This is a genomic window from Streptomyces sp. MUM 2J, from assembly GCF_022414535.1.
Lineage (GTDB): Bacteria > Actinomycetota > Actinomycetes > Streptomycetales > Streptomycetaceae > Streptomyces.
In genome coordinates, this window is sequence record NZ_JADWYM010000010.1 from 1 (window position 1) to 56132 (window position 56132).

Annotated in this window: 50 protein-coding genes and 4 pseudogenes; 26 read left to right on the forward strand and 28 right to left on the reverse strand. The window is 71.8% G+C overall.

Annotated elements, in window-relative coordinates:
• Positions 1 to 461 (forward strand): biotin/lipoyl-containing protein (locus tag I3F54_RS11705; RefSeq protein WP_240118629.1); only part of this gene is annotated, 461 nt, incomplete at its 5' end.
• A gap of 455 nt (positions 462 to 916) precedes the next feature.
• Here the strand turns inward: I3F54_RS11705 and I3F54_RS11710 are convergent.
• Both I3F54_RS11710 and I3F54_RS11715 read right to left on the reverse strand, forming a co-directional pair.
• Complete coding sequence (locus tag I3F54_RS11710) at positions 917 to 1843, reverse strand: DeoR/GlpR family DNA-binding transcription regulator (protein WP_275676038.1); 927 nt, start codon at positions 1841 to 1843, stop codon at positions 917 to 919.
• A gap of 192 nt (positions 1844 to 2035) precedes the next feature.
• Positions 2036 to 3484, reverse strand: coding sequence for an NAD(P)H-quinone dehydrogenase (locus I3F54_RS11715; protein ID WP_240118631.1), 1449 nt, complete (start codon positions 3482 to 3484; stop codon positions 2036 to 2038).
• Between the two features lie 85 nt (positions 3485 to 3569).
• Here I3F54_RS11715 and I3F54_RS11720 point away from each other — a divergent pair, with 85 nt between their 5' ends.
• The 3 genes from I3F54_RS11720 (at position 3570) to I3F54_RS11730 (ending at position 6695) form a co-directional block, all read left to right on the forward strand.
• Positions 3570 to 4007 (forward strand): gamma-glutamylcyclotransferase, encoded by a 438-nt coding sequence (locus I3F54_RS11720; protein WP_240118632.1) that lies wholly within the window; start codon positions 3570 to 3572, stop codon positions 4005 to 4007.
• Between the two features lie 183 nt (positions 4008 to 4190).
• Positions 4191 to 5015, forward strand: coding sequence for a purine-nucleoside phosphorylase (locus I3F54_RS11725; RefSeq protein ID WP_240118633.1), 825 nt, complete (start codon positions 4191 to 4193; stop codon positions 5013 to 5015).
• A gap of 63 nt (positions 5016 to 5078) precedes the next feature.
• Positions 5079 to 6695, forward strand: coding sequence for a phospho-sugar mutase (locus I3F54_RS11730; protein ID WP_275676030.1), 1617 nt, complete (start codon positions 5079 to 5081; stop codon positions 6693 to 6695).
• Between the two features lie 228 nt (positions 6696 to 6923).
• Here I3F54_RS11730 and I3F54_RS11735 read toward each other — a convergent pair whose 3' ends face one another.
• Positions 6924 to 7619, reverse strand: a complete 696-nt coding sequence (locus I3F54_RS11735; protein ID WP_240118635.1) for a PH domain-containing protein — start codon at positions 7617 to 7619, stop codon at positions 6924 to 6926.
• A gap of 229 nt (positions 7620 to 7848) precedes the next feature.
• Here I3F54_RS11735 and deoC point away from each other — a divergent pair, with 229 nt between their 5' ends.
• The 3 genes from deoC to I3F54_RS11750 are packed head-to-tail and all read left to right on the forward strand — an operon-like array spanning position 7849 to position 11199.
• Positions 7849 to 8811 carry a deoxyribose-phosphate aldolase gene (gene deoC / locus I3F54_RS11740; protein WP_240118750.1) on the forward strand — a complete coding sequence of 321 codons (963 nt, stop codon included), beginning with the start codon at positions 7849 to 7851 and terminating at the stop codon, positions 8809 to 8811.
• A 23-nt stretch (positions 8812 to 8834) separates the two neighbouring features.
• Positions 8835 to 10280 (forward strand): aldehyde dehydrogenase family protein, encoded by a 1446-nt coding sequence (locus I3F54_RS11745; RefSeq protein WP_240118751.1) that lies wholly within the window; start codon positions 8835 to 8837, stop codon positions 10278 to 10280.
• The gene (locus I3F54_RS11750; RefSeq protein ID WP_240118636.1) at positions 10273 to 11199 is read left to right on the forward strand and encodes an aldehyde dehydrogenase; all 927 of its coding nucleotides are present in this window, start codon (positions 10273 to 10275) and stop codon (positions 11197 to 11199) included. Before I3F54_RS11745 ends, I3F54_RS11750 begins: the two co-directional genes overlap by 8 nt.
• A gap of 488 nt (positions 11200 to 11687) precedes the next feature.
• Here the strand turns inward: I3F54_RS11750 and I3F54_RS11755 are convergent, their stop codons facing one another.
• A complete protein-coding gene (locus I3F54_RS11755; protein ID WP_240118637.1) occupies positions 11688 to 12299 on the reverse strand; it encodes a TetR/AcrR family transcriptional regulator in 612 nt (203 codons plus the stop codon).
• Between the two features lie 196 nt (positions 12300 to 12495).
• Here I3F54_RS11755 and I3F54_RS11760 point away from each other — a divergent pair, with 196 nt between their 5' ends.
• Positions 12496 to 13707, forward strand: a complete 1212-nt coding sequence (locus I3F54_RS11760) for an NAD(P)/FAD-dependent oxidoreductase (RefSeq protein WP_240118638.1) — start codon at positions 12496 to 12498, stop codon at positions 13705 to 13707.
• Positions 13708 to 13843: 136 nt separating this feature from the next.
• Here the strand turns inward: I3F54_RS11760 and I3F54_RS11765 are convergent, their stop codons facing one another.
• Positions 13844 to 14842 (reverse strand): helix-turn-helix domain-containing protein, encoded by a 999-nt coding sequence (locus tag I3F54_RS11765; RefSeq protein WP_240118639.1) that lies wholly within the window; start codon positions 14840 to 14842, stop codon positions 13844 to 13846.
• Positions 14843 to 15017: 175 nt separating this feature from the next.
• Here I3F54_RS11765 and I3F54_RS11770 point away from each other — a divergent pair, with 175 nt between their 5' ends.
• The 3 genes from I3F54_RS11770 (at position 15018) to I3F54_RS11780 (ending at position 17433) form a co-directional block, all read left to right on the forward strand.
• Positions 15018 to 15668 (forward strand): hypothetical protein, encoded by a 651-nt coding sequence (locus I3F54_RS11770; protein ID WP_240118640.1) that lies wholly within the window; start codon positions 15018 to 15020, stop codon positions 15666 to 15668.
• Between the two features lie 242 nt (positions 15669 to 15910).
• Positions 15911 to 16567 carry a hypothetical protein gene (locus I3F54_RS11775; protein ID WP_240118641.1) on the forward strand — a complete coding sequence of 219 codons (657 nt, stop codon included), beginning with the start codon at positions 15911 to 15913 and terminating at the stop codon, positions 16565 to 16567.
• Positions 16564 to 17433: an SgcJ/EcaC family oxidoreductase gene (locus I3F54_RS11780; RefSeq protein ID WP_240118642.1), complete on the forward strand. Its 870-nt coding sequence runs from the start codon at positions 16564 to 16566 to the stop codon at positions 17431 to 17433. The genes I3F54_RS11775 and I3F54_RS11780 overlap by 4 nt, the downstream gene beginning before the upstream one ends.
• A 191-nt stretch (positions 17434 to 17624) precedes the next feature.
• Here the strand turns inward: I3F54_RS11780 and I3F54_RS11785 are convergent, their stop codons facing one another.
• Positions 17625 to 18041 carry a hypothetical protein gene (locus I3F54_RS11785; RefSeq protein ID WP_240118752.1) on the reverse strand — a complete coding sequence of 139 codons (417 nt, stop codon included), beginning with the start codon at positions 18039 to 18041 and terminating at the stop codon, positions 17625 to 17627.
• Between the two features lie 70 nt (positions 18042 to 18111).
• Here I3F54_RS11785 and I3F54_RS11790 point away from each other — a divergent pair, with 70 nt between their 5' ends.
• Positions 18112 to 18810 (forward strand): uridine kinase, encoded by a 699-nt coding sequence (locus I3F54_RS11790; protein WP_240118643.1) that lies wholly within the window; start codon positions 18112 to 18114, stop codon positions 18808 to 18810.
• Between the two features lie 190 nt (positions 18811 to 19000).
• Here the strand turns inward: I3F54_RS11790 and I3F54_RS11795 are convergent, their stop codons facing one another.
• Positions 19001 to 19759: a SigE family RNA polymerase sigma factor gene (locus I3F54_RS11795; RefSeq protein ID WP_240118644.1), complete on the reverse strand. Its 759-nt coding sequence runs from the start codon at positions 19757 to 19759 to the stop codon at positions 19001 to 19003.
• A gap of 227 nt (positions 19760 to 19986) precedes the next feature.
• On the opposite strand from I3F54_RS11795, the gene afsQ1 reads away from it, so the two are divergent.
• The 5 genes from afsQ1 to I3F54_RS11820 all read left to right on the forward strand — a co-directional run bounded on the left by afsQ1 (position 19987) and on the right by I3F54_RS11820 (position 23918).
• Positions 19987 to 20664: a two-component system response regulator AfsQ1 gene (gene afsQ1 / locus I3F54_RS11800; protein ID WP_205382629.1), complete on the forward strand. Its 678-nt coding sequence runs from the start codon at positions 19987 to 19989 to the stop codon at positions 20662 to 20664.
• Positions 20661 to 22226: an ATP-binding protein gene (locus tag I3F54_RS11805; RefSeq protein ID WP_374205907.1), complete on the forward strand. Its 1566-nt coding sequence runs from the start codon at positions 20661 to 20663 to the stop codon at positions 22224 to 22226. The genes afsQ1 and I3F54_RS11805 overlap by 4 nt, the downstream gene beginning before the upstream one ends.
• Positions 22223 to 22825 carry a hypothetical protein gene (locus I3F54_RS11810; RefSeq protein WP_240118645.1) on the forward strand — a complete coding sequence of 201 codons (603 nt, stop codon included), beginning with the start codon at positions 22223 to 22225 and terminating at the stop codon, positions 22823 to 22825. The genes I3F54_RS11805 and I3F54_RS11810 overlap by 4 nt, the downstream gene beginning before the upstream one ends.
• Before the next feature lie 126 nt (positions 22826 to 22951).
• Positions 22952 to 23494, forward strand: coding sequence for a VanZ family protein (locus I3F54_RS11815; RefSeq protein ID WP_240118646.1), 543 nt, complete (start codon positions 22952 to 22954; stop codon positions 23492 to 23494).
• A 223-nt stretch (positions 23495 to 23717) separates the two neighbouring features.
• Complete coding sequence (locus I3F54_RS11820) at positions 23718 to 23918, forward strand: PspC domain-containing protein (RefSeq protein WP_240118647.1); 201 nt, start codon at positions 23718 to 23720, stop codon at positions 23916 to 23918.
• 76 nt (positions 23919 to 23994) lie between these two features.
• Here the strand turns inward: I3F54_RS11820 and I3F54_RS11825 are convergent, their stop codons facing one another.
• Positions 23995 to 24354 (reverse strand): ATP-binding protein, encoded by a 360-nt coding sequence (locus I3F54_RS11825; RefSeq protein WP_240118648.1) that lies wholly within the window; start codon positions 24352 to 24354, stop codon positions 23995 to 23997.
• A gap of 139 nt (positions 24355 to 24493) precedes the next feature.
• Complete coding sequence (locus I3F54_RS11830; protein WP_240118649.1) at positions 24494 to 25657, reverse strand: adenosine deaminase; 1164 nt, start codon at positions 25655 to 25657, stop codon at positions 24494 to 24496.
• A gap of 113 nt (positions 25658 to 25770) precedes the next feature.
• Here I3F54_RS11830 and I3F54_RS11835 point away from each other — a divergent pair, with 113 nt between their 5' ends.
• Entirely contained in the window at positions 25771 to 26532 is a 762-nt protein-coding gene (locus I3F54_RS11835; RefSeq protein ID WP_240118650.1) for a S9 family peptidase, read from the forward strand.
• Between the two features lie 16 nt (positions 26533 to 26548).
• Here the strand turns inward: I3F54_RS11835 and I3F54_RS11840 are convergent, their stop codons facing one another.
• On the reverse strand, positions 26549 to 27511 hold the full coding sequence (locus tag I3F54_RS11840; protein WP_240118651.1) for a LysR family transcriptional regulator: 963 nt from the start codon (positions 27509 to 27511) through the stop codon (positions 26549 to 26551).
• Between the two features lie 64 nt (positions 27512 to 27575).
• Here I3F54_RS11840 and I3F54_RS11845 point away from each other — a divergent pair, with 64 nt between their 5' ends.
• Together I3F54_RS11845 and I3F54_RS11850 are read left to right on the forward strand one after the other, a co-directional pair.
• Positions 27576 to 28853 carry an MFS transporter gene (locus I3F54_RS11845; RefSeq protein ID WP_240118652.1) on the forward strand — a complete coding sequence of 426 codons (1278 nt, stop codon included), beginning with the start codon at positions 27576 to 27578 and terminating at the stop codon, positions 28851 to 28853.
• Between the two features lie 161 nt (positions 28854 to 29014).
• The gene (locus I3F54_RS11850; protein ID WP_240118653.1) at positions 29015 to 30028 is read left to right on the forward strand and encodes a sigma-70 family RNA polymerase sigma factor; all 1014 of its coding nucleotides are present in this window, start codon (positions 29015 to 29017) and stop codon (positions 30026 to 30028) included.
• Here I3F54_RS11850 and I3F54_RS11855 read toward each other — a convergent pair.
• The 8 genes from I3F54_RS11855 to I3F54_RS11890 form a co-directional block, all read right to left on the reverse strand.
• Entirely contained in the window at positions 29912 to 30298 is a 387-nt protein-coding gene (locus I3F54_RS11855) for an STAS domain-containing protein (RefSeq protein ID WP_240118654.1), read from the reverse strand. The two genes, I3F54_RS11850 and I3F54_RS11855, sit on opposite strands and share 117 nt — an antisense overlap.
• Before the next feature lie 312 nt (positions 30299 to 30610).
• Positions 30611 to 31894 carry a thymidine phosphorylase gene (locus tag I3F54_RS11860; RefSeq protein ID WP_240118655.1) on the reverse strand — a complete coding sequence of 428 codons (1284 nt, stop codon included), beginning with the start codon at positions 31892 to 31894 and terminating at the stop codon, positions 30611 to 30613.
• 67 nt (positions 31895 to 31961) lie between these two features.
• On the reverse strand, positions 31962 to 32366 hold the full coding sequence (locus I3F54_RS11865; RefSeq protein WP_240118656.1) for a cytidine deaminase: 405 nt from the start codon (positions 32364 to 32366) through the stop codon (positions 31962 to 31964).
• On the reverse strand, positions 32363 to 33646 hold the full coding sequence (locus tag I3F54_RS11870) for an ABC transporter permease (RefSeq protein ID WP_240118657.1): 1284 nt from the start codon (positions 33644 to 33646) through the stop codon (positions 32363 to 32365). The genes I3F54_RS11865 and I3F54_RS11870 overlap by 4 nt, the downstream gene beginning before the upstream one ends.
• Entirely contained in the window at positions 33646 to 34773 is a 1128-nt protein-coding gene (locus tag I3F54_RS11875) for an ABC transporter permease (RefSeq protein WP_240118658.1), read from the reverse strand. Before I3F54_RS11875 ends, I3F54_RS11870 begins: the two co-directional genes overlap by 1 nt.
• On the reverse strand, positions 34770 to 36305 hold the full coding sequence (locus I3F54_RS11880; RefSeq protein ID WP_240118754.1) for an ABC transporter ATP-binding protein: 1536 nt from the start codon (positions 36303 to 36305) through the stop codon (positions 34770 to 34772). Before I3F54_RS11880 ends, I3F54_RS11875 begins: the two co-directional genes overlap by 4 nt.
• Before the next feature lie 198 nt (positions 36306 to 36503).
• Entirely contained in the window at positions 36504 to 37562 is a 1059-nt protein-coding gene (locus I3F54_RS11885) for a BMP family protein (RefSeq protein ID WP_240118659.1), read from the reverse strand.
• Between the two features lie 314 nt (positions 37563 to 37876).
• Positions 37877 to 39103 carry a M20 family metallopeptidase gene (locus I3F54_RS11890; RefSeq protein ID WP_240118755.1) on the reverse strand — a complete coding sequence of 409 codons (1227 nt, stop codon included), beginning with the start codon at positions 39101 to 39103 and terminating at the stop codon, positions 37877 to 37879.
• A 308-nt stretch (positions 39104 to 39411) separates the two neighbouring features.
• Between I3F54_RS11890 and I3F54_RS11895 the strand changes: the two genes are divergently transcribed.
• Positions 39412 to 40059 (forward strand): class I SAM-dependent methyltransferase, encoded by a 648-nt coding sequence (locus I3F54_RS11895; RefSeq protein ID WP_240118660.1) that lies wholly within the window; start codon positions 39412 to 39414, stop codon positions 40057 to 40059.
• A 41-nt stretch (positions 40060 to 40100) separates the two neighbouring features.
• On the opposite strand, the gene I3F54_RS11900 is transcribed toward I3F54_RS11895, so the two are convergent.
• The 4 genes from I3F54_RS11900 to I3F54_RS11915 are packed head-to-tail and all read right to left on the reverse strand — an operon-like array spanning position 40101 to position 44904.
• Entirely contained in the window at positions 40101 to 41192 is a 1092-nt protein-coding gene (locus tag I3F54_RS11900) for a hypothetical protein (RefSeq protein ID WP_240118661.1), read from the reverse strand.
• 45 nt (positions 41193 to 41237) lie between these two features.
• Positions 41238 to 42176, reverse strand: coding sequence for an N-acetylneuraminate synthase family protein (locus tag I3F54_RS11905; RefSeq protein WP_240118662.1), 939 nt, complete (start codon positions 42174 to 42176; stop codon positions 41238 to 41240).
• Positions 42177 to 42190: 14 nt separating this feature from the next.
• Positions 42191 to 43543, reverse strand: coding sequence for an acylneuraminate cytidylyltransferase (locus tag I3F54_RS11910; protein WP_240118663.1), 1353 nt, complete (start codon positions 43541 to 43543; stop codon positions 42191 to 42193).
• A gap of 32 nt (positions 43544 to 43575) precedes the next feature.
• Positions 43576 to 44904: a DUF6716 putative glycosyltransferase gene (locus tag I3F54_RS11915; protein ID WP_240118664.1), complete on the reverse strand. Its 1329-nt coding sequence runs from the start codon at positions 44902 to 44904 to the stop codon at positions 43576 to 43578.
• A gap of 199 nt (positions 44905 to 45103) precedes the next feature.
• Here I3F54_RS11915 and I3F54_RS11920 point away from each other — a divergent pair, with 199 nt between their 5' ends.
• From I3F54_RS11920 to I3F54_RS11930, 3 genes are all read left to right on the forward strand, one after another.
• Complete coding sequence (locus I3F54_RS11920) at positions 45104 to 46081, forward strand: glycosyltransferase family 2 protein (protein WP_240118665.1); 978 nt, start codon at positions 45104 to 45106, stop codon at positions 46079 to 46081.
• Entirely contained in the window at positions 46078 to 47424 is a 1347-nt protein-coding gene (locus I3F54_RS11925; RefSeq protein ID WP_240118666.1) for an alpha-2,8-polysialyltransferase family protein, read from the forward strand. Before I3F54_RS11920 ends, I3F54_RS11925 begins: the two co-directional genes overlap by 4 nt.
• Positions 47425 to 47558: 134 nt before the next feature.
• Positions 47559 to 48713, forward strand: a complete 1155-nt coding sequence (locus I3F54_RS11930) for an acyltransferase family protein (protein ID WP_374205910.1) — start codon at positions 47559 to 47561, stop codon at positions 48711 to 48713.
• Between the two features lie 26 nt (positions 48714 to 48739).
• On the opposite strand, the pseudogene I3F54_RS32060 reads toward I3F54_RS11930, so the two are convergent.
• From I3F54_RS32060 to I3F54_RS11945, 3 genes and pseudogenes are all read right to left on the reverse strand, one after another.
• Positions 48740 to 49660 (reverse strand): annotated as a pseudogene (locus I3F54_RS32060) (transposase); the annotation flags it as partial.
• Between the two features lie 28 nt (positions 49661 to 49688).
• Positions 49689 to 49901: a hypothetical protein gene (locus tag I3F54_RS11940; RefSeq protein ID WP_240118667.1), complete on the reverse strand. Its 213-nt coding sequence runs from the start codon at positions 49899 to 49901 to the stop codon at positions 49689 to 49691.
• A gap of 29 nt (positions 49902 to 49930) precedes the next feature.
• Positions 49931 to 50413, reverse strand: a pseudogene (locus I3F54_RS11945) (transposase); the annotation flags it as partial.
• Between the two features lie 47 nt (positions 50414 to 50460).
• Between I3F54_RS11945 and I3F54_RS11950 the strand changes: the two are divergent.
• The gene (locus I3F54_RS11950; RefSeq protein ID WP_240118668.1) at positions 50461 to 52557 is read left to right on the forward strand and encodes an ISAzo13 family transposase; all 2097 of its coding nucleotides are present in this window, start codon (positions 50461 to 50463) and stop codon (positions 52555 to 52557) included.
• 6 nt (positions 52558 to 52563) lie between these two features.
• Here the strand turns inward: I3F54_RS11950 and I3F54_RS11955 are convergent.
• Positions 52564 to 53340, reverse strand: a pseudogene (locus tag I3F54_RS11955) (IS256 family transposase); the annotation flags it as partial.
• A gap of 287 nt (positions 53341 to 53627) precedes the next feature.
• Here I3F54_RS11955 and I3F54_RS11960 point away from each other — a divergent pair.
• The gene (locus tag I3F54_RS11960) at positions 53628 to 53816 is read left to right on the forward strand and encodes a hypothetical protein (RefSeq protein ID WP_240118669.1); all 189 of its coding nucleotides are present in this window, start codon (positions 53628 to 53630) and stop codon (positions 53814 to 53816) included.
• Between the two features lie 145 nt (positions 53817 to 53961).
• Here I3F54_RS11960 and I3F54_RS11965 read toward each other — a convergent pair.
• Positions 53962 to 54102: pseudogene (locus tag I3F54_RS11965) on the reverse strand (leucine efflux protein LeuE); the annotation flags it as partial.
• Between the two features lie 97 nt (positions 54103 to 54199).
• A complete protein-coding gene (locus I3F54_RS11970; protein WP_240118670.1) occupies positions 54200 to 55780 on the reverse strand; it encodes a methylmalonyl-CoA mutase in 1581 nt (526 codons plus the stop codon).
• Between the last annotated feature and the right edge of the window lie 352 nt (positions 55781 to 56132).

The window sequence follows — 56132 nt, forward strand, 5'->3', positions numbered from 1 at the left end:
TCACGGTCCACACCCGCTGGATCGAGACCGAGTTCGCCAACCACCTCACCCCCTTCACCACCCCCGCGGACACCGCGGAGGCGGAGGAGGACACCGGCCGTGAGACGGTCGTGGTCGAGGTCGGGGGCAAGCGTCTGGAGGTCTCCCTGCCGGCGAGCCTGGGCATGAGCCTGGCCCGCACCGGGCTGGCCGCGGGTGCCAAGCCCAAGCGGCGCGCGGCGAAGAAGTCCGGCCCCGTCGCGTCCGGCGACACGCTGGCCTCCCCCATGCAGGGCACCATCGTCAAGGTCGCCGTCGAGGAGGGCCAGGAGGTCAAGGAGGGCGACCTGGTCGTCGTCCTGGAGGCCATGAAGATGGAGCAGCCGCTCAACGCCCACAAGTCCGGCACCGTCAAGGGCCTGACCGCCGAGATCGGCGCGTCCCTCACCTCCGGCGCCGCGATCTGCGAGATCAAGGACTGACGCCGCACCGCCCGTGAGAGGCGCCCGGCGGGACCGCACACGCGATCCCGCCGGGCGCCTCTTCGTCGTCCACCCCGGCTCCACCTCCGGGGTCCTCCCGCCGCGCAGCCTTCCCCGTGCCGCCTTCCCCGCCGCGGTCCGGTGGCCGGGACGTTCCCCGCCGCGGCCGGTGTCGCCGTGCGGCAAGGCGTTCCGCCCGAAGGGGAGACGGGCGGGGTCCGGCTTCCGGGTGGCGGGAGGCGGACCGTCACCTGCGTGAGGGTCCCTGGTCCGCCTGACGGGCCGTGCCGCACCCTCCGGGCCTGCCGTCCGGGCGAGCGGACGGCGCTCGGGGCGCCGGGGAGCGGCGTTCGGGTCCGACGGGGTGTGCCGGCCGGGGAAGGACGCACGGCGGTGCGGCGGGACGGACCGGGTCGGTCCGCGGGCGCGGACCGACAGGACCGGGGCGGTGCGGGTCAGCGCCGCCTGAGGTCCGCCACGCGGGTCCGCTCGGGAACCGGCGCCTGTTCGCCGAGGACGGCCGCGGCCCGCAGGCCCGGACCCTGACCCCGGCGCGGGGCGGGAAGCGGCATGTCCCGGCGCTGCTGCCGACGCGCCGGGACGTCGTCACCCCCCTGGTTCCCGCTCGCCCCGGCCACGGCGATCTGCACCCCCTGGTCTGCGAGGGCCTGGAGTTCCGTGGCGGCGCGGTCGTCGTGGGCGGGTGGCTCGTCGGTGACGAGGCGGGTGATGACGTCCGTCGGCACCGTCTGGAACATGGTGTCCGAGCCGAGCTTGGTGTGGTCGGCGAGGACGACGACCTCGGCGGCGGCCTGTACCAGGGCACGGTCGACGGAGGCCGAGAGCATGTTGGAGGTGGACAGGCCGCGTTCGGCGGTCAGCCCACTGCCGGACAGGAAGGCACGGGAGACCCGCAGCCCCTGGAGGGACTGCTCCGCACCACTGCCGACCAGCGCGTAGTTGGAGCCCCGCAGGGTACCGCCGGTCATCACCACTTCCACACGGTTGGCGTGGGCCAGTGCCTGCGCCACGAGCAGGGAGTTGGTGACGACGGTCAGACCGGGCACCCGGGCGAGCCGGCGGGCGAGTTCCTGGGTGGTGGTACCCGCACCGACCACGATGGCCTCGCCCTCTTCGACGAAGCCCGCGGCGAGATCGGCGATGGCCGTCTTCTCGGCGGTCGCGAGATGGGATTTCTGCGGGAAGCCGGACTCTCGCGTGAACCCACCCGGCAGTACCGCACCGCCGTGCCGGCGGTCGAGGAGTCCTTCTGCCTCCAGTGCACGCACGTCCCGTCGTACGGTCACTTCGGAGGTCTGGACGACGCGGGCGAGCTCACGGAGCGACACGGCACCGTTCGCTCGCACCATTTCGAGGATCAATTGGCGACGTTCTGCAGCGAACACGAAACTGACAGTAACGCGGGCGACCGTCTGCTTTCAGCAGTATGCGCCGAATAATAGAAGTTGTTCGCACCGGGCGACGGGAAGTGGTATAGGCACCCGTTCCCGCCACCCGTGCCGTCCCCCATGGCCCACAACCCCCCTTGACCAGCGGGGAGTTGGCGTTCCATGTCAGCCCTCGCCGGTCGCCTTGCGCGTGTGCAGCTGCCGGGCCACCTCGGCGATCGACCCCGAAAGGGAGGGGTAGACGGTGAACGCGTTCGCGATCTGTTCGACCGTCAGATTGTTGTCGACCGCGATCGAGATGGGGTGGATCAGTTCCGAGGCACGCGGCGCGACCACCACACCGCCGACGACGATCCCGGTGCCCGGACGGCAGAAGATCTTGACGAAGCCGTCGCGGATGCCCTGCATCTTGGCGCGCGGGTTGCGCAGCAGCGGCAGCTTCACCGCACGGGCGTCGATCTTGCCCGCGTCCACGTCGGCCTGCGTGTAGCCGACGGTGGCGATCTCGGGGTCGGTGAAGACGTTGGAGGAGACCGTCTTGAGGTTGAGGGGGGCCACCGCGTCGCCGAGGAAGTGGTACACGGCGATGCGCCCCTGCATGGCGGCGACGGAGGCGAGCGCGAAGACACCGGTCACGTCGCCGGCGGCGTACACACCGGGCGCGGTCGTGCGCGAGACCTTGTCGGTCCAGATGTGACCCGACTCGCGCAGCTTGACGCCGGCGTCCTCCAGACCGAGCCCCGCGCTGTTCGGGATGGCGCCGACCGCCATGAGGCAGTGGCTGCCGGAGATGACGCGGCCGTCGGCCAGGGTGACCTCGACCCGGTCGCCGACCCGCTTGGCGGCGGCGGCGCGGGAGCGGGCCATCACGTTCATGCCGCGGCGGCGGAAGACGTCCTCCAGGACGGCGGCGGCGTCCGGGTCCTCGCCCGGCAGCACGCGGTCGCGCGAGGAGACGAGGGTGACCCGCGACCCGAGCGCCTGGTAGGCGCCGGCGAACTCGGCACCGGTGACACCGGACCCGACGACGATGAGTTCCCCGGGCAGCTCGGTCAGGTCGTAGACCTGGGTCCAGTTGAGGATGCGCTCGCCGTCCGGCTGGGCGTCGGGCAGCTCACGCGGGTGACCGCCGGTGGCGATCAGCACCGCGTCGGCGACCAGGGTCTCCTCGCCGCCGTCCGCGGCGGTCACCACGACCTTGCGGGAGCCGTCGAGGGACTGCATGCCCTCCAGCCGTCCCCGGCCGCGCATGACGCGGGCACCCGCGCGTGTGACGGAGGCGGTGATGTCGTGCGACTGGGCGAGCGCGAGCCGCTTCACGCGCCGGTTGACCTTGCCGAGGTCGACGCCGACCACCCGGGCCTCCTGCTCCAGGGGCGGGGTGTCGTCGGCGACGATGATGCCCAGCTCTTCGTACGACGAGTCGAAGGTGGTCATCACCTCGGCCGTAGCGATAAGGGTCTTCGACGGCACGCAGTCGGTCAGTACCGACGCTCCGCCCAGACCGTCGGAGTCGACGACGGTCACCTCCGCGCCGAGCTGCGCGGCGACCAGCGCCGCTTCATATCCGCCGGGTCCGCCACCGATGATCACGATCCGAGTCACGTACTCCATTGTCCCGCACCCCGCAACGTGCTACAGCCTCGGGGGCCGCCTGTTGCCCGAGTGACGCGCGGTCCGCTGCCGTACCCTTCCGTCCATGTCGCTCTACGCCGCGTACGCCGGCAACCTCGACGCGCGGCTGATGTCCCGCCGCGCCCCCCATTCGCCGCTGCGCGCCACCGGCTGGCTGAACGGCTGGCGGCTCACCTTCGGCGGCGAGCACCTGGGCTGGGAGGGCGCGCTGGCCACCCTCGTGGAGGACCCCACCTCGCAGGTCTTCGTGGCGCTGTACGACATCGCCCCGATGGACGAGGAGGCGCTCGACCGCTGGGAGGGTGTCGGCCTGCACATCTACCGCCGGATGCGGCTGCGGGTGCACACCCTGGACGGCGAGGAGGGTGCCTGGGTCTACGTCCTCGACGCGTACGAGGGCGGGCTGCCCTCGGCCCGGTACCTCGGGGAGATCGCCGATGCGGCGGAGTCGGCGGGTGCACCCCACGACTACGTGATGGAGCTGCGTAAACGTCCCTGCTGAGCGGGCCGGGAGAAGGCCGGGCCAGGGTCCCCGCCGGGCCACCGGCAGCGGGATCCGGCCGCCGGGCGGCACGCCCGCCCCGCCCCTTTCCGCGGATTTCGTCGGAAACGACAAGACAACGATCCCATTCCCGTGAGCTCTGTCATCTACGCGCGTAGGCCGGGAGCGGCTACCCTCGTCGACGTGAACGCATCTCTTCTTCCGGACGACATCCAGGGCGACCCCTACGCCGCCGCCGACGCCGCCGCCGCGCGCCTGCGCGCGCTGACGGGCGCCGAGACCCACGACGTCGCCCTCGTGATGGGCTCCGGCTGGGCGCCGGCCGTCGACGCCCTGGGCACCACCGAGGCCGAGTTCCCGGTCACGGAGCTGCCCGGTTTCCCGCCGCCCGCCGTGGAGGGCCACGGCGGCAAGGTCCGCTCCTACCGCATCGGCGACCGGCGCGCGCTGGTCTTCCTGGGCCGTACCCACTACTACGAGGGCCGCGGCGTCGCCTCCGTCGCACACGGTGTGCGCACCGCGGTGGCCGCGGGCTGCAAGACCATCGTGCTCACCAACGGCTGCGGCGGCCTGCGCGAGGGCATGCGCCCGGGCCAGCCGGTCCTGATCAGCGACCACATCAACCTCACGGCGACCTCGCCGATCGTCGGCGCGAACTTCGTCGACCTCACCGACCTGTACTCGCCGCGCCTGCGCGCCCTGTGCAAGGAGGTCGACCCCTCGCTGGAGGAGGGCGTCTACGCCCAGTTCCCCGGCCCGCACTACGAGACCCCGGCCGAGATCCGCATGGCCCGCGTCATCGGCGCCGACCTCGTCGGCATGTCGACGGTGCTGGAGGCCATCGCCGCCCGCGAGGCCGGCGCCGAGGTGCTCGGCATCTCCCTGGTCACCAACCTCGCCGCGGGCATGACGGGCGAGCCCCTGAACCACGAGGAGGTCCTCCAGGCCGGCCGCGACAGCGCCGCCCGCATGGGCTCGCTGCTGGCCCAGGTCCTGGAGCGGCTGTAGAACCGGCGGTCCGTCCGCCCACCGACGACACGAGAGGTTGACCCCACCGTGCACGACGATGTCATGGCTCAGGCCAAGGCGTGGCTGGCCGAGGACCCCGACCCGGAAACCCGCGACGAACTCGCCCGGCTGATCGACGCCGGGGACGCTGCGGAGCTGGCCGCCCGCTTCTCCGGCACGCTCCAGTTCGGCACCGCAGGCCTGCGCGGTGAGCTGGGCGCCGGGCCGATGCGCATGAACCGTGCGGTCGTCATCCGGGCGGCGGCGGGTCTCGCGTCGTACCTGCGGAAGAACGGCCAGGAGGGCGGGCTGGTCGTCATCGGCTACGACGCCCGCCACAAGTCGGCCGACTTCGCCCGGGACACGGCCGCGGTGATGGTCGGCGCCGGGTTGCGCGCCGCCGTCCTGCCGCGCCCCCTGCCCACCCCGGTCCTGGCCTTCGCCATACGGCACCTGGGTGCGGTGGCCGGCGTGGAGGTCACCGCCAGCCACAACCCGCCCCGCGACAACGGCTACAAGGTCTACCTGGGCGACGGCTCCCAGATCGTGCCCCCGGCGGACGCCGGGATCGCGGCCGAGATCGCCGCCGTGCCGTCCCTCGCGTCCGTGCCCCGCCCCGCGGAGGGCTGGGAGACCCTGGACGACGGGGTCCTGGACGCCTACCTGGCCCGCACGGACGCCGTGCTCGCCGACGGGTCCCCCCGCGGCGCCCGCACGGTGTACACGGCCATGCACGGCGTCGGCAAGGACGTCCTGCTGGCTGCGTTCGCGCGCGCCGGCTTCCCGGAGCCGGTGCTCGTCGCCGAGCAGGCCGAGCCCGACCCGGAGTTCCCGACGGTCGCCTTCCCCAACCCGGAGGAGCCGGGTGCGATGGACCTGGCGTTCGCGCAGGCCCGCGCGAACGACCCGGATCTGGTGATCGCCAACGACCCGGACGCCGACCGCTGCGCCGCGGCCGTCCGCGACGGCGGCGCCTGGCGCATGCTGCGCGGCGACGAGGTCGGCGCGCTGCTCGCCGCGCACCTGGTCCGCCGGGGCGCGACCGGCACGTTCGCCGAGTCGATCGTCTCCTCCTCCCTCCTGGGCCGGATCGCCGGGAAGGCGGGCCTGCCGTACGAGGAGACCCTCACGGGCTTCAAGTGGATCGCCCGTGTCGACGGGCTGCGCTACGGCTACGAGGAGGCCCTCGGCTACTGCGTCGACCCCGAGGGCGTGCGCGACAAGGACGGCATCACGGCGGCGCTGCTGATCACCGAGCTGGCGTCGCAGCTCAAGGAGGAGGGCCGCACCCTCCTGGACCTGCTGGACGACCTCGCCGTCGAGCACGGCCTGCACGCCACCGACCAGCTCTCGGTGCGGGTGGAGGACCTGTCGGTCATCGCCGACGCCATGCGCCGCCTGCGCGAGCAGCCACCGGCGCAGTTGGCCGGCCTGCCGGTCCGGCGTGCGGAGGACCTCAGCCGGGGCACGGAGAAGCTGCCGCCGACCGACGGGCTGCGGTACACCCTCGACGGCGCCCGGGTCATCGTCCGCCCGAGCGGCACCGAGCCGAAGCTCAAGTGCTACCTGGAGGTCGTCGTCCCGGTCGCGGACCACGCCGGCCTGCCCGAGGCCCGGTCCCGAGCGGCGCGGACCCTGGCCCTGATCAAGAGCGACCTGTCGACCGCGGCCGGCCTCTGATCCCCGACACCGCGGCCGGCGGGGTGCCCCAGCCCGGGGCACCCCGCCGGCCGTTTCGCGTCGGCGTCCCGCACCCCGGCGCCCGCGCCGGCCGGTGGGCGCCGGGTGCGGCGTACGCCCCATGCCGGGACGGCTGCCGCCCGGGACACAGGGGCCGCCTCTGCGCGGGCCTCGCCCCTCGCGCCCGATCGCACGGCGGCGCCGCTCCCCTTTGGGCGGGGGCACGGGTCACCCCACGGCCAGCACGATCACCAGCAGCAACACGCCCACGGCGACCGGGGCGATGACCTCGTACGCCCAGCGGACGGTCACCTCGCCCTGGGACGTCGCCGCTTTCGCCCGCGCCTCGTGCAGTTCCTTCAGCTCGTCCATGATCCGGTCACCCTCGGCGCGCACGGGCCCCTCCGCCTCCGGCTCGGGGCCGCCGGGCACGGAGACCTGGGTGGGGCCGAACAGGCCACCGCCGCGGCGCTTGCCCCCGCGGTGCCGGTCGGCCTCGACCCGTGCCTGCCGGCGCGCCGCCTGCTTGCGGGCCCGGAGGGACACGGGCACGGCCCACAGCTGGTACGTGGTCCCGGAGGCGCTGACGACCTCGTTGGTGAAGCCGGAGCGGAGCATCTCCACCTGCCCCCAGGGCAGCGCGACGACGCGCAGCGGATTGCGGACGCGCAGCCGGTGGTCGTTGGCGAACACGGCGGGCCGCAGGGTGAAGGCGGCGGTCGCCGGCACGGCGAGGATCAGCACGGCGAGCGCCAGCCACGGGGTGTTGCCGTGCCCGACGACGATCGCGTCGATACCGAGCCAGCAGACGATGCCGAGCAGCAGGAGGCCGCCCACGATGCCCAGGGGCGACCGGTAGATCCGGTCCGGGGACGCGGGTGTCGACGGCTGCGGCGCTGGTGACGGGTGCTCCGGGGTGGTCATGGCCCCGATTGTGCACGACGGCGTTCCCGGCGCACGCGGGCGGGCGACCCCGAGAACGCGCGCGGGCGGCCGGGACCCCGTACGGGCGACCCCGCCGGCCACACCCGGCCGCCCCCGGGCGGCCCCCGCCCGAGCCCCGTTCCGCGGGCCCCCGCCCGAGCCGTCCGCGGAAGACGAGCACCCGGGGGTGTACAGCCGCTACGCGCGTAGATATGCTCGTCTGGTGACCATGCCCACCAACGCACCCACCGCAGCCCACGCTCTCTCGGACGTCGCCGCGTCCGACAGCACGCTGCGCCGCTTCCTCCACGGGCTGCCCGGCGTCGACGCGGTCGGCCTGGAGGCACGCGCCGCCTCGCTCGGCACCCGCTCCATCAAGACGACCGCGAAGGCGTACGCCATCGACCTCGCCATCTCGATGGTCGACCTGACGACGCTGGAAGGCGCGGACACCCCGGGCAAGGTCCGGGCACTCGGCGCCAAGGCGGTCCACCCCGACCCCACCGACCGCACCACGCCCAGCACGGCCGCCGTCTGCGTCTATCCGGACATGGTGGCCGTCGCCAAGGAGGCCGTCGCCGGTTCCGCCGTGAAGGTCGCCTCGGTCGCCACCGCCTTCCCCGCGGGCCGCGCCGCGCTCGACGTGAAGCTCGCGGACGTGCGGGACGCGGTCGCCGCCGGCGCCGACGAGATCGACATGGTCATCGACCGGGGCGCCTTCCTCGCGGGCCGTTACCTGAAGGTGTACGACGAGATCGTCGCCGTGCGGGAGGCCTGCGGGACCTCGGCCCGCCTGAAGGTCATCTTCGAGACGGGTGAGCTGTCGACGTACGACAACATCCGCCGCGCCTCCTGGCTGGGCATGATCGCCGGTGCGGACTTCATCAAGACGTCCACCGGCAAGGTCGCCGTGAACGCCACGCCCGCCAACACCCTGCTGATGCTGGAGGCGGTGCGGGACTTCCGCGCGCAGACCGGCGTCCAGGTCGGCGTGAAGCCCGCCGGCGGCATCCGCACCACCAAGGACGCGATCAAGTTCCTCGTCCTGGTCAACGAGACCGTCGGCGAGGACTGGCTGGACAACCACTGGTTCCGCTTCGGCGCCTCCTCGCTCCTGAACGACCTGCTGATGCAGCGTCAGAAGCTGGCCACCGGCCGCTACTCCGGCCCCGACTACGTGACGGTGGACTGATCACCATGACCACGGACAAGACCATGGACACGCGGTCTTCCGCATTCGAGTACGCCCCGGCGCCCGAGTCCCGCTCGGTCGTCGACATCGCCCCCTCCTACGGCCTCTTCATCGACGGCGAGTTCACGGACGCGGCCGACGGCAAGGTCTTCAAGACGGTCAGCCCGTCGACCGAGGAGGTCCTCTCCGAGGTCGCGCAGGCCGGCGCCGAGGACGTGGACCGGGCTGTCAGGGCCGCCCGCAAGGCGTTCGAGAAGTGGTCGGCGCTGCCGGGCTCCGAGCGCGCCAAGTACCTGTTCCGCATCGCCCGGATCATCCAGGAGCGCTCCCGCGAACTCGCCGTCCTGGAGACCCTCGACAACGGCAAGCCCATCAAGGAGACCCGCGACGCGGACCTCCCGCTGGTCGCCGCGCACTTCTTCTACTACGCGGGCTGGGCCGACAAGCTCGGTCACGCGGGATTCGGCGCCGACCCGAGGCCGCTGGGCGTCGCCGGCCAGGTCATCCCCTGGAACTTCCCGCTGCTGATGCTGGCGTGGAAGATCGCCCCGGCGCTGGCGACGGGCAACACGGTCGTCCTCAAGCCGGCCGAGACGACCCCGCTGTCCGCACTGTTCTTCGCGGACATCTGCCGCCAGGCGGGCCTGCCGAAGGGCGTCGTCAACATCCTCCCGGGCTACGGCGACGCGGGCGCCGCGGTCGTGGCGCACCCGGACGTGAACAAGGTCGCCTTCACCGGGTCCACCGGCGTCGGCAAGGAGATCGCCCGCACCGTCGCGGGCACCCGCAAGAAGCTCACCCTCGAACTGGGCGGCAAGGGCGCCAACATCGTCTTCGACGACGCCCCGATCGACCAGGCGGTGGAGGGGATCGTCAACGGCATCTTCTTCAACCAGGGCCAGGTGTGCTGCGCGGGCAGCCGCCTGCTGGTCCAGGAGTCGATCCAGGACGAGCTGCTGGTCTCCCTCAAGCGCCGGCTGTCCACGCTGCGCATGGGCGACCCGCTCGACAAGAACACCGACATCGGCGCGATCAACTCGGCCGAGCAGCTCGCGCGGATCACCGCGCTCGCCGACCAGGGCGAGGCGGAGGGCGGCGAGCGCTGGTCCCCCGCCTGCGAGCTCCCGGAGAACGGCTACTGGTTCGCCCCGACGCTGTTCACGGGTGTCACGCAGGCGCACCGGATCGCCCGCGACGAGGTCTTCGGCCCGGTCCTGTCGGTGCTCACCTTCCGGACCCCGGACGAGGCGGTCGCGAAGGCGAACAACACTCCGTACGGCCTGTCGGCGGGCATCTGGACCGAGAAGGGCTCGCGGATCCTCGCCGTCGCGAGCAAGCTGCGCGCCGGCATCGTCTGGTCCAACACGTTCAACAAGTTCGACCCGACCTCGCCGTTCGGCGGCTACAAGGAGTCGGGCTTCGGCCGCGAGGGCGGCCGACACGGCCTGGAGGCGTACCTCGATGTCTAACGACGTGTCCAACAGCGGCTCCGCCGCGCGGCGTCTTTCCGTCTTCAAGACCTACAAGCTGTACGTCGGGGGCAAGTTCCCCCGATCCGAAAGCGGCCGGGTGTACGAAGTGACCGACTCCAAGGGCAACTGGCTCGCGAACGCCCCGCTCTCCTCCCGCAAGGACGCCCGCGACGCGGTCGTGGCCGCCCGCAAGGCCTTCCCTGCCTGGTCGGGTGCGACGGCGTACAACAGGGGCCAGATCCTGTACCGGATCGCCGAGATGCTGGAGGGCCGCCGGGACCAGTTCGTACGGGAGGTCGCGGAGGCGGAGGGCCTGTCGAAGCCGAAGGCAGCGGCCGTGGTGGACGCCACCGTCGACCGCTGGGTCTGGTACGCGGGCTGGACCGACAAGATCGCCCAGGTGGTCGGCGGCGGGAACCCGGTCGCGGGTCCCTTCCTCAACCTCTCCTCCCCCGAACCGACGGGCGTGGTCGCGGTCCTGGCCCCGCAGGAGTCGTCGTTCCTGGGTCTGGTGTCGGTGGTCGCCCCGGTGATCGCGACGGGCAACACCGCGGTGGTGGTGGCGTCCGAGCGGACCCCGCTGCCCGCCCTGTCCCTGGGCGAGGTCCTGGCCACCTCCGACCTGCCCGGCGGCGTGGTGAACGTCCTCTCGGGGCGCACGGCGGAGATCGCCGCGCCCCTCGCCGCCCACCAGGACGTCAACGCGATCGACCTCGCGGGCGCCGACGAGGCGCTGGCGAAGGAACTGGAGGTCGCCGCGGCGGACAACCTCAAGCGCGTCCTGCGTCCACAGCCTGTGGACGGCTCGGCCGACTGGACGGCCGCGCCGGGCATCGACCGCATGACGGCGTTCCTGGAGACCAAGACGGTGTGGCACCCGACGGGCTCCCTGGGCGCCTCGGGCTCGTCGTACTGACACCCGGCACGAGCCGGGGACCGCGCCGCCCTCCGTCGGGGGCGGCGCGGCCGGTTCGGCCCGCGCGGTCCAGTTCGCGGGTGACCGCTCGTTCGTCCCGGCCGAGCAGCGCCTTCTCCAGGCTGCGGTCGTCCGAGCGGGAGAAGCGCTCGCCGGCACGGTCGCCTCGCCTCCTGACCCGACCGAGCACGGTGAGCGCGACGTCCCGGGCATCGGCCCTGTCCAGCCCCCGGCAGGCCGGTGTACTCGGCGTGTTCCCTCGGGCAGTCCGGTCACGGTGGTGGCCTGTGGCATCCATGCCACCTTCTCCAGGGGCGTCCGTGCGACGCTTCCCTCCCTCCACCACGTGACGCTGACGAAGACGTTCGGTCGGCCTTCGTGGTGTCCGCGTGCGCCTTCTTCGGATCGGCCCCGGTGCAGATCGGGTCCCGGCCCTCGACGTTCCGACGGGTCTGGCGGACGGGCCGAGGCGCCGAGGCGTGCGCCGGTCAGGGCGCAAGCAGGCGGCGGAGGACGTCCACCTGCGCTCGCGTGAGGTCGGTTCGCGTCGCCGCCGAGGACTCGTGCAGGTGTTGCAGGGACCAGCGGTCGAGGCATTGCAGGACATCGCCCAACAGGGCGACCTGCAAGGAACGCGGCAGGTCGTCGCGGATGGCGCCGCACTCACGGCCGACGGTCAGCGTCTGGTCCAGCCACGAACCGATCGAGCACAGCACCTCACGGATCGCCGGGCTGTGCCCGACGGGCGCGTCCGGCAGGTAGAAGAGCTTCCCGACTTCGGCGTGCCAGTCCCCTCGACCGGCGACGGTGAGCACCTCGACGAGGAGCCCGGACACCCGGTCCCAGAACTGCGGGCCGGCCAGCTCCTGCGGTGTGGGGATGTCGAGCGAGCGGGCCAACTCGTCCGTCGCCTCGCGCACCACCGCGTCGAAGAGCGCCGCCTTCGAACCCACGTAGTGGTAGAAGGAGCTCTTGCTCATTTCGCAGACCTGGATGATCGCGTTGAGCGAGGCGCGCTCGTACCCCTTGGCGGCAAACTCTCGCGCGGCGGTTTCGAGCAGACGTCGACGTCGCTCCACGGCGAGTTCACCTGCTGGCATGGGCTCAGCCTAGTCGCGCTGTACCAGCTGGTCCAATTCCGCTCCGGTTCCACTCCGATTCCGCCTCCGATTGCACTCCGGCCACGGTGGACCAGTCGGTCCAACTCCGGCACGGCCATAGTGGACCGACTGGTCCAACCCTGCTACGGTCACCCGGGTCACTGTGGACCGGCTGGTACAAGAGGCGAGGCGGCAGATGCGAACAACGACGGACGTGGCGACGCAGCTCAGGCTCGCCCGTGAGGACCCGATGCGGCTGCTGATCATCGGCGCCGGTGTCGCGGGGGTGACCGTCGCCCGGTTGCTGCGTGCCCGCGGGCTGCACCCGCTCCTGGTCGAGCGAGCGGACCCGGGTGGGGAGGACGGCTACATGCTGGGGCTGATGCCGTTCGTCGACCCCGTACTACGCGAACTCGGCGTTCACGACCGCTACCTCGAGTCCAGCGTCGGGATGCACCGCTACAGCTTGCACGGCGCGTCCGGGACCACACTGAAGGACTACTCGCTGGACGAGGCGATCGGCCGATTCGGCCACTACCGCGGCATCGAACGTGGGCGGCTGCTCGACGTGCTCGGCATCGGGACGACTCCGGTGGCCTACCGGACCGCGATCACCGCGCTCCACCAGGAGACCGACCGGGTCCACGTCACCCTGACCGAACAGGGCAGGCCGATCGACCTCGAATTCGATGCCGTGATCGCGGCCGATGGCCTCCGTTCGGCCACCCGCTCGCTCCTGCTCGATCCCGGCCGGGTGCACGCCTACGACACCGGCTGGGGCGGCTGGGTGGCTTGGACCGAAGCCGACGACGACGCCGACGCCGGCCGCTACGAGGAGGTGTGGGGCGCGGGCTCGTTCATCGGGCTCTATCCCGTGCTCGACCGCGTCGGCGTATTCGTCGGCGGACCCCACGAAGCCACCGCCGAGGGGCCGGCGGCGTTCGCCGAGCGGGTCCGGCGAACCCTCCGGACGCTCGACGGTCGCTGTGTGCGCGCCCTTCGGGCTGTTGCCGGCACACCCGACGCCTACTACTGGAACATGTCCGACGTGCGCGCCTCGTCATGGACCACCGGACGCGTGGCCCTGCTCGGCGATGCCGCGGCGGGGTTCCTGCCCACCGCAGGCGTCGGCGCAGCGATGGCGATGGAATCAGCAGCCGTCCTCGCCGGGAAACTGGGCACCAGCGGCACCGCCTCGATCCCGAGCGCGCTGAGCGCGTACGAGCGCGTGCAGCGCCCCCGCGTGGAGACCGCCCAGAACAACTCGCGCCAGCTCGCCCGCCTGATGTTCCGGCGCGGCCGGCTGATCACCACGGCGCGCGACACGGTCACGCGGTTCGTCGGTGTGAACACCGCACTCGGCCCCATCCGAACGCTGCTGGCGCAACGCAGTCCGTCCACGTCCTGACCGGCCCGACGGCCGTGCGAGCGCTCCCTTGTCGCTCGACTCCCGGCTTCGTCGGTCGCGCCGCGGATCGCTCCGGCGGGCGACGCGGAGTCGCCCTGCGGAAGGCGTCCGGGTCCCGGAGCCGGCGCAGGGGCCGTCACACGGGTTCCGTCTCCGGTCCGAAGCGCTGCCGGTAGGCCGAGGGGGTGAGTCCGGTCTCGCGGCGGAGCAGAGTGCGGAAGTTGGCCGCGGTGCCGAGTCCGCTGCGGCGGGCGACGGCGTCGATGCGGGTGTCCCCACGTTCGAGGAGCCTGCGGGCGAGCGTGATGCGTTCCGCGGTCAGCCACGCGAGGGGCGTGGTGCCCAGTTGGGTGCGGAACCGGCGGTGGAGCGTGGTGGTGCTGACGGCCGCTTCGGCGGCGAGGGCCGCGACGGTGAGAGGCGTGTCGAGGCGTTCCTGGGCCCAGGCCAGGAGGGGGGCCAGGGATTCGTCGGGGAGGTCGGGCATGGGGCGTTCGATGAACTGTTTCTGTCCGCCGTCGCGGTGGGCGGGGAAGACGAGGCGGCGGCTGATCGTGTTGGCGGTCTCCGCACCGTGGTCGCGGCGGACGATGTGCAGGCCGAGGTCGAGTGCGGCGGCGCTGCCCGCGGAGGTGAGGATGTCGCCGTCGTCGACGAAGAGGACGTCGGGTTCGACGCGGACACCGGGGTAGCCGGAGCGGAGGAGTTCCGCGCACTGCCAGTGCGTGGTCGCCCTGCGCCCGTCGAGCACACCGGCCTGGGCCAGGGCGAAGACGCCGGTGCAGAAGGAGGCCAGCCGGGCGCCTCGGGCGTGGGCGCGGCGTATGGCGTCGAGTACGGCGGGGTGACGGGGCCGGCTGACGTCGGGCCTGCTCGGGATGATCAGGGTGTCGGCGGTCTCGGCGGCTTCGAGGCCCGCCGCCTCGGTGAGGGTGAAGAAGCGGTCGCGCATGACGGTGCGGTCATGTGGTGTGCACAGCGTGAACGCATAGAGATCGCGCCCGAGTTCGGGCCGGGGAAGACCGAACAGCTCGGTGGCGCAGCCGAGTTCGAAAGGGTTGGTGTCCTCTTCCACGATGACCGCTACCCGGTGCGGGCGGAGCGCCGAGGTGACGTGAAAGGATTCTTGCGGCATGTGCATGTTCTAGCACTCACGTCCCGTGGCGGTCGTGCCCGAGGATGAGCGGTGAGCGACGCACCGTCGCCCGCTGCGGCGCCCGTGACGGACCGCTCTTCCCGGTAGCCATCTTGCCCGAGAGGGAAACACACGCATGCCATTATTTCGACGTACATCAATACTGTCGGGGATCGTGGCCGGAGTGCTGGCGCTCACCGCCTCACCCGCCTCCGCCGCCAAGCACCGCACCCTGACGCTGGACGCCGGCGATCCGCTGGCGGCGACCCTGCTGGAGGAGTGCGATCTTCTGGCCGACCCGGTGCGCCCGCAGACCCCCAGTCTGCCGGCCACGTGCCTCATGACGTACACCCCGGCGCAGTACCGGACCTCCGCCGGGCCCGAGCATCCGGTCGGTGACAGCGTCTTCAACTACGGCTCCACAACGGTCACCCACACGCTGGGCTGGTCGGACACGGTGACGAGTTCGGACAGCTTCGCGGTCAGCTCCTCGGCCAAGTCCAGCATCTGGAAGGCGGCGGAGATCGGAGTGACCGCCACGTACACGAAGACCTGGACGCGATCGAGCACCGTCTCGCAGACGGACAGTCTGCCGGTCCCGGCCTGCACCGTGGGCCGGTTCGGCAGGGCCGCGGAGATGGGTACCGCCACCGGGAGCCTGAAGCTCGACTTCACGATGCCGTTCAGGCCCACGAGGAAGAGCAAGAAGAAGTACCGCTACTTCGTCATCGAGAACAGCACCTTCACCGCACCCACCGGCCACGGCGCCCTCATCGCGCGCTCCCGCGCGATGACACCCCAGGAACGGACGTCCTGCGCTTCCTGACACCGCGGTCCGCCGGACGGGAGGCACGAGCAGCGGCGGGGGCGCCGGCATGACGAGAAGGAAGCGCGGGCCGGGCCAGCCCCGCCCCGCGTCCGTGCGCCCCGGGCGCCCCCGCCCGGCCCCGGGGGCGCCCGCACCGTACGCCGGCCGCTCGCCCGCCCGGGTCCGCGTCCGAGACCGAGACCGATGCCGCCGCCCTGGACGGCCCGGACCGTCCCAGCAACTCCACGGAGACCACCGACATGACCTCCACGACGAAGCCGCCCGGGCTCATCGGCCCACCCACCCCGTGCGGCACCCGCATCCCCTCCACCGTCCTGATCGACGAGCAGGCTCTCGGGGACTTCCTGAACGCCGCGGTCGGTGAATACCGGCTCATCACACCCGAGACCCCCCTGCCCTGCTTCGCACTCCTCCTGGGCCTCGCCGAGGCGACGACGTTCCACGTGCGGCGCGTCGCCTTCGGCCGCAACGCCCGCGCCAGCGACCCGGCAGCCCGGCAGGAGTTCGCCGACACGATCGTGCCGCGGTTCGGGCCGGCCTACGAGAACGAGCACCGCGGCTGGTGGATGGACTCCGCCGACCTGCTCACCGCGGCCCGTGAGGCGGAGGACGCGGGGCTGGACCTGCTCGGGTCCATCCACATGCACCCGGACTGGCATCGCATGGGACCTCCCTCGGCGCGTGGCCAGGTGCTGAGCGAACGCCCGACCCCGATGGACCGCCACCTCTTCGGCCGGGCGGGCTGGCCCCTCAACGTCATCTGCTACCTGGAACGCCGGGGCGACGACTTCTACCACGCGCTGGCGGCCTGGGCGCCCACCCCGCAGGACGCCTCCGGCGGCGGGTGCGCCGAACTCGACCTGCGTGTCCGCACGAGCAACCTGCTGGGGGCGTGACCGGCGTGCACAAGCCCGACGCGACGACGAACACCGACGTCGAGGAGGACATCCGGGCGATCCGCGCCCTGTGGGACGGCATGCGCCGCGGCTGGGCCGAGGGGGACGCCGGGCGATTCGCCGCGAGCTTCACGGAGGACTGCGACTTCACGACGGTAGGAGGCGACAAGCCGTCCGGCCGGGCCGGCATCGAAGCCGGACACACGGCCCTCTTCCGGGGGCGTTACGCGGGCACCACGCTCGACACCCGCGTGACGGCCGTCCGCTTCCTCCGCCCCGGCCTCGCCACGGTCGACGTGGAGTCGGCCATCAGCGCGCCCGGCGGCACGGCACCGACCCGCACCCATGCTCTGGCGGTCGTGCAGCGGACGGCGGAGCGCACATGGCTGATCAGCGCGTTCCACAACATGATCCCGGCACCTCACACCGCGCCACCGGCACCCGAGTCCCAGGAGTCCACGTTGACCGAACCCACCGCACGTCCGAAGCTGCGCCACCTCGCCATCGTGGCTCGCGCCCCCGAGGAACTCGCCGATTTCTACTCCTCGGTCTTCGGGATGGAACTCTTCCACCGCGATCCGGACGGCAGTTGCTTCCTCTCCGACGGGTATCTGACCCTGGCCCTGATCAAGCACCGGCTCGACGGCGAGACCCCGGTCGGGATGAACCACTTCGGCTTCCACGTCGAGAACACGGCGGACGTGTCCGACGCCCTGGTCGCGGCGGGCACCCCCGAGCCCGCGGAGCGCTTCACCGACCGCCCCTACGCCGAGTACCGGGCGATGGACCCGGAGGGCAACTGGTTCGACCTCTCCGCACACGGCTTCGGCGGCCCACGCCGACCCGGCGGTCCCACCGCGGACTGACCGCCGGCCGGTGATCCGGCCGGCCGACGTCCCGGGCCCGGCGGTTCACACGCCGGCCAACGGCCACGGCCCCGACGGCCCGACGACTGCCGGGGCCGCGTTCACCGGGCTTCGCCGACAGCGACGGCGCCGCCCCCGCGCAGAGCCCCGACGACGCGCGACCGCGCGGCCCGGTACGCCGGGCCGCGCGCTCAGCCGCCCAGCAGGCCCGTCGCCTGGCCCAGCAGCGGCAGGCCGCCGATCGACTGCGCCTGCGCCAATGGCCCCGTCACCGCCTGGGTCGTCACCGGCTGGAAGTCCGCGACCTGGGTGCCGACGCCGTTGTCCAGCGGGTCCACGCCCGTCCCCGCGAGCGGGTTGGGCTTGAGGCCGGCGACCGGGCCGGTGACGTACTGCACCGAACCCGTCAGCGCGGCCACGCCCGCCTGCGGGTCGATCGAGCCGAGCGAGGTGGGCCGGGTGCGCATCACGTCGACGACGGGCTCGGCGCCTGCGGCGGACGCGCTCGCCGCGCCCGCGCCGAGAGCGACCCCCGCGGTCGCGAGGGCGACCAGGGCACGCCGGCCGGTCGGGGTCGGGGAAGACTGGGAAGAGCCGTGTCGGGCCATCGCCACCGCCACCTCTGCTTTGGGTTCTGCCACGAGAAGTAATCAGGTCGACGCGAAGCGTAGTTGAGGTGTGACGCGCGCTTCAAAGCCGACCCGCGGGGTCGTTCGGCGGGCGGGCGATGCCTCACACTGGTGTCCCGTGAGTTCCCATCCGCCCGCACCCGCGCGAGTCGTGCTGCTCTGCGGCCCCTCCGGCTCCGGCAAGTCCCTCCTCGCGGCCCGCTCCGGCCTTCCGGTGCTGCGTCTCGACGACTTCTACAAGGAGGGCGACGACCCCACGCTGCCCCTGGTGGCCGGGAGCTCCGACATCGACTGGGACGACCCCGGCTCGTGGGACGCGGACGCGGCCGTCGCCGCGATCGCCGAACTGTGCCGCACCGGCCGCACCGAGGTTCCGGTGTACGACATCTCGCTCAGCGCGCGCACCGGGGTGGAGAGCGTCGGCACCGGCGGCGCCCCGCTGTTCATCGCGGAGGGCATCTTCGCCGCCGAGATCGTCGGACGCTGCCGCGAACTGGGAGTCCTCGCCGACGCGCTGTGCCTGAGCCGCGGGGCCGTCACCACCTTCCGGCGCCGCTTCCTGCGCGATCTGAAGGAAGGCCGCAAGTCGGCGCCCATGTTGCTGCGCCGCGGCTGGCGGCTGATGCGCGCCGAGCGTTCGATCGTGGCCCGGCAGACGGCCCTGGGCGCGTACGCCTGCGACCGGGACGAGGCGCTGGCCCGGCTGGCGGCGGCCGAGCGGCCCGCCGCCTCCCCCGCCGCGGCGTGACCACCGCGCGGCCGGTGGAGCGGCACGAGGGGCGGACCGGCCCGCACACGGGCGAAAGCGGGACTGGACGGACCCCCCGGCCCTCCAGCCCCGCTCCTTTTCCCCGTTCCCCCGTGGGTCCCCCGTTGCCCCCCCCCAGAGCCCCGCACTCCCCCGTCGGGACCCCGTTCCTCCTCCGTGCCCCTCGTCCTCAGGCGACGAGTTCGCCGAAGGCGTCCGACTCGTCACGGCCGAAGCTGAGGACGTCGTCCTCGCGCAGCCGGCGCAGCGACCGCCAGATGCTGGACTTCACCGTGCCGACACTGATGTCGAGGATCTCGGCGATCTCCGGGTCGGTGCGGCCCTCGTAGTAGCGCAGGACCAGCATCGTCCGCTGGAGTTCCGGCAGCCGGGCCAGCGCCTGCCACAGGACCGTGCGCAGCTCGGTGCCGCGCATCGCGTCCGTGTCACCGGCCGTCTCCGGCAGTTCCTCGGTCGGGTACTCGTTCAGCTTGCGGCGGCGCCACGCGCTGATGTGCAGGTTCGTCATGGTGCGGCGCAGGTAGCCCCCGACCGCGGCCTTGTCGGTGATCCGGTCCCAGGCCCGGTACGTCGAGAACAGCGCACTCTGGAGCAGGTCCTCGGCCTCGAAGCGGTCGCCGGTCAGGTGGTAGGCGGTGGCGTACAGGGAGGCGCGGCGCTCCTTGACGTAGGCGGTGAACTCCGCCTCCGACAGCGAGCGGCGCTCCCCCTGGTCCTCCCCGTACGCCGATCCCCCGTGCGTCTCCCCCGTGTGCGTGTCGACCACCGTCATGTAGGGCTGGGGCCCCTGCTGCGCATGCGCGGTGTGCTGACGCCCGGCGCCGCGAGCGCACCCGCGCCCACCGGACTTCTCCGGACCCCGGTGTCCGTTCACGTCGTGCAGACGCGTGACCACTGCGCTGGTGCTCGTGCTGTGCAGCGTGTTCATCTTGCGCCCCCCGTCGTGGAGTTCCGGTGTCCGGCCGTGCTGTGCTTCTTGCTTGCCGAGAAGCCTGCCGCGGCGACTTCATGGCCGTGTCCGCCGACTGTCACAGACCTGTCACAGGGGTCCGGAACCGCTCCATCCAAGATCGTGGACCCCCTTCGGACCCGGAGGACGCCGCTTCCGGGACCCGTGGGTCGAACAGCAGCCCCTCCATGGGCCAGAATGAGGCCGTGCCTTCCCTGTTGCTGATCGAGGACGACGACGCCATCCGCACGGCCCTGGAGCTCTCACTGACGCGCCAGGGACACCGGGTGGCGACCGCTGCCAGCGGTGAGGACGGTCTGAAGCTGCTGCGCGAGCAGCGGCCGGATCTGATCGTGCTGGACGTGATGCTGCCCGGCATCGACGGTTTCGAGGTGTGCCGGCGCATCCGGCGCACGGACCAGTTGCCGATCATCCTGCTGACCGCGCGCAGCGACGACATCGACGTCGTCGTCGGGCTGGAGTCCGGGGCCGACGACTACGTCGTCAAACCGGTGCAGGGGCGTGTGCTCGACGCCCGGATCCGGGCCGTGCTGCGGCGCGGCGAGCGGGAGTCGAACGACGCGGCGGCCTTCGGCAGCCTGGTCATCGACCGTGCCGCGATGACCGTGACCAAGAACGGACAGGACCTTCAGCTCACGCCGACCGAGCTGAGGCTGCTGCTGGAGCTGAGCCGGCGGCCGGGACAGGCGCTGTCGCGCCAGCAGCTGCTGCGGCTGGTGTGGGAGCACGACTACCTGGGCGACTCCCGGCTGGTGGACGCCTGCGTCCAGCGGCTGCGCGCCAAGGTGGAGGACGTGCCCTCGGCCCCGACGCTGATCCGTACCGTGCGTGGTGTCGGCTACCGCCTGGATCCGCCTCAGTGACGACACGGCAAGGGGGTGTCCGCGGCTGGGCCGCGGACCGTGGAAAGGGTCTGTCGCGGCTGCGCTTCACCAGCCTGCGGCTGCGGCTGGTCGTCGTGTTCGGCCTGGTGGCGCTGACGGCCGCGGTGTCGGCCTCCGGGATCGCCTACTGGCTCAACCGGGAGGCGGTGCTCACACGCACCCAGGACGCGGTGCTGCGCGACTTCCAGCAGGAGATGCAGAACCGTGCCGGCGCGCTGCCCGCGCACCCGTCCCAGGACGAGTTGCAGCACACCGCCGGCCAGATGGCCAACAGCAGCCAGCGGTTCAGCGTGCTGCTCGTCGCGCAGGACGCGGGCGGCAGGACGGTGTACGGCAATTCCGGCGGCCTGAACGGCTTCTCCCTCCAGGACGTGCCGGAGTCGCTGCGCACCGCGGTGAACAAGCAGCAGAAGGTCACCTCCGCCAACAAGTACCCGTACCACCTGTACTGGCAGCGGGTCGTCGACGACGGCACGCCGTACCTCGTCGCCGGGACGAAGGTGATCGGCGGCGGGCCGACCGGTTACATGCGCAAGTCGCTGGAGCCGGAGGCGAAGGACCTCAACTCGCTGGCCTGGTCCCTGGGGATCGCCACGGGGCTGGCGCTGATCGGTGCGGCGCTGCTGGCGCAGGCCGCCGCCACGACCGTGCTGAAGCCGGTGCACCGGCTCGGCATCGCCGCGCGCCGGCTCGGCGAGGGCAGGCTGGACACGCGGCTGCGGGTGTCGGGGACGGACGAACTGGCGGATCTGTCCCGGACGTTCAACAACGCCGCGGAGGCACTGGAGAAACGGGTGGCGGACATGGCCGCGCGGGACGAGTCGTCCCGGCGGTTCGTGGCGGACATGAGCCACGAGCTGCGTACGCCACTCACCGCGATCACGGCCGTGACCGAGGTGCTGGAGGAGGAGCTGGACTCGGAGAGCGGCGGCATCGACCCGATGATCGAGCCCGCGGTGCGGCTGGTGGTGAGCGAGACGCGGCGGCTGAACGACCTGGTGGAGAACCTCATGGAGGTCACCCGCTTCGACGCCGGTACCGCCCGGCTGGTGCTGGACGACGTCGATGTCGCCGACCAGATCACCGCCTGCATCGACGCGCGTGCCTGGCTGGACGCCGTCGAGCTGGACGCCGAGCGCGGCATCCACGCCCGGCTCGACCCGCGCCGGCTGGACGTCGTCCTCGCCAACCTCATCGGCAACGCGCTCAAGCACGGCGGTTCGCCGGTGCGGGTGTCGGTGCACGCGTCGCAGGACGAGGTCGTGATCGCGGTCCGCGACCACGGGCCGGGCATCCCCGAGGACGTCCTCCCGCACGTCTTCGACCGGTTCTACAAGGCCAGCGCCTCCCGCCCACGCTCCGAGGGCAGCGGCCTCGGCCTGTCGATCGCCCTGGAGAACGCGCACATCCACGGCGGCGAGATCACCGCCGCCAACTCCCCCGAGGGCGGCGCGGTGTTCACGCTGCGGCTGCCGCGGGACGCGTCGGAACTGACGCGGCGGGCCGACGAGGGGGAGACATCCGAGGGGGAAGCCAAGTGACCGTCAAACGCCTGCTCGCGCTCCCCCTGCTGGGCGTGCTGCTGGCCGGGTGCGGGATCCGCGCCACCGAGGTCCCGACCGACTTCGGGGCGGCGCCCTCACGGGTGCACTGCTCGCTCACCGGGCCGGGCGTCTCCTCCGAGGCCTCGCTCGGAGTGCCGGTGCAGGTGTTCCTGCTGTGCGGGTCCTCGCTGGTGGCCGTGGACCGGACGGTGCGCGTGCCGGACGGCGCGGCGGACTCGCGGCGGCGGGTACTGGTCGCGCAGGGCCTGCTGGACCAGCTGGCCCAGACACCGTCGGCGTCCGAGGAGGAGGCCGGGTACACCACCGACGTGCGCGGCGGGATGGCGGTGTCGGGCCCGGGCCCGAAGGACCCCGAGGACGCGCTGCGCCTGAGCACCCCTCCCGGCGAACTCACCTCCTACGCCCTCGCACAGATCGTGTGCACCTTCTCCGACTCCGCCGCGGCCGAGGGCGACGGCTCGGTCGTCCTGGGCGGTCCGGGCGGCGAACCGCCGCGCCGCTACGAGTGCACCGACGAGGTCCGCTCCCGCCCGGGCACGAAGGAACCGCCGTCCACGGAGGTCGCGGGAGACTGACCCGCCGTCCACGGAGGTCGCGGGAGACCGGCACGCCGGGGCGGCCGTACCGTGTGGCGGACACCTCATGGGCGGATCGGCCGAGAGGCCGGAACCGATCCTGCCGGGGGTCGCGTCTAGGGGGGCGTGCAGCGTCAAGGCTCCATCGGCGGCAGCGCCGCTCTCCGCATCCGGGTGACAGGAGGCGTTCTCCTCGTCGCGCACCTCTCGATCGTGGCATGGCTCACGCTGCGACCGCTGGACGTGCCCTGGGTGATGCCCCCCAACCTGCGCCCCTTCGCCGGGATCCGCGCCGATGTGGCCCTCGGCTGGGCCCAGGCGGTGCGGCGGATCGGTGCCGGGCTGGCGCTGCTCGCTCCGCTGGGGGTGCTGCTGCCGATGACGCACGGCCGGCTCGACGGCTCGCCGCTGGGCTCCCTGGCCCGTACGGTCACCGCCGGGGCCCTGCTGTCGCTGGGGATCGAGCTGCTGCAGACCGGCGTGCCCGGTCAGGTCGTCGATGTGGACTCGCTGCTGCTGAACACGGTGGGCGTCGCCCTGGCCCACCTCGCGATCGTCCCGGCGTGCCGCAGCCTGCTCCGCCGCAGGTCGGCGCGCGCCGAGCCGCGCCGGGAGGAACCGGCTCAGGGTCGGACCCCGACGATTCCCAGGGTCGGCATCGCCCCGTAGAGCGACGCTGCCCGCCTTCCGTGTGCGTACGGTGGAGACAGGTGGACGGCGGGCCCATCGGCACCGGCCACCGGCAGGCCGACCCGCCCGAGCCGTCCGGGCGGCCGCGGGAGCTGCCCGACACCGCGCGGTCCCGGCCGGCGCCCCACCGACCCGCACACGACCACACGACACCAGACACCGAAAACCGGACATCGAAGACCGGACACCGACAGGAGCCGTCATGACCACCCTCGCCCGCCCCACCCACGGCCGCATGATCGGCGGCGTGTGCGCCGCGCTGGCCCGGCGCTTCGGCACCTCCGCGACGACGATGCGGGTGATCTTCCTGTTGTCCTGTCTGCTGCCGGGTCCTCAGTTCCTGCTCTACATAGCGCTGTGGATCCTGCTGCCCTCCGAGGACAAGGCGCGCACGAGCTGGTGACCGGTCGGCGCGCACGCCGGCGGGGCGCACCCCCTCAGGACAGGGGGTGCGCCCCGCCGGCTCGTTCCGGGTTCGCTCAGCCGCCCAGCGGAAGGCCGTTCACGCCCATGCCCTGCATCGGCAGCGCGTTCCCCACCGGAAGCCCACCGAGCAGTCCGGCGACCGGAGCGGTCGGGCCGTCGGAGAGCACCTTCTGCGCGGCCGGCTGCGCGGCGGCCAGGCCCGCGTCGACCGCGGACTTGCCCTGGGTCAGCGCCTCGGTCGCACCCGGCAGCGCCTGGGCGACGTTCTCCGCCGGCAGGGTGCGGGTGACGCCGTCCAGCGCCTGTCCGGCGTCCGGGACGGCGGGAGCGGCGTTGGCGGCACCGGCGCCCGCGGCGGCGAAGGCGGCACCGAGGGCGGCGACACCGAGGGTCTTGGCAGCAGACTGCTTCATGAAATGAGTCCTCGTAATGGAATGACGGGGATACGAGCGGTCCACGACCGTAAACACGTCCAGGCTCCCACTGCAAACATCGAAATGCGGACGGATGGTGAATGTCCGTCCGCATTCAACGCCCGGACCATACCCGCCCTCAGTCGCCGGACTCCGGGAAACCACTGGTGGAGGGCGTCTGCTGGAACAGCCATTCGGATTTCAGTTCTGCGTATCCGGGCTTGACGACGTCATTGATCATCGCGAGTCGTTCATCGAAAGGAATGAACGCTGATTTCATCGCATTGACGGAGAACCACTGCATGTCGTCGAGCGTGTAACCGAAGGCCTCGACAAGATGCTCGAATTCCCGGCTCATACTGGTGTGGGACATCAGCCGGTTGTCGGTGTTCACCGTCGCGCGGAAGTGCAGCCGGCGCAGCAGCCCGATGGGGTGCTCGGCGTAGGAGGAGGCGGCGCCGGTCTGGAGGTTGGAGCTCGGGCACAACTCCAGCGGGATCCGCTTGTCGCGGACGTAGGACGCCAGCCGCCCGAGAGTGACGCCGCCGTCGTCGTGGACCTCGATGTCGTCGATGATGCGTACGCCGTGCCCGAGCCGGTCGGCGCCGCACCACTGGAGGGCCTGCCAGATGGACGGCAGGCCGAAGGCCTCGCCCGCGTGGATGGTGAAGTGGTTGTTCTCCCGCTTGAGGTACTCGAAGGCGTCCAGGTGCCGGGTGGGCGGATAGCCGGCCTCCGCGCCCGCGATGTCGAAGCCGACCACGCCGCCGTCGCGGTGACGGTTGGCGAGCTCGGCGATCTCCAGGGACCGGGCGGCGTGCCGCATCGCGGTCAGCAGGGCCCCGATGCGGATGCGGTGGCCGTTGTCCCGGGCGATCTCCTCGCCCTGCCGGAAGCCCTCGTCGACGGCCTCGACGACCTCCTCCAGGGTGAGCCCGGCGTCGAGGTGCTGCTCGGGGGCGTACCGCACCTCGGCGTAGACGACGCCGTCCTCGGCCAGGTCCTCCGCACACTCACGGGCGACGCGCCGGAGGGCCTCGCGGGTCTGCATCACGGCGACGGTGTGGGAGAAGGTCTCCAGGTACCGTTCGAGCGAGCCGGAGTCGGCGGCCTCGCGGAACCAGAGGGCGAGCTTGTCGGGGTCGGTGTCGGGGAGGTGGGCGTAGCCGCTGTCGCGGGCGAGTTCGACGATCGTGCCCGGGCGGAGCCCGCCGTCGAGATGGTCGTGCAGCAGAACCTTGGGCGCCCGGCGGATCTGGTCCGGCGTCGGAGTCGTGCCCGTCCGAATGGTCTGGCTCGTCATTTTCGCACTCTAACGCCTACGCGCGTAGACCGCGTCTTGTACACATCCGTCGATACGTAACAGTGACCCGCCGGACGGGTGGCGTACACCCGTACTTCTGACACTGTTCTGTCATGGCACAGCAAGCGACGCCGGTTCGCACGGCGCGGCTGGGGCGGGTGTTCGGTCCGGAACCGACGGCGGTGAGCGGGGTCGTGCTGCTGCTCCCCGGCGGCGAGGTGGTCTCCGGCCGCAGACCCTCCCCCCTGCTCGCGACCGCCTCCGTGAGGGCGTTGGGCCGCCGGCTGGCCCGAGCGGGGCGCACCGAGCAACTGGCGGTGCACGTCGTCCACTACCGGTACCGCGGCTGGAACGGCGGCGACGCCGGCCTGGCCGGCGACGCGAGCTGGGCGGCAGACGAGATCGTACGCCGCTACGGCGACGTCCCCGTCTGCCTCGCGGGGCTGGACATGGGCGCGCGGGCGGCGCTGCGGGCAGGCGGGCACGAGACCGTCAACTGCGTGCTGGCGATCGCCCCTTGGCTGCCGGAGGACGACGTGGCCTCGCCACCCGAACCGGTGAAGCAGCTGGTGGGCCGCCGGGTGATGCTGGTGCACGGCACGAACGACGAGCGCACCGATCCCGAGCTGTCGTTCCGGCTGGCGGTGCGGGCCAAGAAGGCCAACCGGGACGTGTGCCGGTTCGAAGTCCACTCCGACCGGCACGGCCTCCAGCAGCACCGCGACGAAGTCCTCGCTCTGGCCGAGGACTTCGTCATGGGGAGCCTGTTCGGGCAGGCGTTCTCGCGCCCCGTCGAGGACGCGTTCGCCGCACCGCCGCCGATCGGGCTGCGGATGCCGCTGGCCTCGGGGTTCGGCAGATCCCTGCGGCGGTGAACCTCCTGAGGGCGCGTCAGCCGGAGAGCAGATGCCCCCGGCGCGACAGCAGGAACCGCTTGAAGGCCGCCACCGGCGGGGTGTCGGGGTGGCCCGCCACCCAGGCGACGCCGATCTCGCGCACCGCGCGCGGGGCGGTGACCGTCAGTTCCACCACACCCGGGCGGGGCACGGCGGGCGGAGGCAGGAGGGCCACGCCCAGACCCGCGGCCACCAGCCCGCGCAGGGTCTCCGCCTCCTCGCCCTCGAAGGCCACCCGCGGCCGGAACCCCGCCTCCGCGCAGAGGTCGTCGGTGATGCGGCGGAGGCCGTAGCCCGGCTCCAGGGTCACGAACGTCTCCTCGGCGGCTTCGGCGAGGCGGATGCGACGGCGGCCGGCGAGACGGTGGTCGGCGGGGACGACGAGCCGGAGCTTCTGCTCGTCGAGGCGGCGGGCGACGAGGTCGGGGGCGTCGGGTACCGGCGAGGTCAGGCAGAGGTCGAGCTCTCCCGCCCGCAGGCCCTCCAGCATGGCCTCGCCGTAGTTCTGGACGAGACTGAATCGGACGCGGGGATGGTCGGCGCGGAAGGCCTGGAGAAGGCCGGGGACGGTCTCGGCGCCCATGGTGTGCAGAAAACCGAACGCGACCTTTCCGGCGGCCGGGTCGGCGTCGGCGCGGACCTTCTCGGCGGCGCGCTCGATCTCGGCGAGGGCGCGTTCGACGGAGGCGAGGAAGGTGCGGCCGGCGGGGGTGAGGGCGACGGTCCGGCCGCGGCGGGCGAACAGGTCGACGCCCAGGTCCTGCTCCAGGCGGACCATGGCACGGGACAGGGTCGACTGCGGGACGTGCATCTCCTGGGCGGCCCGGGTGACGTGCTCGGTCCGGGCCACGCCGGCGAAGTACGCCAGCCGCGGCGCGAGCAGCCTCGACATGTCCGTCGTGTCTTCTGTGTCACTGAACCGTGACAGGCGAGGCTGCGACCTCTGCTGATGCACCATGGGAACGATTATGGCCAGTCCGTGCATTGGACGCATGAACGAGGGTGTCCGTAGCGTCGCAGGCATGAATCCCGCCAGTACCGGGGCGTCCACCCGCGTGGGCGCCGCACCGTCGCTTGCCGCTCCCGACTCCCGTATGACCCCCGGCGGTCCCGGCTACCGCCGGATGAGCCTCGCGCTGTTCCTCGCCGGTGTCGCCACCTTCGCTCTGCTGTACTCCACCCAGGCCCTGCTGCCGCTCGTCTCCGGCGATCTCGGGGTCACGGCGGGCGAGGCGAGCTGGACGGTGGCGGCGGCGACCGGCGGCCTGGCGGTGTTCGTCCTGCCGATGAGTGCCCTGTCGGAGCGGTTCGGGCGGCGTACGGTCATGACGGCGTCGCTGGCGGTCGCGGTGGCCCTGGGGCTGCTGGTGCCCCTCGCACCGTCGCTGGGCGCGCTGGTCGTGCTGCGGGCGCTGCAGGGCGCGGCGCTGGCGGGGCTGCCGGCCTCGGCGACCGCGTACCTCGCGGAGGAGGTCCGCCCCACCGCCCTGGTCACGGCGATCGGGCTGTTCGTCGCGGGCAACAGCGTCGGCGGCATGAGCGGCCGGATCATCACCGGCTGGGTCGCCCAGGAATGGGGCTGGCGGGTCGCCGTCGGCGTGATGGGAGCGATCGCGGCGGCCTGCGCGGTGGCCTTCCGGGTGCTGCTGCCGGCGCCGCGGCACTTCCGGGCGGGCTCCCTGCGCCCGCGTGTGCTGGTCCGCACGGTCCGCGGGCATCTGGCGAACCCGCTGCTGCGCCGGCTGTACGCGATCGGCGCACTGTTCATGACGGTGTTCGGCGGCGTGTACACGGTGATCGGCTACCGGCTCTCCGCAGCGCCGTTCGGACTGCCGCAGGGCGTGGTCGGCTCCGTCTTCCTGGTGTACCTGGTCGGCACGGTGTCGGCCTCGGCCGCGGGCCCCCTGGTCGGCCGGCTGGGCCGCCGGGGCGCTCTGTACCTGGCCGGCGGGACGACCGCGGCGGGGCTGCTGCTGTCGCTGGCCGGGTCGCTGGGCGCGGTCCTGCCGGGACTGGTGCTGATCACGGCCGGCTTCTTCGCGGGCCACGCGGTGGCCTCGTCCGCGGTGAGCCGGACCGCGGCGACCGGGCGGGCACAGGCCTCGGCGCTGTACCAGTCGGCGTACTACGTCGGTTCCAGCGCGGGCAGCACGGTCGGCGCCGTCGCCTTCCACGCCGGCGGCTGGACCGGGACGGTGGGCGTCGGGCTGCTGGCGGTGCTGGGCGTGGTGGCCATCACGCTGTGCGGGACGCGGGCGGCGCGGCATGCGGCCGTACGGGAGCCGGTCCCCGCGCACTGACAGGCTCCGGCGGCCGGACGGGACAACGGGCGGACAGCCCAGCAGGGCGTCCGTCAGCGCCCGGGCCACGACCACCGGAACCTGGGCATCAGCGTCAATGTCGGTGCCCTGCGGTAGCTTCCGGGAGTACGGAGAAGTACGGCCACAGGGGTGGGTGGGCGATGAGCGACGGCACGGCGACGACGGACCTGGATGCCAGCCTGGAGAGGTACCGCGTCGAGCTGACGGGGTACTGCTACCGGATGCTCGGCTCGTCCTTCGAGGCCGAGGACGCGGTGCAGGACACGATGGTCCGCGCCTGGCGCGGCCACGACCGCTTCGAGGGCCGTTCCAGTCTCCGCTCGTGGCTGTACCGCATCGCGACGAACGTGTGCCTGGACATGCTGTCCGCGGGCAACCGGCGGGCCCGCCCGATGGACCTCACGGACTCGGCGCCGCTGGCGCGGGCGGCGCTCTCCCCGCGCCCGGACCACGTCTGGCTGGAGCCGATGCCGGACGCCCGGGTGCTGCCCGCGGTGCAGGACCCGGCGGAGGCGGCGATCGCCAAGGAGTCCGTGCGCCTCGCCTTCATGGCCGCCCTGCAGCGGCTCCCGGCCAAGCAGCGGGCGGTGCTGATCCTGCGCGAGGTGCTGGCGTGGAGGGCGAGCGAGGTCGCCGAACTGCTCGACACCTCGGTCGCGTCGGTCAACAGTGCCCTGCAGCGGGCGCGCGCGACGCTGGCCGAGCGGAAGGAGCACGGCGCGGACGCGGCGGTCTCCGATCCGCTGGACGAGGAGCAGCAGAAGCTGCTGGAGCGCTACGTGGCGGCCTTCGAGGGCTACGACATGGCGGCGCTGACGGCGCTGCTCCACGAGGACGCGATCATGACGATGCCGCCGTTCGACCTGTGGCTGACCGGCCACGCGGACATCACCGGCTTCATGACCACGCTGGGCGCCGCCTGCGCCGACTCGCGTCTGCGTCCCGTCCGGGTCAACGGCCTGCCGGGCTTCGCCCACTACAAGCCGGACGAGGAGACGGGCGGCTTCGTCGCCTGGGCGGTCCAGGTCCTGGAGATCTCAGACGGCCGGATCACCGGGTTCCACTGCTTCCTGGACACCCGGCGCTGGTTCCCGCTCGTCGGTCTCCCCCTCCACCTCGAAGCGGAGGCCGACGAGGTCCAGCAGGGCGGTTAGGTCCGGACCGGGGCCGCGCAGACGTATCCGTCCGCCGGCCCGGCGGGCGGCGAGCTGGAGCCGGGCGAGCAGATCGACGACGCCCAGCCCCGGCTGGCCCAGTGCACCGATGTCGCAGACGACGACGCCGGTGCCGGTGCCCTCCACCAGGGCGCGGACGGCATGGCACAGCCCCCGCGCCTCGTCAGGGGTGGCGGGGAGGGCGAGCGTGAGTACGGCGGGTGTCGTGGCGTCCACGTGCCGTAGACCCTCCGCACGTGCGGAAGTCATCGCCGAGGCGCGCCCTGCCCGCGCCGGGACGGTGGGCGGGGCGAAAGGGCGCCGCTGTGGTGGCGCCTGCCCCCGACGGTGCGGGCGGCCCGGCGGCGGTCTCACCGGTGCCGGCCTCGGGAGGCTGCGTCCCCTGCCGGGTGCCGGGCGTGGCGTCGCCGACCGCTTCCGGGGCCCGCGGGGCGGCCCCGCCGGCTGTGCCACCCCGGCCCGTGGCACCGCCCCCTCCCCGCTCGGCGGCGCGGGGGCCCGGTACGCCGAACGGGACCGGCGCCGGTGCGCCGGTCCCGCCGGTCCGCGTCGGGCGCGCGGTCAGGCGATGCGCTCCAGCACGACGGGCGACGGTGTGAACGCGGTTCCGGGGGCGGCGATGTCGTACGAGCCCTCGACGGCTTCCAGGGCGTAGTCGAAGCGCTCCGGGGTGTCCGTGTGCAGGGTCAGCAGCGGCTGGCCCTCGGTCACCGTGTCGCCGGGCTTGGCGTGCAGCTCGATGCCCGCCGCCGCCTGCACGGGGTCCTCCTTGCGGGCCCGGCCGGCGCCGAGCCGCCAGGCGCCGATACCGATGTCGTAGGCGTCGAGGCGGGTCAGGACACCGGAGGCGGCCGCCTTCACCACGTGCTGTTCGCGGGACGTGGGCAGCGGCGCGTCCGGGTCGCCGCCCTGGGCGGCGATCATGCGGCGCCAGACGTCCATCGCCGAACCGTCGGCCAGGGCCTTCGCGGGGTCGGCGTCCTTGACGCCGGCCGCGTCGAGCATCTCGCGGGCCAGCGCGACCGTCAGCTCCACCACGTCGGCGGGGCCGCCGCCGGCCAGGACCTCCACGGACTCGCGGACCTCCAGGGCGTTGCCCGCGGTCAGGCCCAGCGGGGTGGACATGTCGGTGAGCAGCGCGACCGTCCGTACGCCGTGGTCGGTGCCCAGGCCGACCATCGTGGACGCCAGTTCGCGGGCGTCGTCGAGCGTCTTCATGAACGCGCCGGTGCCGACCTTCACGTCCAGCACCAGGCTGCCCGTGCCCTCGGCGATCTTCTTCGACATGATCGACGAGGCGATCAGCGGGATCGCCTCGACCGTGGCGGTCACGTCGCGCAGCGCGTACAGCTTCTTGTCGGCGGGCGCCAGACCGTCGCCCGCCGCGCAGATCACCGCGCCGACGCCGTCCAGCACCGACAGCATCTCCTCGTTCGACAGCAGTGCGCGCCAGCCGGGGATCGACTCCAGCTTGTCGAGCGTGCCGCCGGTGTGGCCGAGACCGCGTCCCGACAGCTGGGGGACGGCCGCCCCGCAGGCCGCGACGAGCGGGGCGAGCGGGAGGGTGATCTTGTCGCCGACGCCGCCCGTGGAGTGCTTGTCCGCCGTCGGGCGGGACAGGGAGGAGAAGTCCATCCGCTCGCCGGAGGCGATCATCGCCGCGGTCCAGCGGGCGATCTCACGGCGGTTCATGCCGTTCAGCAGGATCGCCATGGCGAGCGCGGACATCTGCTCGTCGGCGACGGCACCGCGTGTGTAGGCGTCGATGACCCAGTCGATCTGCTCGTCGGTCAGCTCGCCGCGGTCCCGCTTGGTACGGATGACGGAGATGGCGTCCATGGCCATGACTTTCCTTCCGGAGTTCCTGGAAGTGCGCGGCCCCTCTGCACAGGTCAGAGGGGCCGCGGCGGAGTTACTTGGCGAGATGGTCCGGGCCGAAGGCCTGGGGCAGCATCTCGGAGAGCGGCAGGATGCCCGCCGGGGTGTCCAGCAGCAGGTCGGGGCCGCCGAACTCGTACAGCAGCTGGCGGCACCGGCCGCACGGCACGAGCAGCCCGCCCGTGCCGTCCACGCAGGTGAAGTGGGTGAGCCGGCCGCCGCCGGTGCGCTGGAGGTCGGACACCAGGCCGCACTCGGCGCACAGTCCGACGCCGTAGGAGGCGTTCTCCACGTTGCAGCCGGTGACGGTGCGGCCGTCGTCGACGCGGGCAGCCACACCGACCGGGAAGCCGGAGTAGGGGGCGTACGCGTGGGACATCGCCTCCCGCGCCACCTCCCGCAGGGCTTCCCAGTCGAACGCGGCGGCGGCCGGCGTCACTTGCCCTGACCCTTCCGGTAGCGCATGCCGTCCGCCTTCGGAATCCGCAGGCGTTGCGCGGACAGCGACAGCACCAGCAGGGTGACGACGTACGGGGTGGCGCCGACGAAGTCGTTGGGCACCTCGTCGGTGAACAGGTACCAGATCAGGACGAGGCCGCCGACGAACAGGCTGATGCCCGCCTGCCAGTGCGCCTTGCGGTACAGCTTCCAGCCGGCCAGCAGCGCCAGCAGGACGACCAGCAGGAGCAGCAGCGCGTGCACGGTCTCGCCACCGTTGCGCAGCTGGAGCGCGTCGGAGAAGCCGAACAGGCCCGCGCCCATCGCCACGCCGCCCGGCCGCCAGTTGCCGAAGATCATGGCGGCGAGGCCGATGTAGCCGCGTCCGCCGGTCTGGCCCTCCAGGTAGATGTGCGAGGTGACCAGGGCGAGGAAGGCGCCGCCGAGACCGGCGAGGCCGCCGGAGACGGCCACGGCCGCGTACTTGTACCGGTAGACGTTGACGCCGAGCGACTCCGCGGCGATCGGGTTCTCGCCGCAGGAGCGCAGCCGGAGCCCGAAGGAGGTGCGCCACAGCAGCCACCAGGTCGCGGCGAACAGCACCGCGGCCAGGACGGTCACCACGGACAGGTTGGTGACCAGACCGCCGAGGATGCCGGCGACGTCGGAGACGAAGAACCAGTGGTGCTTCTCGATCGACTGCAGGCTGCTCGACAGGCCCGGCACGTCGAAGTTGGGCAGCGAGTCCGAGGGCGGCGACTGCTTGGGGTTGCCTCCCGCCGCCGCGGCGGAGCCCTCCGAGAAGAAGAGCTTGGCGAGGTACTGGGTGGCGCCGAGCGCGAGCAGGTTGACGGCGACACCGGAGACGATGTGGTCGACGCCGAAGGTGACGGTGGCCATGGCGTGCACGAGGCCGCCGAGGACGCCGAAGCCGATGCCGCACAGCAGGCCCAGCCAGGGGCTGGACTGCCAGCCGATCCAGCCGGCGCCGAAGGTGCCGAGGATCATCATGCCTTCGAGGCCGATGTTGATCACGCCGGCCCGCTCCGACCACAGGCCCGCCAGACCGGCGAGGCCGATCGGCACGGCGAGGCCGAGCGCGGCGCTGACCTGGCCGGCGGAGTCGAGCTGGTTGGAGCCGGTGATGACGCGGACCGCTGCGACGAGCAGCAGCGCGCCGGCGACGATCATCAGGATCTGGCCGAAGGACCGTCCCGAGCGCTTGGCCGTGTCGGCCTTGGGCGCCGCAGGCGGCGGCGTGTCGGTCATCGTGGCAGTCATCACGCCACCTCCTGGTTCTCGGTCGTGGCGGCTGCCTGGGCGGCGAGTTCGGCGCCGACCCGCTGCTGCTGGCGCTTGAGGCCGTAGCGGCGCACGACCTCGTAGGCGATCACGACGCACAGGACGATGACGCCCTGGATCACGCCGAGGATCTCCTTGTCGTAGCCCTGGAACTCCAGGTGGTTGGTGGCCCGCTCCAGGAAGCCCCACAGCAGGGCGGCGAGCGCGATGCCGATCGGGTTGTTGCGGCCGAGCAGGGCGATGGCGATACCGGTGAAGCCGATGCCCACCGGGAAGCTGTTGTCGTACTGGTAGCTCTCGTTCAGCAGGGTCGGCATGCCGACCAGGCCGGCCACAGCACCCGAGATGATCATGCTGGTGACGACCATCTTCCTGACGCTGACACCGCTCGCGGAGGCGGCCGACTCGGACAGGCCGACCGTGCGCAGGTCGAAGCCGAAGCGGGTGCGGCCGAGGGTGAACCAGTACGCGACGCCGACGACGACGGCGATGAAGATGAAGCCGTCGAGGATGCCCGAGGCGCCGGTGTCGATGTTGAACAGGTGCGAGGCCTGCGGCAGCGGCTTGGTGGAGACCAGGGTGCCGGCCGGGTCGAGCTGGCCGAGCTGCCCGGGCTGGAGCAGGTAGGCGATGATCGAGGTGGCGATCGCGTTCAGCATGATCGTCGAGATGACCTCGCTGACGCCGCGGGTCACCTTCAGCACACCGGCGATGGCGGCCCACAGGGCGCCGGTCGCCATGGCGCACACCAGGATCAGCGGGATGGCGATCCAGCCGGGCGCGGTCAGCGCGCCGCCGAGGACGGCGGCGATGAACGCGGCCAGCCGGTACTGGCCGTCGACGCCGATGTTGAACAGGTTCATGCGGAAGCCGACGGCCACCGCGACACCCGCCAGGTAGTACGTCGTCGCCTTGTTCAGGATGTAGACCTGGCTGTCGCTGGCGATGCCGTAGGTGCCCATCTCGCTGAAGGCGTCGGCCGGGTTCTTGCCGGTGGCGAGGATCACCAGGGCGGTGACGACGATCGCGGCGACGACCGCGAGCAGCGGGGCCGCGACGCCGAGGAGCAGCCGCTCCTTGTCGATGCGTTGGGTCAGCTTTTTCATCGGGCGTCGTCCTCTGTCTGCTCCGGGTGCTCCAGGCGGCCGGCAGCGGCCCCCGTCATGGCGGAGCCCAGCTCCTCGGGGGTGATGGTGGCGGGGTCGGCGTCGGCGACCAGACGGCCGCGGTACATCACCCGCAGCGTGTCGGAGAGCCCGATGAGCTCGTCCAGGTCGGCGGAGATCAGCAGCACGGCCAGGCCCTCGCGGCGGGCCTCGCGGATGTGGTCCCAGATCGCCGCCTGCGCGCCGACGTCCACACCGCGGGTGGGGTGGGCGGCGATGAGCAGCTGGGGCTCGTGGCTCATCTCGCGGCCGACGATCAGCTTCTGCTGGTTGCCGCCGGACAGCGAGGCGGCGGTCACGTCGATGCCGGGCGTGCGGACGTCGTAGGCCTCGACGATCCGCTCGGTGTCGGCGCGCGCGCCCTTGATGTCGAGGAGGGGGCCGCGGGAGTTGGGCCGCTCGGTGACGTGGCCGAGGATGCGGTTCTCCCACAGCGACGCCTCCAGGAGCAGGCCGTGGCGGTGGCGGTCCTCGGGGATGTAGCCGACGCCGGACTCGCGGCGGCGGCGGGTGGGCAGGTGGGAGACGTCCCTGTCACCGAGGCTGATGACACCGGCGTCGGGGCGGCGGATACCCATGATCGCCTCGACCAGTTCGGACTGGCCGTTGCCCTCCACGCCGGCGATGCCGAGGACCTCGCCCTTGTGGATGGTGAAGTTGATCTGGTCGAGGATGATGCGCTCGACGCCGTCGAGGTCGGTCTGGCTCAGGTGCAGGCCCTCGACCTTGAGCAGCGGGATGTCGGTGACGGTGGACTCCTCCGTCTCCGGCGTGGGCAGTTCGCTGCCGACCATCAGCTCGGCGAGCTGCTTGGTGGTGGTGTGCTGGGGGTCGGCGGTGCCGACGGTGGTGCCGCGCCGGATGACGGTGATCTCGTCGGCGACGGAGAGCACCTCGCCCAGCTTGTGGGAGATGAAGATGACGGTGAGGCCCTCGGCCTTCAGCTCGCGCAGGTTGTCGAAGAGGGCCTCGACCTCCTGGGGCACCAGCACGGCCGTGGGCTCGTCGAGGATCAGCGTCTTGGCGCCGCGGTAGAGCACCTTGAGGATCTCCACGCGCTGGCGGTCGGCGACGCCGAGCTGCTCCACCAGGACGTCGGGGCGGACGTTCAGGCCGTACGCGTCGGAGATCTCGGCGATCTTCGCCCGCGCCCGGGCGCCGATGCCGTAGAGCTTCTCCGCGCCGAGGACGACGTTCTCCAGCACGGAGAGGTTGTCGGCGAGCATGAAGTGCTGGTGCACCATGCCGATGCCGCGTGCGATGGCGTCGGCCGGGCTGCTGAAGGTGACCTGATCGCCGTTGACGGTGATGGTGCCCTCGTCCGGCTGCTGCATGCCGTAGAGGATCTTCATCAGGGTGGACTTGCCGGCACCGTTCTCACCGCACAGGGCGTGTACCGTGCCCGTACGGACGGTGATGTCGATGTCTTTGTTGGCGACTACACCGGGGAAACGCTTCGTGATGCCGCGCAGTTCGACGGCAGCGGGAGGGCTGGACGCGTTGATGGCGCACTCTCCTCGGGGAAAAGGGCTGAAGGGGAGGGCAGGCGTCGGCGACGCTAGCGCGGCAACTCGATGCTACACGCGTAGAGTTGACACATCGTTATGGCTCGGCGAGGGGGTGTCGGATGCACCCCCGTCGCCGAGCCCGGGTCCGGCGGGACCGTCAGGTCACGGGGTGGTCTTGACCTGGATCTGACCGTCGACGATCTTCTTCTTGGCCGCGTCCAGCTGCGACTTGATGTCGTCGATGAAGCCACCGCTGGTGGACAGCGAGACACCGTTCTTCGCGAGCGAGTAGCTGTTCACGCCGGTCAGCGGCTGGCCGTCGTGGACGGACTTGACGAAGTCGTAGACACCGACGTCGACGTTCTTGACCATCGAGGTCAGGATCGAGTCCTTGTACTTGGCGAGGCTCGGGATGTTGTACTGGTCGGAGTCCACGCCGATGGCCCAGGCGCCCTTGACGCCGTTCACGGCCTCGATGGAGCCGTTGCCGGAGGAGCCGGCGGCCGAGTAGATGACGTCGGCACCCTTGTCGAGCATGCCCTTCGCGGCGGCCTTGCCCTTGTCGGGGCTGGCGAAGCCGGAGGTGTCCGAGCCGTGGCTCAGGTACTGCGTCTCGATCTTGATCCCGGGCTTGGTGTCCTTGGCGCCCTGGATGTAACCGGCCTCGAACTTCTTGATCAGCGGAACGTCGACGCCACCGATGAAGCCGATGTGACCGCTCTTGGACTTCAGCGCCGCAGCGACACCCGCGAGGTAGGAACCCTGCTCCTCGGTGAAGGTGATGCTGTTGACGTTCTTGGCGTCCACGACCGAGTCGACGATGCCGAAGCTGGTCTTGGGGTACTTGGCGGCGACCTTGGTCATCGAGGCGGCGTAGGCGTAGCCGACACCGATGACGGGGTTGTAGCCGGCCTGGGCGAGGTCGCTCAGGCGCTGCTCGCGGTCGGCCTCGGTGTCCGAGGTCTTGGCGGTCAGCTCCTTGATCTCGCCGCCGAACTCCTCCTTGGCCTTGTCGGCACCGCGCGCGGCGGAGTCGTTGAAGGAGCGGTCACCACGGCCGCCGACGTCGAAGGCGAGACCGATCTTGACACCGTCGCCGCCACCCGAGGAGGAGGCGGACGAGCTGTTGCTGTCGGACGAAGTGCTGCCACAGGCTGTGGCAGACAGTGCGAGTGCTGCGGACGCGATACACGCAGCGGAAAGCTTGGCTACCCGGCGCACGGGAAGGCTCCTTCACCTGACCTGAGCGCCATGTCGGCGCTTGTTGTGAGCACCGTTTGGGTGCTCGAGCCATGACGCCCCGGCGGCGTCGGCTTCGCGGCATCGTAACGCGCGTAGATGTCAGAAAAAGACCTCTTCCGAAGCCGTTATCGATTCGAGGCAAACAGCGCCTGAACTGAGGTCATCGGGCCCAGCCGCCGACCGTCGCGCACTGTGCACGAATGGCTCACGAACGTATTGCACCGGATGGCGGTACGGCCCCCGCGCCCCGAGGGGGGCCGCCCGCCGCCGGCCCGGCCGACCTGCAAGAACGGTCAGCTCACGGCGTCCAGGAGGGCCGCCGCGGTGAACAGCTCGACCCCGACGGTGATCGCGGACTCGTCGGCGTCGAAGTCGCCCTGGTGCAGATCGCGGACGGTGCGTTCGCCGGGGGTGCGGACACCGAGGCGGGCCATGGCGCCGGGCACCTGCTGCAGGTACCAGGAGAAGTCCTCGCCGCCGAGGCTCTGCTCGGTGCTCTCCACCGCGTCCGGGCCGCAACGCACGGTCATCGCGTCGCGCAGCAGGTCGGTGACGGCCGGATCGTTGACGACCGGCGGCACCCCGCGGACGTAGGTGATCTCGGACTTGGCCCCGTGCAGGTTGGCGATCTCGTCGATGGCCGCGACGACGTTGTCCGGCGCCTGCCGCCAGGCCTCGATGTCCAGGCAGCGCACGGTGCCGGACAGCTCGGCGTGCTGCGGAATGACGTTCGGGGCGTGCCCGGACTCGATACGGCCCCAGGTCACCGCGAGGCCCGCGCGGGTGTCGACGCGGCGGGCGACGAGCGCGGGGACGTCGGTGACCACCCGGGCGGCGGCGGTGACCAGGTCGGTGGTCAGGTGCGGCCGGGCGGTGTGACCGCCGGGCCCGTCCAGGGAGATCTCCAGCCGGTCGCAGGCGGAGGTGATGGCGCCGGTGCGCAGCCCGACCCGGCCGGCGTCGACGCGGGGGTCGCAGTGCACGGCGACCATCCTCCGCACCCCCTCCAGCGCGCCGCTCTTGATGGCGTCGGCGGCGCCCCCGGGCAGCACCTCCTCGGCGGGCTGGAACACCAGACGCACCGGACGCGGCAGCCGCCCCTGCCGGTGCAGCTCGGCCAGGACGAGCCCGGCACCCAGCACGACCGTCGTGTGCACGTCATGGCCGCAGGCGTGAGCGCGGTCCGGCACGGTCGACCGGTAGGGGCAGTCGTTCTTGGTGTCCGGGATGGGCAGGGCGTCGATGTCGGCACGCAGGGCGAGCATGCCGCCCGGCGGTACGCCGAGGTCCGCGCCGATGTCACAGATGAGGCCGGTGCCGATGCCGAGCACGCGCGGCGACAGACCGGCCCGCTCCAGCCGCGCCTTGATCGCCGCGGTGGTGCGGAACTCCTGGTTGCCGAGCTCCGGGTGCATGTGCAGGTCGCGGCGGAAGGCGACGAGTTCGGCACGCAGGTCCTCCGGCAGGATGCCGGGCAGGACGCTGCCTTCGGGGAGATCGGCCTCGGGCTTGGGCGACATCAATTGCTTCACCCTCTGAAGGGTAGGACGCCGAGGCGGCCAACTGACCCTCGATCAACAAAAGTTCAGCCCGTTAGGGGAAGAAAATCTGGCCGCACGACGCATAGGTATCGACTGTGATGGGTAAACTCGCCCGACTTCCGACCGGTCGACCGCCCCATCATCTCCATCTTTTCCACGCATACCACGGGTCGCCACGGCCGCGCCGATCCGTTCACCTGCCGGACGGCCGTACGAGGCCCCGCGCCCGGCCCCGCAGGCGGGCGACGGGCCCCGCTCACCACCCGGAGTGCCTAGGGTGCGGGGCCATGACGGACTTCCTCGACTCTACGCGCGCCTCCTACGACACGATCGCCCGCGACTACTCCGCCCGCTTCGCCGACTGGTCGACCGACCTGCCTCTGGAACGGGCGCTGCTCACCGCCTTCGCGGAGCTGGTGAAGGCGGGCGGCAAGGCTCCCGTGGCCGACGTCGGCAGCGGCCCCGGAGGCCTCACGGCCCGGCTGCACGACCTCGGCCTGCCGGTCTTCGGGGTGGACGTCTCCCCGCGGATGGTCGAGCTGGCCCGCGAGGCCCATCCGGGGCTGCGGTTCCACGTCGGCTCGATGACGGCGCTGGACCTCCCGGCCGGGACGCTCGGCGGGATCACGGCCCTGTACTCGACCATCCACGTCCCCGACGAGCACCTGCCGGCCGTCTTCGCCGAGTTCCACCGCGTCCTGGTGCCCGGGGGCCACGTCCTGCTCGCCTTCCAGACCGGCGACGCACCCGAGCACCTGCACCTGGCCGAGCGCTTCGGCCACGGGATCGCCCTCGACTACTGGTTCCGCCCGCCGGAGCCGGTGGCCGGTCTGCTGACCGCGGCGGGTCTGGCCGTCCGGGCCCGGGTGGTGCGGGAGCCGGTCGCGGAGGAGACGCGGGCCCGGGCGTTCCTGCTGGCGCGCAAGGAGGGGTAGCGGGGCGGACGGGGACCGGCGGCCGGGGCCCGCTCACCGCCTCACCGGGCCGGGCTCACCGCCGCCAGACGGTGGACGTCCCGGGCGGACCCCGTCACCCCGGAGAGGAAGCCCTGCGCCCGCGGGGACGCGTTCTGGGTGAGCCAGGCCGGGTCGATGTCGCAGACGGCTATGCGGACCCCGGTGCCGGCCAGGGCCAGCGGGAGGGTGTGGACGACCGTGGAGGGGAAGCTGAGGACGGTGCGGCCGATGGGGCCCCGGCGGGCGATCAGTTCCAGGGGGAGGTCGGGTCGGACGATCTCCAGGCCGGTCTCGCCGGCCAGGCGGTGGAGCTTGTCGGTGCTCTCGCGGCGGTGGGCGAAGTAGCGGGTGGCGCCGTGGGCGGCGGCCAGGGCGCGGACCGCGGTGAGATAGCGGTCGCCGTCGACGACGCCGGTCTCCACCAGGGACGTCCCGACCAGGTCCGCTCCCCTGCTGATCCGGGGCGGGCCGAAGCGGGCCCGGGTCCAGGCGAAGTCGTTGCGGGTCAGGGAGACACCCTCCGGCCGGTCCTGCACGGGCATCGCGGAGAACACCTCGACGCTGCGGTCCGCGTTCGGGGTGAGTCGGCGGCGGGCGGAGGAGGTGACGGGGGCGAAGAGGAGGTCGCGCGGGCCTGGACGGCCGCCCCTGCGGTGCCAGCGGACCAGGCGCTCGCCGCGGGCCAGCTGGGCGACGAACTCCATGGTGGCCGTGCCGTCGTCGACGACGACCAGCTCCCGGGCGCGGGTGATGGTCAGCAGCAGCTGGACGTAGCGGGAGAACGGGTCGCCCAGGACCACGCGCTGCGCGTGCCGGAGGGTCCCGGTGAGGCCGCCGATGGTGCGGAAGGGGGCGGTGGCACCGCCCCGGGCCTCCTCCCAGCGCACCTCGTGACCCTCCTCACGGGCCAGCTCCGCCATCCGGCGCAGCTGGCCGCGGGTCATCGGGTCGGTCGGGGACAGGACGACGAGGGTGAGCCCCGCGCCGGGGACCCCGGGCGTGCGCGGCGGGTGCGCGTGCGCCCACTCCAGTACGTTCAGCAGCTGCACCGGGCTCTCGACGAACGCGAGGGTGTGGGGGGTGTGGCCGGCGGTGCCGGCGCGGGGGCTCATCGTCGTACGACCGTCCCGTGATCGGCTCTGTGCGAGCGCTCGGTGTCAGACCGCGACCGGCTCGCCGGCCGCCGCGGCGATCTCCGCCTCGGCGACGACACCGGCGACGCGGCGCAGCTTCTTCATGGGGGCGAGCTCGGAGTCGTAGACCTTCTTGACGCCGTCGCCGAGGGAGGCCTCGATGGTGCGGATGTCGCGGACCAGGCGGGTGAGGCCCTGCGGCTCGACGGAGGCGGCCTGGTCGGAGCCCCACATCGCGCGGTCGAGGGTGATGTGGCGCTCGACGAACGCGGCGCCGAGCGCGACGGCCGCGAGGGTGGTCTGCAGGCCGGTCTCGTGGCCGGAGTAGCCGATCGGGACGTTCGGGTACTCCTTCTCCAGCGTGTTGATCACCCGGAGGTTCAGCTCGTCGGCCTTGGCCGGGTAGGTGGAGGTGGCGTGGCAGAGGAGGATGTTGTCGCTGCCCAGGACCTCGACCGCGTGGCGGATCTGCCGCGGCGTCGACATACCGGTGGAGAGGATGATCGTACGGCCGGTGGCGCGCAGGGCGCGCAGCAGCTCGTCGTCGGTCAGGGAGGCGGAGGCCACCTTGTGGGCGGGGACGTCGAACTTCTCCAGGAAGGCGACGGCCTCGGTGTCCCACGGGGAGGCGAACCAGGCGATGCCCTTCTCCTTGCAGTACGCGTCGATGCGGCGGTACTCGTCCTCGCCGAACTCCACCCGGTGGCGGTAGTCGATGTAGGTCATCCGGCCCCAGGGGGTGTCGCGCTCGATGTCCCACTGGTCGCGCGGGGTGCAGATCTCGGGGGTGCGCTTCTGGAACTTCACCGCGTCGCAGCCGGCTTCGGCGGCCGCGTCGATCAGCTTGAACGCGTTGTCGAGGTCGCCGTTGTGGTTGATGCCGATCTCGCCCGTGATGTAGACGGGGGCGCCGGGGCCGACCTCGCGCGGACCGAGCGTGCGCAGACGGGAGTTGGTGTTCATGGCAGGGGATGTCCTTACTTGCCGTGGGACGTGCTGGGGGACGTGCCGGTGGGGTGGTTGGGCGGGACGGGTTCGGTGGGGTGGGCGGGGGTGCCGAGACGGGGACCGAGGATCCAGCCGGCGATCTCCCGGATCGCGCCCCCGCCGCCGGGGACGGTGGTGACCGCGCGGGCGGCGTCGCGCACGGCGTCGTGGGCGCCGGCGACCGCCACGGGCCAGCCGGCGAGGGCGAAGCACGGGAGGTCGTTGACGTCGTTGCCGACGTAGAGCACGCGCTGCGGCGCGACGCCCTGCTCCTCGCACCACTGCTTCAGTGCCAGGTCCTTGCGGTCGATGCCGTGCAGCACGGGGATCCGGAGCTTGCGCGCGCGGGCGGCGACGACCGGGTTCTCTTCCGTGGACAGGATCAGCATCCGCAGCCCGCTCCTGCGCAGGGCCGCGATGCCGAGGCCGTCGCCGCGGTGCACGGAGACGAACTCCCGTCCGTCGGCGTCGATCAGCACCCGGTCGTCGGTCTGGGTGCCGTCGAAGTCGAGGACGACCGCGTCGATGTCGTCGGCGGTGGGCAGGGCGCCGGTCCCGTCGGCCGGGGCCTGGTCGGGGGCCCCGGGCCCGCCGTCGTACAGCGGTGCCAGGGCCCGTGCGCGGGCCAGGTCGTGCGGGTCGTCGATCTCCAGGACGCGGGCGGGGTCGGTGCGGACCAGTTCCGTGCGGCCGAAGAAGCGGTGCCGGTGCTTGCGGAAGCCGGCGGCCTCCATGGCGTAGGCGGCCCCGGTCTCCAGCAGGTCCTGGGGGCGGTCCTGGCGGCGGGGGCGGACGGACCGGTCGTGGTTGACGCCGTACCCGCCGCCGACCGGCGCGTCGGCCGTGCCGGCGGTGGCGGGGGCGTCGTCCGCGTCGCGCCAGAGGAAGCCGTGGAAGGGAGCCACGGTCACCGCGCTGTCCGCGCCGTCGACGACCACGGCGGCGGCGACGCCGTCGACGTCCTCGCGGGCGAGGAAGGGGCTGGTGCACTGCACCAGCAGCACCACGTCCACCGCGGCGCCGTGCAGTGCCTCGTGGGCGTCCAGGGCGTGCAGGACGGCCGTCTCGGAGGTCGCGGTGTCGCCGGAGAGGGCGGCGGGCCGCAGCACCACCTCGGCGCCGGCCTCGCGGGCGGCGGCGGCGATGGCGCGGTCGTCGGTGGAGACCACGACGTCGGTGACCAGTCGCGAGGCCCGGCACTCGCGCACCGCCCGGACCACCAGCGGGACGCCGCCGACGGGGGCGAGGTTCTTCGCGGGCACACCCTTGGAGCCGCCGCGTGCGGGGATCACCGCGAGCACGCGGCGCACCGAAGCGCCGCCGCCCGTCATGGGATCGGCCATGGTCTCTGCTCCTTGACGTGGGTTCGGGTGGCTCACAGCTCCCCCATCCGCCGGATGACGGGTGCCACGCGCTGCACGCCGTGCCGGTAGGCGCCCCGGGCGGCGCGGCGGACGATCTGCCGTACGGGACCGGGCTCCTTCCCGGCGGCCGGGGCGCCCGGCAGGGGGGTGCCGTCGGGGCCGAGGTGGTGGCGGGCGAGGATGCCGGGCAGGTAGCCGGGCGCCGTCTCGGTCGTGTAGTAGGGCGCGAGCGGCGGGAGGCCGTCGGTCGTGAGCAGTTCGGCGATGCGGGCGCGGGCGGCGTCGAACGCGGCGTCGTACGAGTCCGGGCCGGTGCCGGGTTCCCCGGCCGCGACGCCCTGGCGGGCCACCCACCGCGGGTCCGGCGCGGGCCGGTGCCCGGCGTCCAGCTGGTCCCAGGAGGCGAGGCAGCCGGAGCCGACGAAGTGGTGGTTCCCGAGCTTCTCCCGGATGCCGAGGTCGGTGAGGACGGCGGTCGGGATACGGCGGTGCAGGGACTCCAGGGCCGCCGTCGAACTCACCGTCACCAGCAGGTCGGTACGGTCCAGGACCTCGCCCATGTTCCCGTAGACCAGACGGAGGTTGTGCGGAAGGTCGCCCGCCTTCTGGACGAGCTTCTGGTAGGGCAGCTCCTCCAGGTGCGTGGTGTGCTCGCCGGGCCTGGAGCGCAGCTTGAGCAGCACCTCCCGCTCCGGGTGCAGACGCGCGTGCCGGATCAGCCGGTCGAGCAGGTACGCGCGGTCCGTGCGGGTCTCGGGCACCGAGGGCTGGGCGGCGAAGACGACGGTGCGGGGCTCGTGCGCGCCGGTGTAGGGGCTTCCGCCGAGGAAGGGCAGCGCGACCTCGGTGACCGCCGAGGCATCGGCCCCCACCCCTTCGTACACGGCCCGGAAACGCTCCGCGTCCTGGCGGGAGTTGGCGAGGACGAGGTCCGCGCCGTGCCGCAGCAGCAGGCCGTCGGCGAGCTTCTCGTACACGACGCCGACGTAGCCGGTGACGACCACCGGCCGGCGGCCCCGGCCCTGCCAGGCCTGCCGCAGCCCGTGCAGCATCGCCTGCACGCCGCCGCCGACCAGAGCGAGGACGAGGACGTCGCAGGGCTCCTCTCGCATCACGCGCAGGAACTCGGCGGCGGTCACCTCGCGGAGGGAGTCGGCGCGGACGCCGACCTCGCCGAGCTGACGGGCGGTCGGGGTGGCCCGGCCGCGCAGAAGGAGGCCGTCCAGACGCAGATCCCCGCCCGCGGTCAGGCGCTGCGCGGTGAGCGCGCCCCATTTCCACCGGGTGTCGGAATCCGCGAGAACGACCGCCCGCAGGGGTTTGGTTGCACTTGCTGGCACGCCGAGAAACCTAGGAAGGCATTTCTAGGTTCCGCCCAACCGGAATCCAACAAACGGTGAACAGAGCACCGCCGAACAGCGAATCGGCCGCCGAATCGGCCGGGAAAAGACCTGGTTCACGGCTTCGCCACGTGGCGTTCACCCTTCATCAAGCCGGCGGTCAAGACGCGGCCGGGGCCCGACGTCTAACGTCGACCGCGTGGTCAAGCTCTCCGTCATCGTGCCGTTCCACAATGTGCGGCCATACGCCCCGGACGCCATCACTTCCCTGCGCGCGAACGCCCGCGAGGACGTGGAGTTCATTCTCGTCGACGACGCCTCGACGGACGGAACCGGGGACATCCTCGACCGTGCCGAACGCGAACTCCCGGGCGCGGTTCTCATTCGGCGCACCGAGAACGGCGTGTCCGGTGCGCGCAACACGGGCATCGACGCGGCGCGCGGCGAGTATCTGACGTTCATGGACGGCGACGACTTCGCGGCCCCCGGCTATTTCGGTCAACTGCTCGACTGCATCGAGTCGCTGGGCTGCACTTTCGTCCGCACCGACCACGTGCGGTTCACCGGCGGCCGGCGCACCCTGCACCGGGTGCCGTTCGGGCCGCGGGACACCGTCGTCGACGCGCGCACGGTCATCCTGCCGGCGGACCGCTCCACCCCGGTCGACTACCCGTACTCGTGGGCCGGCGCCTACCACCGCCGGCTGGTCGACGAGGGGTTGCTGCACTTCCCGGAGGACCTGCGCACGGCCGAGGACCGGCCGTGGATCTGGGCGCTGCACCGCAAGGGCGGATCCTTCGCGGTGCCGAGCGTGTTCGGCGTCTTCTACCGGCGCGGAGTCACCTCCTCGCTCACACAGATCGGCGACACGCGCCAGCTGGACTTCATCCGCTCCTTCGACCGGGTGCTCACGGAGACCGCCGAGGACCCGGACGCGGACCTGTTCCTGCCGAAGGCCGTGCGCACCTACTGCGCCATCATCAGCCACCACCTGGCGACCGTCGACAAGTTCGAACCGCAGGTGGCCCGCAGACTCCGCTCCCTGAGCGCCTCGGCCCTGCGCCGCATGCCGCAGGACCTGCTCAACGACACCCTGGAATCCATGGACATCGCCCGCGCCACCCAGCTGCGCCGTCTGCGCCGCCGGCCCTCGACGGCCTCGGAGGCCGTGGCATGACCGCCCGCCGCACCACCCAGATCCTGTGCGCCTCCACCCTGTACGGCGCCGCCACGCTGGCCGCCGCGCTCGACTCCGACCGCTTCGCCCCGGCGGACCGGCGGCTGCTGCTGGTCTGCAACAACGGCACCGCCCCGGAGCTGAGTCCCGCCTTCGACGCCTCGCCGGCCTTCGACCATCTCAGGGACCGCTTCGACGGGGTGCTGTCGTGGAACGAGGCGATCGCCCCCTTCCACCCGAGCGGCTGGAGTCCGCGTCCCGACGACCAGATCCTGTGGGAGCGGTATCTGCGGATGCTGTGGGACCTGGGCGAGGACCGCATCGAGCTGGCGGTGGAGTCCATCCAGGTCAACCCCGCGCTCGCGATCTGCCAGGTCTTCGGCGGCACACCGGTCGACGTCTACGCGGACGGCCTGATGAGCTACGGCCCGACCCGCTTCAAGATCGACCCCCTGGTCGGCACCCGGGTGCGGCGCGTGCTCCACCTCGACCTGGTGCCGGGGCTGAAGCCGCTGCTGCTCACCGAGTTCGGCGTCGAGCCGGAGATCGTGCCGACGGACGCGTTCCTGAAGGTGCTGGACGAACTGGGCGACTCCGGTGACGCGTTGCCCGTCGTCGAGGAACCGGCGCTGCTGCTCGGCCAGTACCTGTCCGCGCTGGACATCCTCACCGGCGACGAGGAGGAGGACCTCCACGTGCGGATGCTGCGGGGCGCCGTCCGGCTGGGCCACACCCGGGTGGTGTTCAAGCCGCACCCCTCGGCGCCGGCCCGCTGGTCACGGGCGCTGGAGAAGGAGGCGGAGCAGCTCGGCGCCGAACTCACGGTGCTCGACACGCCCGTCCTGGCCGAGGTCGTGTACCAGCGGATGCGTCCCGCGCTGGTCGTCGGCTGCTTCTCCACCGCCCTGCTCACCGCCTCGGCGCTGTACGGACTGCCGGTCGCCCGCACCGGCACCGGGCTGCTGCTGGAGCGGCTGACGCCGTACGAGAACAGCAACCGCGTGCCGGTGACCATCGTCGACGCGCTGCTGCCCGACCTCTCGGACCACGCCGCGGTGCGCGAGCAGCGCCGGGGCCTGGACGCCGACGGGCTCACCGAGCTGCTGCGGGCCGTCGGCTACGCGATGCAGTCGAAGATCTACCCCGAGCTGCGCCCGGCCGCCGAGCGGTACCTGTCGGGACATCTGGACGATGACACCTGGCGGTACTTCAAGCGCCGTCGCCTGGCCTCGCTGGCCCTGCCCGGAGGGCTTCCCGCGCAGCTGGCGTTCATCCCCCGCAGCGCGACGGTGCGCCGGGTGGCGCGCCGTGCGCGGTCGCTGCGGCGGTCGGGCGGGCGCTGAGGCGACGCCCGGGTGAACTCCGCCGGGCGGCCGGGAGAAGAGTCTCCCGGCCGCCCCGGGGCCGCCCGCCGATCCGACTAGCGTGCATCGAACCGGTGCGGCGAGCGCCGCCCGAACCATGTCGAGGGGACCCTGTGATCAACACGTCCGCGGACACCCGTAGCGCTCCCACGGGCACCGTGGCGCGCGCCCCGGCGCCCGCCGACGGCCCGCCGCGGCGGGACCGGCCCGGGGCGCCCCGGCTGCGTGCGCTGGACGGGTTGCGGCTGGTGGCGGCACTGATGGTGGCGGGCTACCACTACGGCGGCCGGGGCGGCGAGGTCACCCGGGCCTGGGGAACCTCCCCGCGCCTGCAGTTCCCCACCCTGCACAGCCTGTTCGCCTATGGCAGCCTGGGCGTGCAGATCTTCTTCGTGATCAGTGGCTTCGTGATCTGCATGAGCGGCTGGGGCCGCCCGCTGCGTTCGTTCTTCGCCTCCCGCGCCGCCCGTCTGCTGCCCGCCTACTGGGCGGCGATCGTGCTGGTGACGGTGGTGCTGGCGCTGCCGTTCCTGTCGTTCACCACGGTGTCGCCGACCGAGACCCTGCTGAACTTCTCGATGCTGCAGCTGCCGCTCGGTGCCCACCGGGTGCTCGGCGTGTGCTGGACCCTGTGGGCGGAGGTCCGCTTCTACGTCCTGTTCGCGCTGTGCATCGTGCTGCCCGGCGCCGACCGCCGCCGCGTGATCATGTTCTGCGCGTGCTGGACGCTGGCGGTGGCGATGGCGGGCGGACTGCACCAGCCGGTGCTCGACGAGCTGGTCATGCCGGAGTACGCGCCGTTCTTCATCGGCGGCGTCGGCCTGTACCTGGTGCACCGCGACCGTACCGACCCGTACGCCTGGGGCATCGTGGCGGTCAACTGGCTCATCGGCCAGTACGTCGCGGTGCAGACCCACTGGCACCCGCCGCAGCCGGACCAGTTCTCGTACCGCAGCGCCTACGGGATCATCCTGATCGTCACGCTCGGCTTCCTCGCCGTCGCCGCGATCGGGCTGGGCTGGCTGGACTGGGCGAACTGGCGCTGGCTGACCGTCGCGGGCGCGCTGACGTACCCGTTCTACCTCGTCCACGAGCATCTCGGCTGGGTCGTCATCCAGGGCCTGCACCGCGGGCTGGGCCTGCCCTCCTACGCCACCTTCCTGCTGACGGTCGCCACCATGCTGGTGCTGGCCCGGCTCCTGAACCGGTTCGTGGAGGAACGGTTCACCCCGAAACTGCGGGCGGTGCTCGCCAAGCCGCGCGGCTGAGCCTTCGGCGCGCCGCCGGGGCGGCGGCTGCGTCGGGCCTGGTGTCCGTTGGTGAACTCGCAGATGGTGCCTTCGATGCCGGATCGGGTGGCGTAGAGCCGTTTCCACTGGGTGTCTTGCTGGTCTGTGCGGTTCCGGGCCTGGAGCTCGTGGAGGGGTCGGGGGAGGAAGTTCACGGTGCGGGCAGCGGTGCCGCGGGTGCAGGCAGACCGGCCGGGGCACGGGTTGCACTGGTGTGGGCGGAACCGGGCGACGGTGTAGGGAGCCATGGCCGGTGGCTCGAGCCAGATGTGGCTGGTCTCGCCGTTGGGGCAGGTGACCTGGCGCTGGTCGAAGTCGATGGAGAAGTCGTCCCGGGTGAAGCCGGACTGTTCCTTGCTCTGCCATGCTCCGCTGGCCTTGACCGGGCCGACGAGTTCGACCTCGTGGTCGCGGAGGGAGCGGTGCAGCAGCGCGACGGAGAGGTAGCCGCCGTCGAGCAGGTGCTGCCGGGGCAGCAGCTGGCGGTGGCGGAGCCGGGTGTGGATGCCGGGCAGGGCCTCGGTGTCCCGGGTCGGCTTGGTGGTGGCGATGTCCGTGATCAGGTTGGCCTGCGCATCGTCGGTTCCGCAGGTCTCGGTGACATGGACGAGGTAGCCGCTCCAGCGGGTATTGCCCCGGATGGCCCGGCGGGCGTCACGGTCGTAAGGCGTGACGATCCGCAGGGCCCCTTTGGGCTGTCCGTCCTTCTCGGTGCGCGGACGTAACCTGTCACGGGCGTCGAGGAGGAAGTTCTGCACCACGATCTGCCGCAGCGCTTCCGCGCGAGGACCGCGCTGGTGGGGCGGCAGGCGCTGCAGAAGTTTGTGGGCGTCCGCTCCGGCCTGTTTGAGCCGGGTGGCGGGATGGGTCGGCTGGCTGGGAAGCCGCACCGCACGCCCGTAGCGGGTGGCCCACTCGGCATCCACCAGCCCGTCCAGGACCTCAGGTGCCCGCTCAGCGGGCTTCCTCCAACGCCGCGCGTATTGCTTCCAGGACCAGCTCCAGACGGGTGAGGTCCCGCGCGGCAGCAAGGACCTGGGTGGAGTCGCTGCGCTGCCTGCCGCGCTCGGTGACCATGCCGGCCGCCCGCATCCGCTCCAGCGACAGGGAGAGTAGCTGGTCAGCGCGATCGTCCTCGCACAGACGATCACGGAAGTCGGTCAGCACGATGGCGTCCCGCGTGGTGGTCTAGGGGATCAATCGGTAGGCGCGTTCGGGGTGTTGGGGAGTGCGGGGGCGCTTTCGGGGAGCCCGGTGGGGTAGATCTGGTCCATGCTGCCCTCGGCCAGGTAGCGGCGGGGGAAGGCGATCCACTCATCGTGCAGTTCGAAGAGCACTGCAGTGACCAGCCGCAGGAGCGCTTCATCGTTCGGGAAGACCTGGACGACATCGACGCGGCGCTTGACCTCGCGGTTGATCCGCTCCAGCGGGTTGGTCGAGGCGATCTTCTTCCAATGTCGTTCCGGGAAGGCGGCGAAAGCGGTCAGGTCGTCCTTCGCCTCCAGCAGCATTGCCTTGACCTGTGGGAACTGCTGGCCGAGCAGGTCTGCCACGGTGTCGACCTGGGCCCGGACCGCTTCCGCGGTGGGTTGGGCGAAGATCGTGCGGATCGTCGCGGCGACCATCTCGCCCGCGTCCTTGCTGATCACGCCGAACACGTTGCGCAGGAAGTGGACCCGTACGTGAACAAGGTATTGCTTCCTGAGTTCCGCCTCGTTGACCTGGTATGGCGATCAAGGACGCGGTGCTGGCTCAACTCGCTGTTCGATTCGAGGTGTTGCTGCCTCACCTGAACGAGCGGCAGCGTCGGCTCGCGCTCGCGACTGAGGCGAGATTGCTGGGCCACGGCGGGGTGAGGGCCGTGGCCAGGATCGCCGGGGCGAGCGAGAGCACCGTACGCAGGGGTGTCTTCGAGTTGGAGGCGGGCGGCGAGTTGCTGGCGGAAGGCCGGATCCGTAGGCCGGGCGGCGGACGCAAGACCGCGACCGAGCTGGATCCGGGGCTGCTGCCCGCCCTGTTGGGCCTGGTCGAGCCGGACGAGCGCGGCGATCCGATGTCGCCGCTGCGCTGGACGACGAAGTCACTGCGGCGTCTCGCGGCGGAGCTCACGAGGCGAGGGCACCGTGTCTCGCCGGTGACCGTCGGCCGGCTTCTGCGGGAGAACGGCTTCAGCCTGCAGGCGAACGCCAAGACGCTGGAAGGAGACCAGCATCCGGATCGGGACGCGCAGTTCCACTACATCAACGATCAGGTCAAGGTGTTCCAGGCCGCGGGCGAGCCGGTGATCAGTGTCGACGCCAAGAAGAAGGAGATGCTCGGGCAGCTGCCGAACACTGGACGCGAGTGGCGGCCCAAGGGCGAGCCGGTCCGGGTCGAGGATCACAGCTTCTTCACCGGGCTGAAGGGCGAGACCGCGATCCCCTACGGCGTCTACGACCTGGCCGCTGACACCGGATGGGTCAGCGTCGGAGTCGATCACAACACATCTGCCTTCGCCGTGGCCACGATCCGCCGCTGGTGGCAGGCCCGCGGCCAGCTCGATTACCCGGCCGCCACCCGGCTGCTGATCACCGCGGACGCGGGCGGCTCCAACAGCTACCGCTACCGCGGCTGGAAAGCGGAACTGGCCGCGCTCGCCGCCGACACGGGGATGGCGATCACGGTCTGCCACTTTCCGCCCGGCACTTCGAAGTGGAACAAGATCGAGCACCGGCTCTTCTCCCACATCACCATGAACTGGCGCGGCAGGCCGCTGACCAGCCACGAAGTCATCGTGAACGCGATCGCCTCCACCACCACCCGCAGCGGGCTGCGAGTCCGGGCCGAGCTCGACACCCGCTCCTACCCGCTCGGCGTCGCCATCAGCAAGGCCCGTATGAAAGCCCTGCCCCTGGAACCCTACAAGGCTCGCGGCAGCTGGAACTACACGCTCCATCCCGCGCCCCTGATTACCACGGAGCCGTCACCGCCGGGAAGCGGGCCGACTTCAGCGGTGCCGGGACGCAGAAAAGTCCTGGACATGCTGGACGACCCCGGCCTGACCGGGATGTCCGCAACCGAACTCGACGATGTGACGGCTCGGCCCGCCCCCGCCCAGGAGGCGGAGCGCGAGCGGCGTTGCTTCCAGCAGCGGGGCGGACCGCGTCGCAAGGCGGCCGCCGACCACGGCAAGCCCCTCTTCACCGGCCGCGACCGCATCCTGCTGACCCTGCTCTACCTGCGTCAGGTCTGTCCCCAACGCGTCCTGGCGGAGATGCTGGAGGTCACCGACCGGGTCATCAGCCCGGTGATCACCGAGACCCGCCGTCTCCTGGACGGCCACAAGGTCAAGGTGGAACCGACAACACTGCTGTTCACCGATCCGGACCAACTGATCGGATTCCTCGACACCGGGGTCCTTCCCGCCCGAAGCCGCACCTCGCTGCCCGAAGAGCTCTGCGATCCTGCCCTGACCGGGATGAGCCGCACGGACCTGCAGGAACTCATCGAACGCCTCGCACCCCGCCAGGCCGCTTTCGTCGAGGGGCGCCGTCACACCCAGCGCGGCAGACCGCGCCAACCGGGCACCCGCGGCGGCGTGTTCGCCCAGAAGATCACCGACCCGGAACGTGTCCTGGCAACCGTCCTGTTCCACCGTCGCGTCTGCACCGGCGAAGTACTGGCCGAACTGTTCCGGGTGAACCGGAGCACCATCGGCAACGCCTTCCGCGACGTCCGTCCCCTCCTCGATGCGGATGGGTTCCACCTGCCACCGGCTCCGTTCAAGCACCACACCGCCGAATCCCTGCTCGCATCCATCGCGGCGACAAAACAGCCGAGTTGATTCTTTACGGGTCCAGTGGACGCGACAGCGCTGGTAGGCGGCCCCGAGCATAACCTTGCGGATGGCCTTGACCAGCCCGCTGTGGTGGTCGCCGATCACGAGTCGGACCCCGGTCAACCCGCGCTCGCGCAGGTGGCGCAGGAACTGGGTCCAAAACACCTCGGTCTCGCTGTCGCCGACCATGACCCCCAGCACCTCCCGCCCGCCGTCCTCGGTGATCCCGGTGGCTATCACCACAGCGCGGGAGACGATCTGGTGGTTCACCCGCGCCTTGCAGTACGTCGCGTCCAGGTAGATGTAGGGGAACCGGACGTGACCCAGGGGGCGAGTGCGGAAGGCGGTCAGCGGCTCGTCCAGCTCCCCGCAGATTCGCGACACCTCGCTCTTGGAGATACCGCTGTCCGCGCCCAGGGCTTGGACCAGGTCGTCGACCGAGCGGGTGGACACACCGTGAACGTAGGCTTCCACGATCACGGCGTACAGGGCCTGGTCGATGCGGCGCCGACGCTCGAGCAGGACAGGGAAGAAGCCCCCTGACCGCAGTTTGGGGATGGCCAGGTCGAGGTCGCCGGCCTGCGTGGTCAGGGTCTTGTCCCGGTGGCCGTTGCGATAGTTGGTGCGGGTCTCGGTGTGCTCGTTCCACTCCGCGCCGATCTTCGCGCTTGCCTCGGCCTCGATCAGTTCCTGGAGCATCCGCTCTGCCACGTTGCGGACGAGTTCGAGCCCGTCCGCCGAACGTAGTGACTCAAGCAGCCGGAGTAGGTCATGCTGAGACAGGGCCACCCTGCACCTCCCGCGTTGAACTGCCCGTTCACTACGGAGAGTTGCATGGTGGCCCGACCTGCGGGCAGGGAGCGAAAGCCCCATCCGCACACGCCCCCGGCGCACTCCCTAGCCGTGATCGGCTACACCACGACAAGGGACGCCATCGAGTTCCCGACCTCGAACCTGCCGCCCATGATGTCCGGGCACTGGCTTATGAAGCGGAACCAGGCGGCCCATGAGCGCACCTGGACGGACGCCACAGCGGCTCTCGACGGATGGTCAAGCACTTTCTTGACAACCCCCCGATGCAGCGCGAGGACGGGCGTCAGGCGTACGCGAGCCTGGAGACGAGACGCGAATACGTGCTGGATGTCCTGCCGGTCGGCGTGGACGTGAGCTGGGTGTACTACAACCTGCCGGGCAATATCGTCTCGCTCAACCTGGTGTGCTGCCCGAACCGTCACCACCCCGGCCTCACGTGCCCGCTCGCGTAACGGCGGTCCACCCGATGAGTACGGAACCGACCCGAGTACTCGTGTCCAAGCACCAGCGAAGTAGCGAGCGGCTGACCAAGTCGGCCAAGGGGGCCGGTATCACCCTCTGAGCACCGTCACGGTGATCGGCTGCCGCTTCCGCCTACACGCCCACTGCGGCCGTGTACCCGGCGCGGACGCCCCGGCGGGCGGCGACGGACAGGACGTACAGGGAGTTGGGGCCGGGCAGCAGGACGATCAGGATCAGGCCTGCGAGGTACGTGGGGAGATCGATGACGCCGAGCATGCGAGGAGTGTCGCACGCGGGTGCGACACTCCTCCTCCGGATTCCACAGGGCGGGACGGGCCACCCGGGCACCGCCGCGGGAAGGGCCGGGTTCGGCTCAGAACGCGTCGGAGGGGACGTAGGTCCCCCAGACCTCCCGCAGTGCGTTGCACACCTCGCCGACCGTGGCCCGGGCCCGCAGCGCGTCCTTCATCGGGTACAGGACGTTGTCGTCGCCCTCGGCCGCCTTCCGCAGCGCGGACAGGGCCGCGTCGACCGCCTGCTGGTCGCGGGCGGCACGGAGCGCGGCCAGGCGCTCGGCCTGCTGGGCCTCGATGGCGGGGTCGACGCGCAGGGGCTCGTAGGGCTCCTCCTCTTCGAGCTGGAAGCGGTTGACGCCGACCACGACCCGCTCGCCGCCGTCGGTCTCCTGGGCGATGCGGTAGGCGTTGCGCTCGATCTCGTTCTTCTGGAAGCCGTGCTCGATCGCGGAGACGGCACCGCCCAGGTCCTCGACCTTGCCCATCAGCTCCAGCGCGGCGGCCTCGACCTCGTCCGTCATCTGCTCGATGACGTAGGAGCCGGCGAAGGGGTCGACGGTCGCGGTCACGTCCGTCTCGTAGGCCAGTACCTGCTGGGTGCGCAGCGCCAGGCGGGCGGACTTGTCCGTCGGCAGCGCGATCGCCTCGTCGAAGGAGTTGGTGTGCAGTGACTGGGTGCCGCCGAGCACCGCCGCCAGCCCCTGCACCGCGACGCGGACCAGGTTGACCTCCGGCTGCTGGGCCGTCAGCTGCACGCCCGCGGTCTGCGTGTGGAAGCGCAGCATCATCGACTTGGGGTTCTTCGCCCCGAACTCGTCCCTCATGACGCGCGCCCAGATCCTGCGCGCGGCACGGAACTTGGCGACCTCCTCCAGGATCGTGGTGCGGGCCACGAAGAAGAAGGACAGGCGGGGGGCGAAGTCGTCGACGTCCATGCCGGCCGCGACGGCGGTGCGCACGTACTCGATGCCGTCGGCGAGGGTGAAGGCGATCTCCTGCGCGGGTGACGCCCCGGCCTCGGCCATGTGGTAGCCGGAGATCGAGATGGTGTTCCACTTCGGGATCTCGGCCTTGCAGTACTTGAAGATGTCCGCGATCAGGCGCAGCGAGGGCTTGGGCGGGAAGATGTAGGTGCCGCGGGCGATGTACTCCTTGAGCACGTCGTTCTGGATCGTGCCGGTGAGCTTGTCCGCGGACACGCCCTGCTCCTCGGCCACCAGTTGGTACAGCAGCAGGAGCAGCGCGGCGGGCGCGTTGATCGTCATCGACGTGGAGACCTTGTCCAGCGGGATGCCGTCGAACAGGACCCGCATGTCGTCGACGGAGTCGACGGCGACGCCCACCTTGCCGACCTCGCCGGACGCGATCGGGGCGTCCGAGTCGTGGCCCATCTGGGTGGGCAGGTCGAAGGCGACCGACAGGCCCATGGTGCCGTTGGCGATCAGCTGCTTGTAGCGGGCGTTGGACTCCACCGCCGTGCCGAACCCGGCGTACTGGCGCATCGTCCAGGGACGGCCCGTGTACATGGTCGGGTACACGCCGCGGGTGAAGGGGTACGTGCCCGGGGACCCCAGCTTCTGCTCGGGGTCCCAGCCCTGCAGGGCGTCGGGTCCGTAGACCGGCTCGATGGGCAGTCCGGACTCCGACTCGCGTGTCATGATCGCTCCCCGCTCCTTTGCTACTTGCCAGTACGGCCCGACCCTCGCCACGGACTGTAGCCGCGCTCGTGCGCCCGGGTGGAGTGCCCCACGCTGGGACCTTCCTCACAACGATGCCGTGCCGTTCGCAACGCGTCATCCGTGGGGAACATCTCGGGTGACGGCTGGGCCGGACGTGCGCCGACGGGGCCCCGGTGGCCGGGAAAGTGCGGGGAACGGGCATGAGGAGAACAGGCGCCGCACCAGTGCCGCGGCAGGCAAGGTCCGCGCGTCAGGGAGCGGCGTCCGGTGCGTGCTCCCGGCGTGCCGGCCGGAAGTCCTCGTACTGGGCGTACTCGGGCTTTCGGCCGGT

What these genes read in the sequence shown, in the direction of transcription:
- I3F54_RS11715 (WP_240118631.1), bottom strand. Translation starts at nt 3,484, where the DNA reads ATGGAGTACGTGACTCGGATCGTGATCATCGGTGGCGGACCCGGCGGA.
- I3F54_RS11720 (WP_240118632.1), top strand. Translation starts at nt 3,570, where the DNA reads ATGTCGCTCTACGCCGCGTACGCCGGCAACCTCGACGCGCGGCTGATG.
- I3F54_RS11730 (WP_275676030.1), top strand. Translation starts at nt 5,079, where the DNA reads ATGGCTCAGGCCAAGGCGTGGCTGGCCGAGGACCCCGACCCGGAAACC.
- I3F54_RS11735 (WP_240118635.1), bottom strand. Translation starts at nt 7,619, where the DNA reads ATGACCACCCCGGAGCACCCGTCACCAGCGCCGCAGCCGTCGACACCC.
- deoC (WP_240118750.1), top strand. Translation starts at nt 7,849, where the DNA reads ATGCCCACCAACGCACCCACCGCAGCCCACGCTCTCTCGGACGTCGCC.
- I3F54_RS11745 (WP_240118751.1), top strand. Translation starts at nt 8,835, where the DNA reads ATGGACACGCGGTCTTCCGCATTCGAGTACGCCCCGGCGCCCGAGTCC.
- I3F54_RS11750 (WP_240118636.1), top strand. Translation starts at nt 10,273, where the DNA reads ATGTCTAACGACGTGTCCAACAGCGGCTCCGCCGCGCGGCGTCTTTCC.
- I3F54_RS11755 (WP_240118637.1), bottom strand. Translation starts at nt 12,299, where the DNA reads ATGCCAGCAGGTGAACTCGCCGTGGAGCGACGTCGACGTCTGCTCGAA.
- I3F54_RS11760 (WP_240118638.1), top strand. Translation starts at nt 12,496, where the DNA reads ATGCGAACAACGACGGACGTGGCGACGCAGCTCAGGCTCGCCCGTGAG.
- I3F54_RS11765 (WP_240118639.1), bottom strand. Translation starts at nt 14,842, where the DNA reads ATGCCGCAAGAATCCTTTCACGTCACCTCGGCGCTCCGCCCGCACCGG.
- I3F54_RS11775 (WP_240118641.1), top strand. Translation starts at nt 15,911, where the DNA reads ATGACCTCCACGACGAAGCCGCCCGGGCTCATCGGCCCACCCACCCCG.
- I3F54_RS11785 (WP_240118752.1), bottom strand. Translation starts at nt 18,041, where the DNA reads ATGGCCCGACACGGCTCTTCCCAGTCTTCCCCGACCCCGACCGGCCGG.
- I3F54_RS11795 (WP_240118644.1), bottom strand. Translation starts at nt 19,759, where the DNA reads ATGAACACGCTGCACAGCACGAGCACCAGCGCAGTGGTCACGCGTCTG.
- I3F54_RS11820 (WP_240118647.1), top strand. Translation starts at nt 23,718, where the DNA reads ATGACCACCCTCGCCCGCCCCACCCACGGCCGCATGATCGGCGGCGTG.
- I3F54_RS11825 (WP_240118648.1), bottom strand. Translation starts at nt 24,354, where the DNA reads ATGAAGCAGTCTGCTGCCAAGACCCTCGGTGTCGCCGCCCTCGGTGCC.
- I3F54_RS11830 (WP_240118649.1), bottom strand. Translation starts at nt 25,657, where the DNA reads ATGACGAGCCAGACCATTCGGACGGGCACGACTCCGACGCCGGACCAG.
- I3F54_RS11835 (WP_240118650.1), top strand. Translation starts at nt 25,771, where the DNA reads ATGGCACAGCAAGCGACGCCGGTTCGCACGGCGCGGCTGGGGCGGGTG.
- I3F54_RS11840 (WP_240118651.1), bottom strand. Translation starts at nt 27,511, where the DNA reads ATGGTGCATCAGCAGAGGTCGCAGCCTCGCCTGTCACGGTTCAGTGAC.
- I3F54_RS11845 (WP_240118652.1), top strand. Translation starts at nt 27,576, where the DNA reads ATGAATCCCGCCAGTACCGGGGCGTCCACCCGCGTGGGCGCCGCACCG.
- I3F54_RS11850 (WP_240118653.1), top strand. Translation starts at nt 29,015, where the DNA reads ATGAGCGACGGCACGGCGACGACGGACCTGGATGCCAGCCTGGAGAGG.
- I3F54_RS11855 (WP_240118654.1), bottom strand. Translation starts at nt 30,298, where the DNA reads ATGACTTCCGCACGTGCGGAGGGTCTACGGCACGTGGACGCCACGACA.
- I3F54_RS11860 (WP_240118655.1), bottom strand. Translation starts at nt 31,894, where the DNA reads ATGGCCATGGACGCCATCTCCGTCATCCGTACCAAGCGGGACCGCGGC.
- I3F54_RS11870 (WP_240118657.1), bottom strand. Translation starts at nt 33,646, where the DNA reads ATGACTGCCACGATGACCGACACGCCGCCGCCTGCGGCGCCCAAGGCC.
- I3F54_RS11875 (WP_240118658.1), bottom strand. Translation starts at nt 34,773, where the DNA reads ATGAAAAAGCTGACCCAACGCATCGACAAGGAGCGGCTGCTCCTCGGC.
- I3F54_RS11890 (WP_240118755.1), bottom strand. Translation starts at nt 39,103, where the DNA reads ATGTCGCCCAAGCCCGAGGCCGATCTCCCCGAAGGCAGCGTCCTGCCC.
- I3F54_RS11895 (WP_240118660.1), top strand. Translation starts at nt 39,412, where the DNA reads ATGACGGACTTCCTCGACTCTACGCGCGCCTCCTACGACACGATCGCC.
- I3F54_RS11900 (WP_240118661.1), bottom strand. Translation starts at nt 41,192, where the DNA reads ATGAGCCCCCGCGCCGGCACCGCCGGCCACACCCCCCACACCCTCGCG.
- I3F54_RS11905 (WP_240118662.1), bottom strand. Translation starts at nt 42,176, where the DNA reads ATGAACACCAACTCCCGTCTGCGCACGCTCGGTCCGCGCGAGGTCGGC.
- I3F54_RS11910 (WP_240118663.1), bottom strand. Translation starts at nt 43,543, where the DNA reads ATGGCCGATCCCATGACGGGCGGCGGCGCTTCGGTGCGCCGCGTGCTC.
- I3F54_RS11925 (WP_240118666.1), top strand. Translation starts at nt 46,078, where the DNA reads ATGACCGCCCGCCGCACCACCCAGATCCTGTGCGCCTCCACCCTGTAC.
- I3F54_RS11950 (WP_240118668.1), top strand. Translation starts at nt 50,461, where the DNA reads ATGGCGATCAAGGACGCGGTGCTGGCTCAACTCGCTGTTCGATTCGAG.
- I3F54_RS11960 (WP_240118669.1), top strand. Translation starts at nt 53,628, where the DNA reads ATGCAGCGCGAGGACGGGCGTCAGGCGTACGCGAGCCTGGAGACGAGA.
- I3F54_RS11970 (WP_240118670.1), bottom strand. Translation starts at nt 55,780, where the DNA reads ATGACACGCGAGTCGGAGTCCGGACTGCCCATCGAGCCGGTCTACGGA.